Below are 56,227 nucleotides of genomic sequence, written 5' to 3'. Positions count from 1 at the left end.
CCTGCATCGGCCAACCGGGACGAGGCGAAGGGCGCGGCCACCGCCTGTTCGAGGGCGATGACGCGCAATCCTTCCAGCGGCCGCATCAGAACGACCTCGGCAGGCCAAGCACATGCTCGGCCACATAGGACAGGATCAGGTTGGTCGAGATCGGCGCCACCTGGTAAAGCCGCGTTTCCCGGAACTTGCGTTCCACATCGTATTCGCAGGCAAAGCCGAAGCCGCCGTGGAACTGGATGCAGGCATTGGCCGCTTCCCAACTGGCCTTGGCGGCCAGGTACTTGGCCATGTTCGCCTCGGCGCCGCAGGGCTGGCCGGCATCGAACAGCGCACAGGCCTTGTAGCGCATCAGGTTGGCGGCCTCGATCTCGATGAAGGCCTCGGCGATGGGGAATTGCACGCCCTGGTTCTGCCCGATCGGTCGGCCGAAGACCTCGCGTTCCTTCACATAGGCGGTCACCTTGTCGGTGAACCAGTAGCCGTCGCCGATGCATTCCGCCGCGATCAGCGCGCGTTCGGCATTGAGGCCGGTCAGGATGTATCTGAACCCCTGTCCCTCTTCGCCGATCAGGTTTTCCTCGGGGATCTCCAGGTCGTCGAAGAACAGTTCGTTGGTTTCGTGGTTGACCATGTTCGGGATCGGCCGGACCTCCATCCCCGAACCCATCGCCTCGCGGATGTCGACCAGAAAGATCGACAGCCCTTCGGATTTCTTCGTGACTTCGGCCAGCGGCGTGGTGCGCGCCAGAAGGATCATCAGGTCGGAATGGCGCACCCTGCTGATCCAGACCTTCTGGCCGTTGATCACATAGCGGTCGCCCTTCTTCACCGCTGTGGTCTTGATCTTCGTCGTGTCGGTGCCGGTCGTCGGTTCCGTCACGCCCATCGACTGCAGCCGCAGTTCACCGCTGGCGAGTTTGGGAAGGATGCGGCGGCGCTGTTCCTCCGATCCGTGCCGGACAAGCGTGTTCATGTTGTACATCTGGCCGTGGCAAGCCCCGGAATTGCCGCCGGCGCGGTTGATTTCCTCCATGATCACGCTGGCCTCGGTCAGGCCAAGGCCCGACCCGCCGTAGTCCTGCGGGATCAGCGCGGCCATCCATCCGGCCCGCGTCAGCGCCTCGACGAAGGCGTCGGGATAACCGCGTTCTGCGTCGATGCGACGGTGATATTCGGGCGGGAATTCCGCGCAAAGGGCGCGGACGCCGTCACGAAGGTCCTGATACGGGTCGGTTGTCGCTGTCATGGTCCTTGCCCTGCGGTTCCTGCCCGATCCGGTCTAAAGCGCGGGTTGCCACAGCGCAAATATATGTTCTAGATGCTTTCCATAATGAAACTGTATGGACGCGCGGGATGGACCTACGGCAGCTTCGCTATTTCGTCGAGATCGTCGAGCAGGGGTCGATCACCGGCGCGGCGCGGCGTCTGAACGTGGCGCAGCCCGCGCTTTCCCTGCATCTGAAGACGGTCGAGGAACAGCTGGGCACGCGGCTTCTGGATCGGGGCCGGAGCGGCGTCACCCCGACCGAGGCGGGGCTTCTGCTGGCGCGCCGCGCGCGGATGATCCTGGACGATCTGGCGCGGGTCGAAGAGGACGTGCGCGGGCTTGACCGCGAACCCCGCGGGCTGGTGCGGATCGGCCTGCCCGGCACGATCAGCGGGATCGTCACCGTCCCCCTGCTGATGGCCGCGCGGGACCGTTTCCCGGCGATCCGGCTGACCATCGCCGAAGCGATGAGCGGCTTCATCGCCGACTGGATGGGCGAAGGACGTGTCGATCTGGCGGTGCTTTACGCGCGATCCCCGGACGAGGGGATCGGCTCGGAGCCGCTTCTGGAAGAGGAACTGGTGATCCTTGCCCCGCCCGACCGGGGGCACGGGGCCGAGGTCGACCTTGCCGCCCTGGCGGACGAGGCGCTGGTGCTGCCCAGTGCCGCGCATGGGTTGCGCAGACAGATCGACGCGGCGCTGGTCGAACGCGGGCTTTCGCCCCGGATCGCGGTCGAGATCGATTCCTATTCCAACATCAAGCAACTGGTGGCTGCAGGGTTCGGCGCGTCGATCCTGCCGGTTCATGCGGTGGCGGCCGACGCGCGCGAGGGGCGGCTTGCCGTCAGTCGGATCGCGGCGCCGGGCCTGTGGCGGGGCGCGCATCTGGCCAGCCCCTCGGGCCGGCCCATGACGCGCGCCCAGCAGGCGGTGCGCCACCTTCTGCGCGAGGTGGTGGCCGATCTGGTCGCGGGCGGCCACTGGGCGGGGGCGCGCGCCGTTCAGGCGGGCTGAAACACCCGGACCGACATCGGCTGTGCCAGCGTCCGGCGCCCGGCGTCATGGCCCGCCAGCGCCTCGAACGCCTCGGCAAGGGCCGCGCGCCGTTCGGCGATCAGGCCCGCGCGGCCCGGAACGACGGCGGCGATCCGGTCGCAGAATTCGGAAAAGTCGCGGTAGTGTTCGACGCGGTCATAATCATCGGCGCGGACCTGCCGGAGGGCGCGGCACCGGTCCATCGCCCGCTGTGCCGCCTGCCGGATCAGGGTTTCGTCATCAACCACCGCGATCACCCGCGACAGGGCGCCCGAGGCATGGGGTTCGATCACCACCAGCCGGCCGCCGGGGCGCAGGACGCGCGCGGCTTCGGTCAGGGCGCGGTCCATCATCGGGACCGGCACATGATGCAGCGCGTTCACGCAGATCGCCGCGTCGAAGCTGGCGTCGGGGTAGGGCATCGCCTCGGCCCCCACGCGGTCCACGGGCAGGTCGGGTGGCCCGCGGCCGGGGTCCAGCCCGCGCCACAGCGCGCCCTCTGCCCGCAGCGGGGCGACAAGCGCCCCCGCGCCGCAGCCGATGTCGAGGATCGACTGCCCGGCCAGCGGGGCCAGTTCGGCGCGGATCACGTCAAGGGCGGTCTGCGGTGCCATTCCCCCTGATGCCACGTTCCGCACCCGATTGCACCTGTCCGCCCGTCGCCCCTATCCGGCCAGAAGCACGTCGCGGATCGCGTCGCCGCAGCGGACGGTGTTCGCCGTGCCCTTGAGGTCGCCCGTGCGCGTCGCCGGATCGGCGAGCGTCCTTTCCACCGCGGCGACGATCGCCGCCGCGGCCTCGGCATGGCCCAGATGATCCAGCATCATCGCCCCGGCCCAGATCTGGCCCACCGGGTTCGCGATGCCCTTGCCCGCGATATCGGGGGCCGATCCGTGGACCGGTTCGAACAGCGACGGATGGCGGCGGTCGGGGTTGATGTTGCCCGAGGGCGCGATGCCGATCGTCCCGGTGCAGGCCGGACCCAGATCCGACAGGATGTCACCGAACAGGTTCGAGGCCACGACCACGTCGAACCAGTCCGGGTGCAGAACGAAATGCGCGGTCAGGATGTCGATATGGAACTTGTCGACCTTCACATCGGGATAGGCGCGCGCCATTTCGGCCACCCGTTCATCCCAATAGGGCATGGTGATCGAGATCCCGTTCGACTTGGTGGCCGAGGTCAGCTTGCGCCGGGGCCGCTTCATCGCAAGGTCGAAGGCAAAGCGCAGCACGCGGTCCACGCCTTGCCGGGTCATCACGGTTTCCTGCACCACCACCTCGCGGTCGGTGCCCTCGAAGATCCGCCCCCCGATCGAGGAATATTCGCCTTCGGTGTTCTCGCGCACCACCCAGAAGTCGATGTCGCCCGGTCCGCGCCCGGCCAGCGGCGAGGCGACGCCCGGCATCAGCTTGACCGGGCGCAGGTTCACGTACTGGTCGAACTCGCGCCGGAACTTCAGGAGCGACCCCCAGAGCGAGATGTGGTCAGGCACCGTATCGGGCCAGCCGACCGCGCCAAAGAAGATCGCGTCGGTATCGCCGATGCGGTCCTTCCAGTCGTCCGGCATCATCTGGCCATGCCTTGCGTAATAGTCGCAGCAGGCGAAATCATGTTCCTCGAAGGCAAGGCCGATGTCGAACCGTTCGGCGGCGGCGCGCAGCACCTTCACGCCTTCGGGCATCACCTCGGTTCCGATCCCGTCACCGGCGATCACGGCAATCCGGTGCGTCCTTTTCGTCATCATGCAGTCTCCTCGATGGTCTGGTTCTGGCGCGTGGCCAGCCGGGCCGCGAGGCGGATCGCGCTTTCCATCGCGCCTGTATCGGCAATCCCCTGGCCCACGATGTCATATGCGGTGCCATGCGCGGGGGTGGTGAAGACGATCGGCAGGCCCGCCGTGACGGTCACGCCCTTGTTGAAGCCGTGCAGCTTGGTCGCGATCTGGCCCTGGTCGTGATACATCGCCACGACGCTGTCGAACTCGCCCTTGAAGGCCTTGATATAGACGGTGTCCGAAGGGTAGGGGCCGCGGCAGTCGATCCCTTCGGCCTGCATCCGTGCGATGGCGGGGGCGATGATCTCGATCTCCTCGCGGCCGAACAGCCCGCCCTCGCCGCCATGCGGGTTCAGCGCGGCCACCGCGATGCGCGGCGCCTCGATGCCGGCGGCGCGCAGCACACGGTCGGTCAGCCGCAACGAGTTGCAGATGTTGTCCTCGGTCACAAGGTCCAGCGCCTCGCGCAGAGAGACGTGCGAGGTGACGCGGCTCATCCACTGGCCTTCCAGCACGTTCATCTCGCGGAACAGGCCGTTGTGGCCGATCAGATGCGCGAAAAGCTGGTGTTCGTCGGGAAACCGCCAGCCGCCATCGAACATCGCCTTCTTGTGCAGCGGCGCGAAGGTCACGCCCCGCACGCCGCCCGCCTGCGCAAGGCGCACCGCGGCGGCCAGCGTGTCGCCCACCTTGCGGCCAACGTCCGGGTCCGGGCGGCCGATGGCGAAGGTCGCGGGGTCCAGGTTGCCCAGGTCGATCATCGGCACGGTCCCCGTGTCGAACACGGCCTCGTCGGGCGTGTCGATCAGCGCGAGGTGAAGGCTGACGCCGGCCTGCCGCATTCCCATTTCGACCACCCGCTGGTCGCCGATCAGCAGAAGCCTGGCCACCTCCTGCATCCGGCCATCGGCAAGGACGCGCGCCACCAGTTCCGGGCCGATCCCGGTCGGATCGCCGGGCACAAGGGCAAGAACCGGCCGTTCCAGCGCGGCTTGGGGGGCTTTGGTGTTCATGGGGCGCCTCGCTCTGTCGTCAATTTCATCATTTTATGAAAGTGAATATTGATTAATGTCAACAATAATGGATTATAATCGGCAAAACTTAAATTGTTGTAGTCTAGTTGTCGCCATTTAGACCCCGGCGCACCCAGGACAGAAGGAGGACACCATGCCGATGCCACCGCTGCGATCGACCCGCAGCCTGATGGAAGGCTTTCGCCGCGAGCGGCTTCGCACCCGCGGGGCCGAGATCAATGTCGCGATCGCGGGCGAGGGGCCTCCGCTTCTGTTGCTGCACGGCAATCCGCTGACCCATGTCAGCTGGCACAAGATCGCGCCGACTTTGGCCGAAACCTTCACCGTCATCGCGCCCGACCTGCGCGGATACGGCGATTCCTCGAAGCCCGACGGCGGTGCGGACCATGCCGCCTATACTTTCCGCGCCATGGGCGAGGATTTCTTCGAGATCATGGATCACTTCGGTTTTGACCGGTTCGGGGTGGCCGGGCATGACCGGGGCGCGCGGGTGGGGTTCCGCATGGCGCTGGACCGGCCCGACCGGATCGAACGGCTGGCCGCGCTGGATATCGTGCCGACGTGGAACGTGCTGTCGAACGTGACGCTTGGCTGGGGGCTTGAGGCCTATCACTGGTTCTTCATGGCGCAGAAGGCGCCCTTTCCCGAAGACCTGCTGTCGGCCGATCCGGAGTATTACATCCGCTACAAGCTGAACAAGAAGAACGTCGGGCTGGAAATCTTCACGCCCGAGGCGATGGCCGAATACATCCGCTGCACCACGCGCGAGCAGATCCATGCCGTCTGCGAGGATTACCGCGCGACCGTCACGCTGGATTTCGAGATGGACAAGGCCGACCACGGCAAGCGGCGCATCGGGTGCCCGGTGCTGGTCCTCTGGGGGTCGAACAGCCATTGCGGGCGGCACTTCCGCCCGCTGGAGGCCTGGGGCGAATGGGCCGATGACCTGCGCGGCATCGACATTCCGACCGGCCATTATCCGGCTGAACACCGCCCCGATCTGGTTTATCCCATCTTCTGGGAATTCTTCACCGGGCACGAGCCTGATTTCGGGAGGATCGGATGAACCGCATTTCCGCAACCGAAGCATCGGCCCGCATCTGCGGCGCGGGCGAGGCCGGGCTGATCGACCTGCGCGAGGCGGGCCAGTTCGGCGAGGCGCATGCCCTGTTCGCGGTGCCGCTGCCCTGGTCGCGGGCTGAACTCGCGATCGGTGCGCTTGTGCCGCGACCTGATGCGCCGCTGATCCTGATCGACGCGGGCGATGGTGTGGCCGAACGGGCCGCGCGGCGTTTCGCGGCGATGGGTTACGCCGACCTTTCGGTGGTCGAGGGCGGGATGCCCGCCTGGGAGGCGGCGGGTCTGCCCGTCTACAAGGGAGTCAACGTGCCGTCAAAGACGCTTGGCGAATTGGTCGAGGCGGTCTGGCATCCCACCATGATCCGGCCCGAGGACCTGGCCGCCTGGCAGCGCGAGAACCGCCGCTTCCGCTTCTTCGATGCGCGCCCCCCGGCCGAATACGGCAAGATGCGCGTGCCCGGTTCGGTCTGTCTGCCGAATGGCGAACTGGCCCACCGGATCGCCGCCCTGCCGGATGCGGACGCGCCCGTGGTGATCACCTGCGCCGGGCGCACGCGCGGCATCGTGGGCGCCATCGGCATGCGCATCAGTGGCCATGATGGCCCGCTTTACGCGCTGGAAAACGGCACGCAGGGCTGGGCCTTGGCGGGCGAGACGCTGGAACGGGGCAACACCGCCGCCCCCTATCCCGAACTTGGGCCCGATGCGTTGGCCGCCTCGCGCGCGGCGGCCGATCGCGTGGCGGCGCGGTTCGGCATCCCGCTGGTCACCACGGCGGATTTCGCGGCGATGCGGGCAGAAGCTGGGCGCACCACCTATCTGTTCGATACCCGTTCGGCCCCCGAGGTCGCGGCCGATCCGGTCGCGGCGGCGGTGCATGCGGCCTCGGGGCAGATCGTGCAGGCGACCGACCAGTGGATCGGGCTGCGACGGGCGCGCGTGGTGCTGTGCTGCGACACCGGGCTGCGGTCGGCCATCGCGGCCTTCTGGCTGCGCCAGCTGGGCTATGACGCCCGCATCCTCAGGATTGACGCGGACCTCCGCAGGCTTGCCGCCCCGCCGCGCCCCGGCCCGGCCTTGCCCGAGCTTCCGCGGATCGCCGCCGCAACCGCGCTGCGGCGCCTGCACGCGGGCGAGACGCTGATCGACCTGCGCGCCTCGGCGGCCTACCGGCAGGGGCATGTCGCGGGCGCCCGATGGGCCTGCCGGCCGATGCTGTCCGAGATGATCCGCCGGATGCGCCCCTCGGGCGTCATGCTGATCGCCGAGGATACGGGCGAGGCGGCGCTGGCGGCGGCCGATCTGCATGACCTTGGCCTTCCGCGCGTGGGCCTTGTCGATGGGGGTGTTGCGGCGATGATCGGCTGCGGGGCCGCGCGTGAAGTCACGCCCAACGATCCGCCGGACGAGGCGCGGATCGACCACCTGTTCTTTGTCCACGACCGGCATGACGGGAACCTGGACTCCTCGCGCCGGTATCTGGAATGGGAAACCGGGCTGGTCGCCCAGCTTTCGGCCGAAGAGCGGGCGCAGTTCCATCTGTATCCCGTGGCCTGAACGCCGCCGCATCTGACGCGGAATGGCCCGACGCAGATATGGAAAGGGGCGCCTCGCGGCGCCCCTACTTCTTTGCCTTCCTGTCCCGTTGTTCTTTTTTGGGTTCAGCTTTCCACGTCGGCCAAGCGTTCGGCGCGGCGGCGGCGCCGGGCCGACCAGGCGGTCATGCCGATCGAGAAGGCCATCAGCGCAAGGATCAGCAGCGCGCCGGGCCGTTCCAGCGCATAGGCCGGATCGCCTCCGCTGATCTGCCAGGTCCGCAGAAGGTTGCCCTCGACCAGGCTTCCCAGAAGAAGCCCCACCACCGTCGCGGCCACCGGATAGCCATAGCGCACCATCGCCCAGCCGAGGATCGAGAAGACGACCAGAGTGATCGGCCCCGAAGCCGTGCCGTCGATCGCGTAGGATCCGAAGACCGCTACCACCAGCACCGAGGGGATCAGAAAGCGCATCGGCACCCGCACGATGTACCCCGCGAGGTAGACGAACCCCAGCCCGACGACCAGCAGCAGCAGCGCCTGCGCGAAGTTCGAAAAGATGATCGCATAGACCACATCCTTGCTGTTGGCGATGAAGCTGGGGCCGCCCACGATGTTGTGCATCGCGAAGGCGGCAAGCAGGATCGCCGTCGCCCCGCCGCCGGGAATGCCAAGCGCCAGCATCGTGGCCATCGCCCCCCCTTCCGACGACGAGTTCGCGGATTCCGCCGCGATCACGCCCTTGGGGTTGCCGGTGCCGAAGCTGGCGCCATCGGGTGCGTTCCGCTTGGTTTCGGAATAGGACAGCAGGTTCGAGATCGACGATCCCACGCCGGGGATCGAGCCGATGATCACCCCGATGAAGGTTCCGCGCAGGATGATCGTCGGGTATTGCAGCGTCATCCGGAACCCCGAAAAGATCCGGCGGAAGCTGATCTTGCGCGACGCCTCGTCGTCGATCAGGTATTTCGCATTCACCAGGCTGATCAGCTGGCTTGCGGCCAGAAGACCCATCATCGCCGGGATCGTCGGGATCCCGTCCAAAAGCCACGGCACCCCCATCGTGCCGCGCACATAGCCTGCGGTGTTCATGCCGATCGTGCCCAGCAGAAGGCCCAGGACGCCCGCCAGAAGGCCCCGCGGCAGCGAATTGCCCGACAGCGACCCCAAGAGAAGCATGCCCCAGATCGCCACCGCCGACATCTCGAGCGGTCCCATCTTCAGCACGACGGATGACACCGGCACGATCAGGAAGAGAAGCAGCACATAGCTGGCCAGGCAACCGATGACCGAGGCGGCCAGCGCCAGGCCAAGCGCCTCGTTATGCTTTCCCTGCCGAGCCATCGGATAGCCGTCAAAGGTGGTGGCCACGGCCGAGGAGGTGCCGGGGATGTTCATCAGCACCGCCGGAACCGATCCGCCGAACCCCGCGCCGGTATAGATCGACGTCAGGAAGATGATCGCCGGCAGGAAATCCATGTAAAGCGTCATCGGCAGAAAGATCGCCATCGCCATGGTGATCGAAATGCCGGGCATGGCCCCGAAGAAAAGCCCGATCAGCAAGCCGGGGATCACGAACAGCCAGGCTGTCCCGGATGAGGTGAGAAGGGCAAGGGCGCTGTCAACCGCTGCGAGGTCAAGCATGTCCGGGCCTCACAGGATGGTCAGCGGAAAGGGGAAGGGGATGATCGCGCCATAGCCATAGATCAGCAGCGCCGTGAAGGCCGCGCTGAAACCGAGATTCACGATCCAGTTCCGCTCGCCGCAGAGTCTCAGCGCCACGACCAGAAACCCGAATGTCGCCACGTCGAAGCCGACCCTTTCCATCGACAGCGCCAGGGCGACCAGCGCCGCCATCAGGCCCGCGACCTTGGCCAGATGCGAAAGCGGCTCGGCCTCGGGGGCGGGTTCGTCGGCGGAAACGCGGCGAAAGCACTGCGGCAGCACCAGCAGCACAAGCAGAAGGCCCGCGATGGCCGCGGGTTGGACGAAAAGCAGGTTGTTGACCTTCAGCGAGGTCGCACGGGCATCGAACAGGTAGGCGGCGATCGTGCTGCCAATCACGGCAAGCAGGGCGATGTGGCCCCAGTTGACGACGATCCGGTCGGAACGGTTCATCCGGGTTATCCTTTGCGGTTGGCGCAACATGAAGGCCGCCCCCCGGTGACAGGGGGCAGCCTGATCAGGTCAAGGCATCACGCGCCCTTCAGAAGGTCCAGATACTGTTCGATCACCTTGGCCGAAGCCGCCAGTTGTGCGTTCGATTCATCGGGGCCGTACCAGGTGGTCGCCAGCTGCTGCGAGGTCAGCGCCTCGATCACCTTCGGGTCCTTCGAAGTTTCTTCGATCGCCGCCAGGATCTTGGCATAGACATCCGGGCTGTCCTTCACCAGCGAGGCATGGACGCCCCAGCCCCGCTGCGAGCCGAAGACGAAGGCCGCTTCCGCCCCGTTGATGTCCGTCACCAGCTTGCCGCCCCAGTTGTCGCGCTGGACCCTGTCATAGGTCAGCAGCGGCGTGATCTTGTCGGCCAGCGGCAGGAAGCCTTCGCCACCCACCAGGCCGATGTCGACCACCGCGCCCGCAACGGCGTTCCGGGCCGGGCCGCCGCCGTCGAAGGTCACGATCCGCAGGCCGTCGCGCGGGATGCCGTTTGCATCCATCAGGATCATCAGGTTGACGAGGTCGGCCGAGGCCGGTTGCACGCCGATCGACAACGATCCGGGATCGGCCTTCAGCTTTTCGATCACGTCGGCGATGTCGGTCAGGCCCGACTCCTTGCTGGTGGCAAGCAGCGTGTAATCCTGCGACGGCAGGTTGATCATGTGGAAGTCTTCCAGCTTGAACGTCGCGTCCTGGGTCAGGATGTTCAGCGGAATGTACGGGCCTGCCGAGGTGCAAAGCAGCGTGTAGCCGTCGGCGGGCTGCTGAAGGAAATAGGTGTGGCCAAGAAGCGCCCCGGCGCCGCCACGGTTGATCACGTTCAGCGGCTGGCCGATGCGTTCCTGCAGGAAGGGCGCGAAGGCGCGCGCCAGACGGTCGTTATACCCGCCGGTGTCGAACGGGACGACGATGTTGATCGGGCGGTCGGGGTAGGCGCCTTGGGCGCGCAGGATGGACGGCGCGGCAAAGGCTGCGGCCACCCCGCCGGAGGCGAGCCTGAGCGCTGTCCGTCGGGAGATGTTGGTTGTCATGCGATTTCCTCCTCCATGCTGGTCAATGCCTGCATCGCCGGGTTCCTTCCCTGGCCCCGTTACGGGACAAAGCGCAGGGCCTTGACGTCGTGAACATTACGGCCGGTGATTTCATTGTCAACAATTTATCGCAAAGGCGTGAATGGTGGGCCTTATCGTCGTCATTGTCGAGCGACGCCATGCGCCACTGATACTGCTTGCCTGGCGATGGAGATTTCAATTTTATCTTTTAAAAACGCTAAATAAGGCTGCATTCCGGGTTGCGAATGGGTTTTCTTGCGAGGTTCCCGCGTCGTGATTTGCTCGACCACCCCCTCATTTTTGTTGACAATTTGTGGACCTGCTGTTTTTCACTGACCGGGAAAGGTGCCCGCGCGGGCCGTGACGGATCGCTTCGCGCCAGCACCCCCAGACAGGAGGATCTGACCATGAACATCGAGAATCGGGGGGCCGAGGGCGCAAGCTACGTTGCCGGTCTGACCCAGGAAGTCGCCGAATTCGTGCTGAACACCAAAACCCCCGACCTGCCTGCGGTTGTGGTCGCGAACGGCAAGAAATCGATTCTCGACGGGCTTGGCCTGGCGCTTTCGGGATCGGTCGCGCGGTCGGGCGACCTGGTGCGCCGCCACATGGCCGACCTCGGCGCACCCGAGGGCGGTGCGACGGTGATCGGCTCGGACATGAAGGTGCCCGCGCGCTTCGCGGCCTTCTGCAACGGCGTGGGCATTCACGCCGACGATTACGACGACACCCAGCTCGCCGTCGCCAAGGACCGCGTCTATGGCCTGCTGACGCACCCGACGGCCCCGGCGCTGCCCGCCGCGCTTGCGCTTGGCGAAACCACGGGCGCCTCGGGGGCGGATGTGATGCTGGCCTATCACCTGGGCGTCGAGGTCGAATGCAAGATCGCCGAGGCGATCAACCCGCGCCACTACCAGCACGGCTTCCATGCCACGGCCACCTGCGGCACCTATGCCGCCGCTTCGGCCGCCGGGCGCCTGATGGGGCTGGATCTGGATGCGATGAAGCGCGCGCTGTCGATGGCAGGCAGCCAGTCGGCCGGCCTGCGCGAGAATTTCGGCACCATGACCAAACCCTTCCACGCCGGCCGGTCCTCGGAAAGCGGGGTCGTCGCGGCGCAGTTCGCCAGCTACAGCTGGACCGCCGCGGGCAACATCCTTGAGGCGCCGCGCGGCTTTTTCCAGGCGGCGGGCGGCGGCTATGACCGCGAGGCGATCGCGGGCAAGCTGGGCGCGCCCTGGACCTTCGATTCGCCCGGCGTGTCGATCAAGCCGCATCCGTCGGGGTCGCTGACCCATCCCGGCATGACCGAGATGCTGCACATGATCCGCGAACACAAGATCAAGGCACGGGATGTGGTCCGCGTCCGCGTCGGCACCAATTCGAACATGCCGAACGCCCTGATCCACCACAACCCGCGCAACGAGCTGCAGGCGAAGTTCTCGATGGAGTTCTGCATGGCGATCCTTCTGCTCGAAGGCCGCGCCGGGCTGAACGAATTCACCGACGAGGTCGTGTTGCGCCCGGATGTGAAAGAGATGATCGCGAAGGTCGATTTCGTGGTGGACGACCGCGCCGAAGCCGCGGGCTATCACCTGATGACCACCTATATCGACGTGCACCTGGCCGATGGCCGCGTGATTTCCGGTGTCGCCGATTTCGGCAAGGGCAGCCCGGCCAACCCGATGAGCTATGACGAGGTGGCCGGCAAGTTCCGCGAATGTGCGGAATTCGCCCGCTGGGACATGGCCAAGGCCGATGAGGTCGTCGCCATGGTGGCCGAGATCGAAAAGCTGCCGGACATTCACGGCCTGATGGCGCTTCTGCGGCGCTGACGGAGGGCGCCATGACGGCGGAACGGGGGGCAGGGTCCGGCCGGATCGCCGGGCTGCTGCGGCAGCTTTTCGTGACCTATGCGGCGGGCGCGGCCTGCGGTGCCGCGGCCTTTGCCCTGGGCCTCCCGCTGCCGTGGATGCTGGGCCCGTTCTTCGTCTTCGCTGCGCTGTCCTCGGCGGGGCTGCGGTTCCGGCTGGTTCCGAAGGGCCGCGAACTGGCGCAGGTCGCGATCGGCCTTGCGATCGGCCTGCGCTTCACCGCGCCGGTGGTGGGCGCGCTTTTGCTGCTGTTGCCGCAGATGGCGCTGGCCACGGTCTATCTGATCGCGGTCACGACGACGGCCGCCTTCCTGTTCCGCAGGCTGGGCGGGGTCGATCCCGTCACCGCCTTCTTCGCCACGGCGGCGGGGGGTGTGGCCGACATGGCGATTGTCGCCGAACGGTTCGGGGGCGTACCGTCATCGGTCGCGGTCGTGCATGCGATGCGGGTGTCGCTGGTGGTGGCCACGGCCCCGTTCATCGTGCTGGGGGCGATGCAGGGGGCAGGGGGCAGTTCCTTCGGCGCGCCGGGCAGCATCGAGGGCCTGCCGCTGCTGGTCGGCGGGCTGGCCGCGGCCTATGCGGTCGCGGTCCTGCTGAAACCCACGCCGCTGCCGAACCCCTGGCTGGTCGGGCCGATCCTGGCGGGCATGGCGATGGCACTGGCCGGGTTGCAGGGCATCGTCGTGCCCGGCTGGCTGATCATGGTGGCGCAGGTCGTCCTTGGTGTCTGGCTTGGCTGCCAGTTCCGCCGCGACCTGCTGACGGCCCTGCCGCGCGTGACGGCTGCCGCGGTTGCGATCGGGTTCTTCCTGATCGGGATGGCGGCGGTGGGCGCCGTGGGCCTTTCGCATCTGGGCGACATGCCGTTTTCCACGGCCTTCCTGTCGCTGGCCCCCGCGGCGGTCACCGAAATGGTGCTGATCGCGAAGGTGATGCATCTGGACGCCGAAACGGTGGCCGCGTTCCACGTCATGCGGATCGTGATCGTGGCGACGACCGTTCTGGGGGTCTTCAAACTTTACTGTGCACTTGGGAGGATCAGGCTTGGATCTTGAATTTCGCAACCGCCGCGTTCTGGTGATCGGCGGCAGCTACGGGATCGGCGAGGCCGCGGCGAAGCTGGCGCTGGCCGAGGGCGCGCAGGTGATGATCGCCTCGCGCAGCGCCGAAAATCTGGCCGCCGCCGCCGCGCGGATGGAAGAAGCCACGGGGCGCCGTCCGGCCGAGGCCGTCGCCGACGTGACCCAGGCGGGCACCGCCGAGGCGCTGGCCGAACGGGTCGCCGCCGACTGGGGCGGGCTTGACGTGCTGATATCGGCTGTCGGCGGCAGCATTCGTGCGGCCTTTGCCGACCTGTCGGACGAAGACTGGATGGGGAATTATACCTTCAACGTCCTGTCCACGGTCCGGGCGATCCGGGCGCATCTGCCGCTTTTGCAGAAGGGGCAAGCACCCGCCGTCGTCATGCTGGGCGCGGCCGCGTCGAAGATGCCCTATGCCCATCAGATCGTGTCGAACGTCCACAAGGCGGGGATGCTGGGACTGAACAAGACGCTGGCCAGCGAATTCGCCCCCCTCGGCATCCGCGTCAACCTGGTGGCGCCGGGGCGCACGCTGACGCCGCTCTGGACCAACCGGGCTGACAAGATCGCCGCCGACGAGGGCCGCACGCGCGACGACGTGCTGGCCGACTTTTCCAAGGACATCCCGCTGGGTCGCTTCGGCACCGCCGACGAGGTCGCGCGGATGGTCGTCTGGCTGGCCAGCCCCTGCGCGGCCTACATCACCGGCCAGTCGGTCAATGTCGATGGCGGCATCGCCCGCGGACTGCTGTAAGGAGAAACAAGGATGAGCGGACATCACGCCACGCCCCCCGGCACGCCGGAAGTGACCCGGCTTCTGGCCGAATGGGTCGTCACGCTGAAGGGCGCGGACATCCCCGCCGAGGTGCGCCGCGAGGGGCTTCGGACCTTCGTCAACTGGGTGGGCTGCGCCGTGGGCGGTGCGCGGCACGAAACGGTCGACGCCGCGCTGAAGGCGGTGATGCCGCTGTCGGGGCCGCGCCATGCCACGGTTCTGGGCCGCCCCGAACGGCTGGACATGCTGAAGGCGGCGCTTGTGAACGGCATCACCTCGCATGTTCTGGATTATGACGACACGCATCTGAAGACGATCATCCACCCGGCGGGGCCGGTCGCCTCGGCCCTGCTGGCGCTGGCCGAAACCCGCCCGATGACCGGCGCGGATTTCCTGACCGCGCTGATCGTGGGCGTCGAGGTGGAATGCCGCATCGGCAACGCTGTCTATCCCCATCACTATGACCGCGGCTGGCACATCACCGGCACGGCGGGCGTCTTCGGCGCGGCGGCGGCGGTCGGCAAGGCGATCGGCCTGTCGCGGCAGCAGATGCAATGGGCCTTCGGTCTGGCGGCATCGCAATCGGCCGGCCTGCGCGAGATGTTCGGGACAATGACGAAAAGCTTCCATCCCGGCAAATCGGCCGAAAACGGGCTTCTGGCCGCGCTTCTGGCCGAGGCGGGGTTCGATTCATCCGAACGCGCCATCGAGGCGCCGCGCGGCTTTGCCTGCGTGATGTCGGACAAGCAGGACTGGAACGAGATCCTGGGCGATCTGGGCACCCGCTGGGAAGCGGGGCTGAACAGTTACAAGCCCTTTGCCTGCGGGATCGTTATCCATCCCGCGATCGACGGTTGCCAGCAGATCCGCGCCGAGATCGGCGACCGGGTGCAGGACATTGCCCGCGTGCATCTGACGACGCATCCGCTGGTTCTGGAACTGACGGGCAAGCGCACGCCCCGCACGGGTCTTGAAGGCAAGTTCAGCGTGTTCCATTCCGCCGCCTGCGCGCTTCTGCGCGGCGATGGTGCCCCCACGGCCTTTACCGACGAGGTGGTGACCCTGCCCGAAATCGTCGACCTGCGCGACCGGATCGAGGCCACCGCCGATCCCGCCTGCCACGAGGCCTCGGTGACGATCGACGTGACCTTCCGCGACGGTTCGACCTTGCGGCGGCATGTCCACCGCGCCATCGGCAGCCGCGACGTGCCGCTGACCGATGCCCAGATCGATACCAAGTTCCGCAATCAGGCGGCGCTGGTGATCGGCGAGGAGGCGGCAGAAGCCCTGCTGGCGCGCTGCTGGAAGACGGCGGACCTGCGGGATGTGGCCGACGTGGCGCGGCAATCCGTGGCCCTGCTGGAGGCGGCGCAATGACCGGGGCGCGCTTACTTCGCATCGGCGTTCTGAACGGCGACGACATCGGGCACGAAATCGTGCCCGCCTCGGTCCGCATCGCCGAGGCCGCGGCCTGGGCCGAAGGTCAGGCGATCGACTGGGTGCATCTGCCCATCGGCCGCGCCGCGCTGGACAGCCACGGCCACACCCTGCCGCCCGGCACGCTGGAAACCCTGGGCACGCTGGACGGCTGGATCCTGGGGCCGATCGGGCACCGCGACTATCCGAAGGTGCCCGAGGCGATCAATCCGCATCCGATCCTGCGCAAGCATTTCGACCTGTTCGCCAATGTGCGGCCCACCCGGTCCTATCCCGGTATCGGCTGCCTGCGCGATGACATCGACCTTGTGATCGTGCGCGAGAACAACGAAGGCTTCCAGCCCGATCGCAATGTATTCATGGGGTCGGGCGAGTTCCGGCCGAACCCGGACCTGACCATCTCGGTCCGGGTCATTTCGCGCGAGGGGTCGCGCAAGGTGGCCCGCGCGGCCTTCGACATCGCCCGCACCCGCAAGAAGCGGCTGACGCTGGTGCACAAGAACACCGTGTTCAAGCTGGGTTGCGGGATGTTCGTGGACGGCTGCTACGAGGTGGCGGCGGATTATCCCGATGTGACCGTGGACGAGGTGATCGTCGATACGATGGCCATGCGGCTGGTGCGCGACCCGCAGTCCTTCGACGTGATCGTGACCACGAACATGTTCGGCGACATCCTGACGGACGAGGCGGCGGGGCTGGTGGGCGGGCTTGGCATGGCGCCGGGCCTTTGCATCGGACGCGGGTCCATCGCTATGGCGCAGGCAACCCACGGATCGGCGCCCGACATCGCGGGAAAGGGCATCGCCAACCCCTATGCGATGATCGAATCCACCCGGATGCTGTTCGAATGGCTGGGCCATCGCCATGGGCTGCCTGCTGCTGTCGCCACCGCCGAAAGGATGCGGCGCGGGATGGACCGGGCGCTGGCCGATCCGGCCACGCGGACGCCCGACATCCGGGGCAGCGCCACGCAGGCGCAGATGGTTGAAGGGATCGTCGCGGGGATGTTGCAGTAAGGCCAGAAGGTCGGGGAAAACCGAGATTCCCCACTGCAATCGGATGCAATTCGTATATAACACCGTCGCAGTTCCGCTTGAGGGGGAAGGGTTTCGTGTCGGAAGAACGCGCCATCGACGAAGGAACGCCGGTGTCGGAACAAGAGCCGGACCGTTCCCTTTCGCTGACCGTCCAGACCGAACGGCGGCTGGAGCATCTGATCCTGACGGGCGAGCTGCAGCCCGGCGAGCGGCTGAACGAGCTGGAGCTGTCGCAGCGCTTCGGCATCAGCCGCGGGCCCTTGCGGGAATCCATGCAGGCGCTTCATGCCAAGGGGCTGGTCGAGATGATCCGCAACCGCGGCGTCTTTGTCCGCGCGATTTCGACAGACGAGGCGATGGAGCTTTACGACGTGCGCGCCGCCGTCTTCGGGCTGGCCGGACGCATCCTGACCGACCGCGTGAATGACGAGCTTCTGGCGCGGATGCACCAGTTCCTGGACGAGCTTGAGGTTCTGGCGCAGGCGCGGAACTTCGACGATTACTATCGTCTGAACCTCGCCTTCCACGATTATCTGATCAACGCAACCGGCAACAGCACGCTTGTGGCCGAATACCGGGGCTTTGTGAACAAGCTCCACCTGTGCCGGGCGCGCGGGCTGGTGCAGGCAGGCGGGCTTGCCGTGTCGAACCGCGAACACCGCGAGATGGTCGACGCCATCGCCTCGGGCGACAAGCTGCGCGCGCAAGAGGCGTTCTTCCGTCATGTGGAACGGGCAAAGCTCCGCTTCCGGTCGACCGTCGAACAATCGGCAAACCGCCGCGACTGATCCGCCCCCCCAGATCCCCCAGACCCCCAGATCCCCCTGATCGTCGCGCCGCGATCCGCGGCGGTGTCTTCGTCGTTGGTCGGGAATTTTGTTGACTTTATTCGTCGTAAATTCAGCGTATTTCCCTTGATCGTCAACAATTTAAAATTTAACTTGCGTATGAATTTCATTTTGCCGACAGAGGGGGAGATGTGATGCAGCAGACAGGGAAGGGCGCCGATGCCGATCGCTGGACGCATCTGCAGGGGTTGACGGCTGCGGCGGCCCGCTTCACAGCGGGGCACCGGTTCGACGATCTGGATGCCGAGACCCTGCGGCTTGCGCGGCGCTGCATGCTGGACGGGCTTTCGGTGATGCTGGCGGGCAGCGACCAGCCCGGCATGGCGCCCCTGCTGTCCTTCCTGACGGGACAGGGCGGCGCGGCACAGGCGCGCCTTCTGGGGCTGGCCCATCCGGGCCTGCCCGCACCTGCGGCGGCTCTTTGGGCCGGGACGGCGGGGCATGCGATGGACTGGGACGATACCCAGCTGGCCGAGGGGCCGGGCCGGCCCTATGGCCTTTTGATGCACCCCACCGTGCCGCCGCTGGCGGCGGCGCTGGCGCTGTGCGAGACGGTCGCGCAAGAAACCGGCATGCCGGTCGACGGGCGGCGCTTTCTTGCCGCCTTCACCGCCGGGTTCGAGGTCGGCTGCAAGGTGGCCGAGGCGATCAATCCCGATCATTACATGCGGGGCTTTCATACCTCGGGCACGATCGGCACCTTTGCCGCCGCGGCCGCCGCATCGAACCTGCTTGGCCTTGACGTCGAACAGACCGCCCGTGCGCTTGGCATCGCGGCCTCGATGGCGTCGGGCATCCGCGCGGGGTTCGGCACGATGACGAAACCCCTGCATGTAGGCAGGGCGGCCGAAAACGGCGTGACGGCGGCCTTGCTGGCGCGGCACGGGTTGTCGGCCAATGCCGAGGCGCTGGACGGCCGCTGGGGCTATCTGGCGATTGCCGGTCCGGGGGGCGAGCCGCAGCTTGTCCGCGACCGGTTCGGCGCGCCCCATTCGATGCTGTCGCCCGGCGTCAGCATCAAGCCCTATCCATCGGGCGTACTGACCCATCCCAGCATGGATGCGATGCTGTTCCTGATGCGCGACGAAGGGCTTGCGCCCCAGGACATCGCCAGCGTGCGTCTCTGCGCCGGGTCGAACGTGCTTGGCCCGATCCGCTTCCGCATCGCCCGGACGGAACTTGAGGGCAAGTTTTCCTTCGCGTTCCTTCTGTCCGCGATCATCCTGCGGGGCCGGGCGGGCAAGGCGGAATTCACCGATGAATTCGTGTCAACCCCCGCCTGCCAGGACATGCAGGCCCGGATCGAGACAGCGTTCGACCAGGGGATCGAGGACATGGGATGGGATCGGATCCGGTCGCGGATCGAGGTGACCACGCGCGACGGCCGCACCCTGACCCGATGGGCAGACGAGGCCTATCGCGGAGGGCCGCACAATCCGCTGTCGGATGATGATCTGGCGGGCAAGTTCCGCGATTGCGCCGAGGGCCTGCTGTCGCCCGCCCGTCAGGCCGAGGTTCTGGCGACCGTCATGGCCTTTGAGACGGAACCCGACGCGGCGCGGCTGTTTGACCTGCTGAGGTGGCAGGAAGGCTAGGCAGGCCGCCATCCTGGCATCTGCCGGGGCTGCGGTATCCCGGTCGGTCCCCGCGCGGCAGGGCCGGGATCAGGTGGCGGCGGTCAGGCCGGTTCCGCCACAAGCGCGGGCTTGCTGCGGGCGCCTTCGCGGGTGCCGCCCAGCCGTGACGTCAGTGCGGCGATCTCATCCGCCGACGGCACGCAGCCCCGTTCGATGATCTGGTCGATCCGTGCCGCTTCCCGGCGCAGCCGGACAAGGTCGGACAGGAGGTTTGCAAGTGACATGACGATCTCCTCGGGTCTTTGTCCCGCGGTAATCCAGCAAGGGTTTTTCTGCAATTGCAAAATCGTCATGGCTGCATTGCAGCATGGTCCGGGCGCGCCCGGTGCGTCAGCGAAGGAAAGCCTGTGCCGGGAGCCCGACGCTCAGGCGCGGACCCCTGCAAAGCGCGCCTGCCAGTCCGCCCGTTCCTCGTCGGTGATCTTGCGGAACAGGTTTTCCGGCACGCTGAAGGCATGGCCCGGTGGCAGGGCGCGGATCGCCTCGGACATGTCCGAAGGCCAGGTCCAGTCATCCGATCCCATCGCCGCCATCATCGCGCCTGCGGCATCCGGGATGAAAGGCCGTGACAGGATCGCATAGACCCGGATCAGGTTCAGCGCGAGCCGCACGATCGCCTCGGCCTGGGCCAGGTCGGTCTTGACCGCGCTCCACGGGGCGGCGGCCTGAAGGTATTCGTTGCCCGCAACCCAGATCGCGCGCAATTCGCCCGCGGCCTTGCGGATGTCCATCGCTTCCATATGCGTTTCGTAATCACGCACCCGCGCGCCCAGATCGGCGATCAGCGCGGTTTCCATCGGCCCGAAGGTGCCGCCCGCCGGAACCGTCTCGCCCAGCTTCGACTTGGCGAACTTGGTGACGCGACTGACGAAATTGCCCAGAACGTCGGCCAGGTCCTTGTTCACGCTGGCCTGGAAGTTTTCCCAGGTGAATTCGCTGTCGGAATTTTCCGGCGCGTGCGACAGAAGCCACCAGCGCCAGTAATCGGCGGGCAGGATCGACAGCGCCTGATCCATGAACACGCCGCGCCCTTGGCTGGTCGAGAACTGGCCACCGTCATAGTTCAGGTAGTTGAACGACTTGATGTAATCGACCAGCTTCCACGGCTCGCGCGAGCCCATGATCGTGGCGGGGAACGAAAGGGTGTGGAAGGGCACGTTGTCCTTGCCCATGAACTGCACATAGCGCACGTCCGAGGCCCCCTTGTCGGTGCGCCACCAGCGCTGCCAAGCGGCATCGTCCAGCCCGTTGGCATCTGCCCATTCGGCGGTGCCCGCGATGTATTCGATCGGCGCGTCGAACCAGACGTAGAACACCTTGCCTTCCATGCCGGGCCAGGGTTCGTCGCCCTTCTTCACCGGCACGCCCCAGTAAAGATCGCGGGTGATGCCCCGGTCCTGCAGGCCGTCGCCGTCGTTCAGCCATTTCTTGGCGATCGAGGTGGTCAGCACCGGCCAGTCGGTCTTGGAGTCGATCCAGCCCTCGATCTCGTCCCGAAGGGCGCGCTGCTTGAGGTAAAGGTGCTTGGTCTCGCGCACCTCAAGGTTCGTCGATCCCGAGATGGTGGAGCGCGGATTGATCAGGTCGGTCGGGTCAAGCTGCTTGGTGCATTCCTCGCACTGGTCGCCGCGCGCGCCCGTGTAGCCGCAGTTCGGGCAGGTGCCGGTGATGTAGCGGTCGGGCAGGAAACGGTTGTCGTCGACCGAAAAGACCTGTTTCTCGGTCACTTCCTCGATGAACCCGTTGGCGGCCAGCGCGCCTGCGAAATGCTGGGTCAGCGCATGGTTGCGGGCGCTGGAGGACCGGCCGAAATAGTCGAAGGACAGGCGGAAGCCGTTCGCAAGATCCTTCTGCACCTGATGCATTTCGGCGCAGTAGTCCTCGACCGGCTTGCCGGCCTTGGCGGCGGCCAGTTCGGCGGGTGTGCCGTGTTCGTCGGTGGCGCAGATGAACATAACCTCATGGCCCCGGCCGCGCATGTAGCGGGCATAGAGATCGGCGGGCAGCTGGCTGCCCACGAGATTGCCCAGATGCTTGATCCCGTTGATGTAGGGGATCGCCGAAGTGATGAGAATCCGCGCCATGGCCCTGGTTCCTTGCCGTTCAGGGGCGCTGTTTAACGCCGGAACCGGACGGGGGAAAGGCCCTTGGCGCGGGCAGCGGATTATTGGCCGCCGCCCACGCCCCGCAAGGCGCGCAGGGTCGGCGCGCGTTCCTACTGCGCGCAGTAACCGCCGTCGACCAGATGGTAGGACCCGTTGATGAAGCTGGCCTGATCCGACAGCAGGAACAGCGTCAGCGCCGAAACCTCCTCGGGGCGTCCGATCCGCCCGATCGGGTGGGATGCGGCCAGCGCCTGCTTCACGTCGGCCGGAAGGTTCGCCAGCAGCGGCGTTTCGATGAAGGCGGGGCCGACGGCGTTCACCCGGATGCCCTTTGCCGCATATTCCAGCGCCGCGGTCTTGGTCAGCCCCAGAAGGGCGTGCTTGGTCGCGACATAGGCGCCGGCATTGGCATAACCCACGCTGCCCAGGATCGAGGCCATGTTGACGATCGCGCCCTTGCCGCGCTTCAGCATCTCGGGGATGGCATAGCGCATGCCATAGAAGACGCCGTCAAGGTTCACTCCCATCACCCGGCGCCAGCCATCCAGCGGGTATTCGCCAAGCGGCATGAGAGGCCCGCCGATGCCTGCGTTGTTCACCAGAAGGTCAAGCCCGCCGCCCATGGCCACGGCTTCGGCGACCAGCGCCTCGACCGCCGCGGGATCGGCCACATCGCCGGTGCCGGGCTGTGCCTGGCCGCCATCCTTCACGATCCGTTCCGCGACGACCTCGGCCTTGGCAAAGTCGATGTCGGCCACGACCACCCGTGCCCCGGCCCGCGCCAGATCGGTGGCGATGGATTCGCCGATCCCCGATCCCGCGCCGGTGACAAGGGCGGTCTTTCCGGTGAATGAAATCTGCATGCTGACCTCCTGTTCCAGATCCGGAGAAAGGCTAACACGCGGGGAATCGGCCGCCCTTGATCCGGCTCAAGTTCCGCCGTCATCCTTGCCGTGACGTGCGTCGTCGCCGCGTTCCCTCTCGCGCCCCAGAAGGCGGCCGATCAGGAAACTGGTGCGCGGCTCGTAGGTATAGGCGGTGCGATGGGTCGCGGGCCGGGCGCGCATCCGCGCCAGGCCAAAGACGATCAGCCCTACATGGGCGACCCCGATCAGCACGAACATGGCCGCCGGGCCGAAGGCCTCGATGACGACCGAGGCGACCCAGGGACTGGCGATCGCGCCGACCGCGTAAAGGAACATCAGCGCGGCCGAAAGCTCTACCCTTTCGCGGCTTTCGGCGAAATCATGGGCATGGGCGGTCGATACCGAATAGATCGGCAGGGTGGCAAAGCCGAAGGCGACCGCGGCGGCAAAGACACCCGCCGCCCCTTGCCCGGCGAGCGCCACCGTCATCGCGCAGGCTGCGATCCCCGCGACCGACAGCCCGATCAGCACCGTGCGGCGGTCGAACTTGTCTGCAAGCCAGCCGACCGGATATTGCGCCAGCGCCCCGCCGACCACATAGGCCGCCAGGAACAGCGCGATCTGGTCTGCGCCAAGGCCCACCTCCAGCCCGTAGACCGGCCCGACCATGCGGAACGCGGCGCCGGTGATCCCCGAAACGATCACGCCCGCCGCCGCAAGGGGCGACCGCGCCCAGGCCAGCGCCGGGCGAAGGCGGGGGGCTTCGGGGGTTTCGGGCGGCTCAACCCTTGTGAGGGTCAGCGGAAACAATGCCGCGCAGCACAGCAGCGCCAGCAGGTTGTACGAGACGTAGGACGCAGGCTCCAGCACGCCGATCATCAATTGCGCGCCGAGGCTGCCCGCGATGTCCACCACCCGGTAGACCCCCATTGCCCGGCCGCGCGTCTCGTTCGTGACCTTGGCCTGAAGCCAGGCCTCGATGATGGTGTAACAGCCCGCGACGCACAGGCCCGAGGCCATCCGCATCACCGCCCAGGCATAGGGATCGAAGATCAGCATATGGGCAAGGATGCCGATCGTGCCCGCCGCGACGAAGGCCGCGAAGGCGCGGGAATGGCCGACATCGCCCATCAGGCGGGGGGCCCACCAGCAGCCGATGAAGAAGCCAAAGAAATGGGCCGAGCCCAGAAGCCCGATTTCCCCCGTCGAAAACCCCAGCGCGGCACCCGAGATCGCATCCAGCGGCGCCACCCCGCCCGAGCCGAGTTGCAACAGGATGACCGACAGAAAGAGGGCGGTGAAGGAAATCAGCAGGCGCATGCGGATCGGGATCGGAAATCGGGGCAGGGTGTTCGCCCGGCCAGCCTGCGCCCAACGGACCGGAAGGTAAACCCCGGAAACATCGGCACGATGCGGAAGGGGTGACCCCCTGCCGGTCAGCCGTGGTGACGGATCACCCTGCGGCGCGTCAGTGCTGCGCCTCGCGCGCGCGATCCATGATCCGCACCAGTTCGGCCGAGATCCCCGGCTCCGACAGCGCGTGCCCGGCAACCGGGATCATCCGCAGGTCGCAGGCCTTCCAGCCCTGCGCCAGCGCATGGGCCGACACCGGCGGGCAGATCATGTCATACCGCCCCTGCACGATATGGGTCGGGATGTGTTCGATCCGGGCGCGGTTGGCAAGGATCCAGCCGTCATGGTCCAGAAAGCCCGCGTTCTGGAAATAGTGGTTTTCCAGTCGCGAAAATGCGCGGGCATAATCTGCCGGGCTGTCGCCCGCATGGGTTTCCCCCCCGACCGAGGCCAGCGCGTTTTCCCAGTTGGCCCAGATCCGGGCATGGCGTGTCTCTTCGGTCATGTTGCCCGAGAAAAGCCGCCGGTTGTAGGCCGCGATCAGGTTGCCCTGTTCCTGCGGCGGGATCGGGGCCACGAATTCGGCCCAGAGATCCGGAAAGAACTTGGCCGCGCCGCCGCCGTAGAACCACTCAAGCTCGGCCCGCGTCATCAGAAAGACGCCGCGCAGGACCATTCGGGCAACCCTTCCGGGATGCGAAAGCGCATAGATCAGCGCCAGTGTGGCGCCCCAGCTGCCGCCGAACAGGATGAAACGGTCGATCCCCAGAAGCCGGCGGATATGTTCGATGTCTCCGACAAGGTGCCAGGTGGTGTTGTCGGCCACCTCGGCATGCGGGCGCGACCGGCCGCAGCCGCGCTGGTCGAACAGGATCACGCGGTAATGCGCCGGGTCGAAATAGCGCCGCATCGCGGGGCTGCATCCGCCGCCGGGACCGCCATGCAGGACAAGGACGGGCACGCCATCGGGCCGGCCGCACTGTTCCACATAGATCCGGTGCCCGTCGCCCATGTCGACCATCCGCTGGTCGAAGGGATCGACCGGCGGGTAAAGGTATTCGACTGCGCGCTTTTGGCCTGATCTGTGGTCCATGATCGTCCTATATAGTAGCCACAGCCTGCGCCGCCACCGACCGAACTGCAAGGAAATACGGAAATGACCCAGACGACCACCATCGACCCCGCCGAAGTCGCCAAGTTCGAGGCGATGGCCGCCGAATGGTGGGACCCGAACGGCAAGTTCCGGCCGCTGCACATGCTCAATCCCTGCCGTCTGGATTACATCACCGGGCAGATCGCCGCCGAGTTCGACCGCGACCTGAAGGGGCCGCGCCCTTTCGAGGGGCTGCGCCTTCTGGACATCGGCTGTGGCGGGGGGCTTCTGTCGGAACCGATGGCACGGCTTGGCGCGACGGTCGTGGGCGCGGATGCCGCCGAACGCAACATCCCGGTCGCGCGCCTGCATGCCGAACAGTCTGGGCTGGCGATCGACTACCGCCACACCAGCGCCGAGGCGCTGGCCGCCGCGGGCGAGGCCTTCGACGTGGTTCTGAACATGGAGGTGGTCGAACATGTGGCCGATCCGCTGGCCTATCTGACCGCCTGCCAGCAATTGCTGAAACCCGGCGGGCTGATGATCTGTTCCACGCTCAACCGCAATCCGAAAAGCTTCGCGATGGCGATCGTGGGGGCCGAATGGGTGATGCGCTGGCTGCCCAAGGGCACCCATGACTGGCGGAAGTTCATCACGCCGGATGAACTTTACGACCTGATCCGCCGCGCCGGGCTGCAACCGGTGGACCGCAAGGGCATGGTGTTCAACCCCGTTTCGTGGAAATGGAGCCTGTCTGACCGCGACCTTTCGGTGAACTATGTCACCGCAAGCGTCAAACGCTGATCTGGTGAAGCCCGATCTTCCGCGATAGCCTGCGCCAAAACGAGGCGGAGAGGGTGATGCAGAACGAGTTGCGGCAGCGCTGGATCATGACGGCCCTCGGCCTTGCTGCGGGGCTGGTGATCCACGCCCTGACCGAGATCATGGACCGCGATCTGGTCGGCGACCGGACGGGCCTTGGCCTTCTGGTTCTGGCGCTGACCTTCTTCGCCGGGATTCTGGCGATGACCGGGCCGATGGGCCTGCGCCGCGCGCTGCCCGCGGCCGCGGCGATCGCGCTTGCCGCGGCGGGTCTGCTGGCCTGGGGGGCGGGGCGGTTCGACGCCGTCGCCGACTATTTGGGCACGGGCCTGCCCGTCCTGTCGGGGGCGGTGCTGGCGTTTGTGCCCATTCCCTTCGCCATCGCCGCCGCCGGGCGCGGCTGGCGGCATTATCCGACGCTGTTCACCGAAAGCTGGGATGCCGTCGTGCGCTATGCCGCCGCCGCCATCTTCGTGGGCATCGTCTGGGCGGTCATCATGCTTTCGGACATGCTGCTGCAGATCGTCGGGCTGACGGTGATCGGCGACCTGTTGGATGTCGAGGCCGTGCCATATGCGATCACCGGGGCGGCGCTCGGTCTTGGCATGGGGGTTGTCACCGAGCTGGCGGATCTGATTTCCCCCGACCTGTTCCTGCGGCTTCTGCGGCTGTTGCTGCCCGTGGTCCTTCTGGTGATGGGCGTCTTTCTGGTGGCCCTGCCGATGCGGGGCCTGTCGGGCCTGTTCGGCACGCTTTCGGCGACCGCGACGCTTCTGACGATCGCCGGCGTCGCCGCGACCCTGGTGACGACCGCCATCGCGCAATCTGCCGAGGATGCGGCGGAAAGCCCGGTCTTGCGGACAAGCGCGCGGATCATGGCGCTGATCCTGCCGGTCTTCACGGCGCTTGCGGTCTGGGGCATCTGGCTCCGCGTGGCCGATTACGGCTGGACCCCCGACCGGGTGCTTGCGGCGGTCATCGCGGCGCTTGGTCTTGGATACGGGCTGGTCTACGGGATCGCGGCGGCGCTTGGCGGGCCTTGGATGGCCCGCATAAGGCAGGGCAACCTGGCGATGGCGCTGGTCGTGACCGCGGGCGCGGCGCTGATCCTGACGCCGCTTCTTGACCCGCAGGCCATTTCGGCCCGCAGCCAGATGGCGCGTCTGGACGCCGGAAGGATCACGCCGGACGCGTTCGATTTCGCGGCCTTGCGGCGGTGGGGCCGGGCGGGGAAGGCGGCGCATGATGCGCTGGTCGCCCGCGCCGCCGAACCGGGGAACGAGGCGCTGGCCGCCGCGATGAACGCGGTCGGTCAGCCGGTCGACGAAGCCGTCCACCTGCGGACGATCCTTTCGGGAACCGAGGTTCTGCCCGCGGCCCGCGCCGCCGAGGCCGAGACCGTTCTGGCGGCCCTCGACCTGTCGGCAAAGGCGCAGTTCTCGGAAACCTGCGCGGATCGAGGCGCAGATGGCAAACCCGTCTGCATGCTGGCCTTCGCCGATTTCCGGCCCGACCTGCCGGGGGATGAGGCGCTGTTTCTGGCGCATTGGCCCGGACGCAGCGGCAGCCTGATCGGCCTTGTGCGCGACGCATCGGGCTGGCGCCCCGCTGACGTGCATTCGACAGGCCCCGCGACGGGCAAGGATGATCCCTTTGCCCCGCGCATCGGCAGCGACGAGGTCGCGGCGATGATCGCGTCCCTGCGCCAGGGTCTTCCGGCGCCCGAACCTGCGCCGCTGAACCGGCTGAAACTGGGCGAATGGGGGCTGATGCTGTTGCCCTGAGCGGCATAAACCCTTTCTCAATCCCGCGCGCCTAACGTTTCGGGGAATCAGGGAAACGGGGCCATGCACGGGCTGATCAACCGCGCGATCCAGAACTTCTTGCGCGATACCTATGGCGGGTCGCTGTGGGTTGGCGTCGTGCGCCATGCGGCGCTGGATTTCGACACGTTCGAACCGATGCTGTCCTACGATCCCGCCCTGACCGACCGGGTGATCGGGGCGGCCACGGCGCTGCTTTCCCGGCCGCGCGAAACCCTGCTTGAAGACCTGGGAACCTATCTTGTCAGCCACCCGAACGTCGAAGCGCTTCGGCGGTTGCTGCGCTTTGGCGGGATCGGGTTTGCCGACTTTCTTCATTCGCTTGAGGAATTGCCGGGCCGGGGGCGGCTGGCCGTGCCGGATCTGGACCTGCCCGCACTCGACCTCAGCGAAACCGGCCCGGACAGCTTCTGCCTGCGCTGCCGGTCGGTCCTTCCTGGGGCGGGCCATGTGATGGTGGGCCTCCTGCGGGCCATGGCCGATGACTACGGCGCGCTTGTCCTTCTTGACCATGAGGGCGAAGAGGACGGGGCCGAGATCATCGCTATCCGCCTTCTGGCACGGGATTTCGCCGAGGGACGCCGGTTCGATCTGGCGCTGGCGCGGGGGGCATGATGGACGGCGGCACGCTTCGGCCGGAACCGACGGTTCCCCCACCGGCGCTGGACCGGCTGATGCCGATGCATCTCTGGCTTGATCCCGGTGGCCGGGTTCTTTCGGCGGGTAGCACCCTGGCCAAGGTGATCGCCTTGCCGCCGGTCGTCGCCGACGAGGTGCCCGCGCGGCTCTTTGACCTTTTCGACCTGCGCAGGCCCGGCGGCGTCGCGGATATGGAACGGTTGCGCGCCGCCTCGGGGCACAGGCTCTATCTGGTCGCGCGCGCGCCCGGCCAGCCGGCCTTCCGCGCCGTGGCGGCCGGTCTGCCCGACGGCGGGGTCCTGATGAACCTGTCGTTCGGGATCGGGATTGTCGAGGCCGTGCGCCGCCACGGCCTGACCGAAGCCGATTTCGCACCCACCGAACTGGCGGTGGAGATGCTTTATCTGGTCGAGGCGAAATCAGCCGTCATGGAAGAGTTGCGGCAGTTGAACCGGCGGCTTCAGGGCGCGAAATCCGAAGCCGAGGAACGCGCCCTGACGGATACGCTGACGGGCCTGCGCAACCGCCGCGCCTTCGATCAGGCGCTGGACCGGGTCCTGAACCAGATGCAGGTGCAGGCCCGGGCCGAGGCCGACCCTGCCGGATTTTCGCTGATGCACCTCGATCTTGATTTCTTCAAGCAGGTCAACGACAGCCACGGCCACGCCGCAGGCGATCAGGTGTTGGTGGCGGTGGCCCAGGTCCTGCGCCGCGAGACACGCGCCGCCGACACGGTCGCCCGCGTGGGCGGCGACGAATTCATACTGCTGATGCCCGGATTGACGGACCGCGCCCGCCTTTGCGCGATCGCCGACCGCATCATCGCGGGCGTCGGCAGGCCGGTGATCTATGGCGGCGCCGAATGCCGGGTTTCCGCCAGCATCGGCGTGACGGTGGCCGAAGCCGGGATACGGCACGACGCCGCCCGCCTTCTGGCCGATACCGACAGCGCCCTTTACGCCGCCAAGAAGGCGGGACGGGGGTGTGCGATCCTGTCTGGCAGGGGCGAGATGATCCCGCCAACCGCCTGCCCGCCGGGCGAGGCAGGCGACAGGCGATAGGGCCGACCCCTTAGCTGGCAGCGAGACCCATATCGAGAAGATCCCTGATCTGGGCCTTCGAGGTTCCGGCGACGATGCGGCCAAGCTCTTTACGGCCCTGCAGAATGACAAGGGTCGAACGCCGGGGAATTTGCAGCGACTTGGAAAGGGTATCCTTGCTGTAGATGTCCCAGTCGATCTTGTAGAAGGCGATTTTCTGCTCGTAGGCCGGGTTCTCGGCCTTGAGCTCGGCCAGGATCCTTTCCTGGGCGGCGCAGGTCGTGCACCAGCTGGCCCAGAAATCCAGAAGCACGATCTTGCCGCCGTCCATGTCGGCCTCGGCTGTCCCGGGTTTGTAGAGGATGGGTTCGGCGGCTTGCAGGCTCAGGGGCAGAAGGGCAAGCGCGGCGGTCGATGCAAGGAAGGTGCGACGGTTCATTCTGGGTTCCTTTCGGGGACAGGGGGATCAGAGGCTGACCGACAGGTCGATCAGCCATGGGGGAAGGGTATCGATAAGCCAGGCCTCGGCGATGTGGTGCAGACGGAACCAAAGCGCGGTGCCGACCATGACGAAGACCGCCCCCATGATCGGCTTCGACCGTTCCGCCAGCGCGCGCAACCAGGCCTGGCGGCGGCGAAGCGCGGACTTCGCGCCATAGGCCAAGCCCAGAATCAGGGTCGAGACCCCCAAGGCAAAAGCCAGCATGATGGCCCCGGCCCGGCCAAGGCTGTCGCCGGTCGAGGCAAGCGCGATGGCTGCACCAAGGGTGGGGCCGATGCATGGGCTCCAGACGGCACCGAGAAGCGCGCCAGATACGAATTGCCCGCCAAGGCCGGTTGCGCTGGTCTGGTCAATTTGTGCGTCCGCGCGCGCGGCGAGACCTGCCGTTGCCGCAGCGAAACGGCGCGAGAAGACAGGCACCAGCATGACCAGCCCGAAAGCCACCATGACCAGGGCGGCAGCCTGCGAGACGGTGTCAGAATCGACGCCCAGAGCAGGACCGATGGCGGTGACGCCAAGGCCGAGCACCACGAAGGACACGCTCAGCCCGGCGGCCAGGGCAATGGGTGCCCGGCGATCCTGGTGCAGGCTTGAGGCAAGGACGATGGGCAGGACAGGCAGAACGCAAGGGTTGATAAGCGTCAAAAGCCCCGCGAGATATGAGAATATCAGTTCCAAGGACCGCCCCTGTTTCGTGTCTGGGTTTCGCGAACCTCCAGGCCCTCATTGAGCCAGGTTGCCGCATCTACAGGGCCATTCGCTTGGCTGGGGCGTTCATTACATCCTTCACGCTTTGGTGAATTCCTGCGAAAGATTGCTGGACCTTTGTAACGGACGGACGTCAGTTGCGAATGGACCGGCAAGGAAGGCGCCATTGATGGATGATTGGAGTAGTTTGCTGGCGGAGGCGAACGCGGGCGACAGCCGGGCCTACACAGCCTTCCTGCGTACGATCACGCCAGTCTTGCGGGGCATTGTTCGGGCCAGGGGCGGCGGCCTGGGCGAGGCGGTGTGCGAGGATGTACTGCAAGAGGTGCTGCTGGCGGTGCACCTGAAGCGGCACACCTGGCAGGTCGGGTCGCCAGTCCGTCCGTGGCTTTATGCCATCGTGCGCTACAAGGTCGTCGACGCCCTCCGGGCGCGGGGCGGCAAGGTGGAAGTTCAGATCGAGGATTTTGGCGACGTCCTTGCTGCAGAACCCGGGCCCGATCCGACCGAGGCCGCCGACATGGCGAAAATGATCGGACTTCTGGATGATCGGTCGGGCCGGCTGGTCCGGATGATCGGGATCGAGGGGGCAAGCGTGGCTGAGGTCGGGAAGGCCCTCAACATGACCGAAGGAGCGGTCCGGGTAGCCCTGCATCGCGCTTTCAAGACATTGGCCGACCTACGGGAAAGGCATATTCGATGAAGACCGAGGATCTCATCGCGGCACTTGCCGCCGACACTGTGACGGACACCCCTCCGCGCGCCATTCTCTGGCCTGCGTTGGTCTTTGCGATTGCGGCTGCTGTTCTCGTCGTTTGGGGGCTGCTTGGCCTGCGGGCGGATCTGGTTCAGTCACTGGCCAATCCGATGTCGGTGATGCGCTATGTGCTGACCGGCGCCTTCGGGGCTTTGGGCGTGAGGCTGGCGCTTGTGCTGGCAAGGCCAGAGGGGCGCGGTTCTGCCCGTCTGTGGCCTCTGGTCGTTCCGGCGGCAGCAGCGCTTGCGATGCTGGTCTGGGCCTATGCGTCAACGCCCGGGGAGGGGCGGCAGATGGCTCTGGTCGGAAAGACGATGACGACATGCCTTGTGATGATCCCGCTTTTGTCGGTTCTGCCGGTCGCGGCGATCCTCTTTAGCCTCCGCCGCGGGGCGACCACGACGCCCGCTCTTGCCGGTTTTGCGGCGGGCCTGGGCGGCAGCGGTTTCGCGGCGATGGCCTATGCCTTGTATTGCACCGAGGACAGCCCGCTCTTCTATGTCACCTGGTACGGGTTGGCCATTGGCGGGGTGACGGTTGCAACCACGCTGATCGGAACGCGGGTCCTGCGCTGGTAGCACGAGGCGTCAGCGCAGGGCGTCGAACCAGTCCATGGCCATCTGCGCCCAGCCCTTTGGGATGCTGTGTCCCCCGCCGTGCAGGGCAAAGCTCAGGCTTCCACCCGGCGCGCAGCGGGTCCAATCCTCGATCGTGTAGATACCAAGGGTGCGACTTGCGTCAGGTTTGTCTGACTGGCAGACATTGGTCGCGCGCCAAATGTCCATCGCTTCGAAGACATTTCCTTGCACGAAGCCCGGCATGACCTCGCGGCCTTCGATCGGCACAGTCCGATCGGCCTTGCCATGTGAGTAAAGCAGTTGCACCGGGCCGGCGCAGGCCTCGGGATGCGGCCGCCAAAAGCTGCCCGCAACGGGTGCATAGGCAGCGAATGCCTGTGGCCGCGCGCAAGCGACATAGCTTGTCATCGATCCGCCGATGGAAAAACCCGCCAGAAGCATCTGGCCCCGATCCAGCCCGAAGCGGGATGCGGCGTCGTCAGCGACGGCCATCAGGAAGGCGATCTCGTCTCTGGCCGAAGGCCGGTCGGGGTGAAAGCCCCATGTCCGCCCCTTGCCATTTTCGCGCGGCTGGCCGTCGGGTGCGATCACGGCAAAACCGCGGCCCGTCATCTGGCCGACCATGGGCGCGTTGCGGATGATGCCCAGCCCCTCGCCGCCATAGCCATGCAGCAGAAGGATCGCGGGGGGCGGCTTCTTGACATCTTCGGGCAACACGATGTGGTAGGTGCCGCCTGGTGCCTTGCACGCGTCAGTGTCCTGCCCGCAGTCGGCCTGGGCGGTCCCGGTCATCAACAGAAGGGCAAGAGCCGAACCCCCCGCTTTCATTTGTCGGTTCCCAAGGGCCTTAAGAACCAGCGCGATGCGACGTTGCGCTGAACCAACCATGACAGAAGGCTTGTCAGCGCCAGACTTCCTGCAACAGGAAGAAGCCAGAGGTCGATCTGCCCCGCGAAACACAGGCCGAGAAGCGTCACCCCAAGCGCCGTTTCGGTCAAGTGAAAGCGCAGAAGGGTTCGAAAGCCCGGACGCCCGGTGAGATGCGGCATCCAGCCACCATTCACCCCGACAAGGGTCTGCAAGACGGCGCGGACCTGATGGACCATCAAGGCGGGGGCAAGCAGGACAGACAAGACGATCTCGACCAGCACCGAGACAGCAAAGCCGGGGAGGTCACGCAGGCGAAAATCCCGGTCGCGCAGATGTGCCGCACTCCCCAGAAGCTTGGGCCCCAAGAGCATCAGCCCCACCGTTCCGGTCAGGACGGCCTGGCTAACCGGGGGAAGGTCGGGCCAGACGGGCATGAACGGATTGGCCAGAAACGGATCAGGCAGGGCCCCGCCCGGGCCGGACAGGGCCCAAAGGGTCAGAAGCGCCAGCCACCAGACCGAGGCCAGATAGGCCATGGCCCCCTGAAAAAGATGAAAGCGCGAGACAATGTGCAGACCGGGCGTCGCCAGAAGCCGCAGATGCTGCATATTGCCCTGACACCAGCGGCGGTCGCGACGCAGGTAACCGGGCAGTGTCTCGGGCGTGTCTTCAAAGCTTTCCGATGCCTCGGGCATCATCTTCACGCCCCATCCGCCGCGACGAATCAGCGCTGCCTCGACGAAATCGTGGCTGAGGATAACACCTCCGCGCGGCGCGCGCCCCGGCAGATGCGGCAAGCCCGCGCAGGCGGCGAAGGCTCGGGTCCGGACCAATGCGTTATGGCCAAGGAAATTGCCTTCGGCACCGGTCCACATCGCAAAGCCCCGGCCAAGGTTGGTTCCATAGACCTCTGATGCAAAGGACTGCAGCCGCTGCCAAAGGGTGTTGCCCCAAAGGACACGCGGGACGGTCTGGATCAGGCCAAGCCCCGGTTCGGTCGCCATCCGGTCAGCCATCAGGATCACGCTGTCCGGTGCCATGATACTGTCGGCATCGAGGATCAGCATCGCGTCGTGGTCCTGACCTGCCTTGGTCACCCAGTCGCGAATGTTGCCGGACTTGTAGTCGGTATTGGCGGCGCGACGGCGATAGTGCAGCGCAAGACCCGGATTGGCCAGCCGGGCGACAGAAAATGCGGCCAGTTCGGCCTGCGCGGCTACAGGGTCACGGGTGTCCGACAGGATGTGCAGCGAAAACCGGTGCCGCCCCCAGCCGGTCAACGGGGAAAGCAAGGCCAGGGCATTGCCAATGGTTTGCCTCGCAGGTTCCCCATACATCGGCAGAAGGATTGCGATGGACAAGCCGTGAAGGGCCGCCGCCTGAGGTCGGGGGCGCCAAAAGACGCCAAGTACGGCCGTGGCGACCGACAGCACCACCCAGTAGAAGGCAACGACGGTGACGGCGACCAGCGCGGCTTCGGTGGCGGCCAAATGGCCATCGACGGTGAACCAGCCCAGTCCCGTCCAGGCGAGGGCCGTGGTCACGCCCAGGGGCAGGGTCAGCACCGCAAGCCGGACAGCGCGCACCGAGCGGGGCGATCGGATCCCTGGCGCGGCCGGGTCTGTGAACGGCACGCCGAAAGATTGGTCCGGCATGGCAAGGGGCGGGGTTGCCGCAGCTTCGGTCAGCGGATGGCGAAACGCGGCTGTCATGTGCCGACCCAACGGTTCAGCCAGACCTCGGCCACGCGCTGGCTGCCCCGCCAGAGCTCGGCCCTCAGTTCGGCCACCGGGGCATCGCCCTTCAGGGTGAAGTCCAGCCGCATGCCGCCAGTGGCGGGGTTTCGTTGCAGGTAGTGGCCGGAAATCTCGCCCGCGCTGGTGCTGACGCGGGGCACGATCCGTGCAGGATCATCGCCAAGGGCCGGGTGCGGGGCGTAGTCGACGGTGAATAGTCGCCCCTCCTCGAAAATGCGGGCGCCCGTGCGGGTGGCGATCACCGGGGCGACGGTTCCCTCGGCCGGGCTGTCTGCGCACCAGTAGATGCGATAGTCAAAGCGGTGCTCTGATCCGGCAGCGAGGGGTGCAGCCGGGCGCCAGAAGGCGACGATGTTGTCGTTGATCTCCTTGTCGGTGGGGATTTCCACCAGCATCACCGCGCCCTGTCCCCAATCGCCATCGGGTTCGACCCACAGCGAGGGGCGGCGTTCGTAATGGGCGACCAGATCGTTGTAGTCGCCGGGCTTGCGTGCACGCTGCATCAGGCCGAAGCCGCGTGGGCTGGTGTCGGCAAAGGTGCTGACGTTGACGGTCCTTGGGTTGGTCAGCGGGCGCCAGATCACCTCGCCGGCACCGTTCAGGATCAGAAGCCCGTCACTGTCATGCACCGCCTCGCGGAAGTCGTCAAAGCGGGTGCGATTGATATCGTTGAAAAGGAACATCGAGGTCCCCGGCGCGATGCCAACGGTCGTCAGGTCGACACGCGGAAACAGCCGGGCGCTGACGGTCATCTCGGTCGTCTCGCCCTTCCTGACGCGGAAGCTGTAGGCCCCGGCGACCGAGGGGCTGTCCATCAGCGCGTGGATCGTGACCTCGGCTGCGCCGGGCTCCGCCGCCTCGATCCAGAAGTCGCGGAAGATGGGGAATTCTTCCCGCCCGTCTGCGGCCGTGTTCAACGCCAGGCCCCGGGCCGAGATTCCGTAGGCGTGACCCCGGCCGATCGCGCGGAAATAGCTTGCGCCCTGAAAGACCGCGTATTCCTGGAAGCGGTCCTTGACGTCAATCTCTCCCAAAAGGCGAAACCCAGCAAAACCGGTGCCCTCTTCCGGAAGGGCGGGGAACTTGTCGGTGCTGTCGAAGAGCCGCAGCTGGAATTGCACTTCGCGCGACTGGTTGCCGTCAACGGCATGAAGGCCGATCTTGTGCGGGAAGAAGAGCCCCGCGACGAAGAATTCGGCTTGAACCGAACCCGGACTGCCGCGGAACAGGGTATGCCGCGTGTCGAACCAGATGCCGCGGAAATCATCGTAAGACAGGTCCAGCCAGTCCTGGCTGACCGCCGGTGGCGAAGAATAGGGGGCCGCGGCCAGCGCCCGGGCGCGGGTGACGATCATCTCGTGGTCGAACGGGGTGGACGGGCCAAGCACGGCGCCCGCTGCCTCTTCGGCGTCCGCAGGGCGAAAGCCAAGCACGGACAACCCACCAAGCAGGCCAAGGACATGTCGGCGGGACAGGTCGGTCATGACCGCATCTTCACCGGGACGGGCTGTCGCGTCGGCAGGTCTAGCGGCACTTCTGCGGGCTGCGGGCGCGGGGTCTTCCAGGGTCTCGCCTTGAAGAATGCGGAAAGCCTTGCCACGGCGATGATGATTGCGAAGCCGGCAAGGTTTACCGCCAGCGCCGCCATCATGCCCCCGCCGGCCAGTTTCAGGATGGCGCCAAGGACCCGCGCCATCACCATTGATGCCGCGAAAACTGCCAGAGATTGCTGACCGACCTGCATGATCACGGCGACCACGGCCCCAACCCGTCCGCCATGCCTCAGCCGCGCACCGCCGGGGCCGGCAACGACCCAGGCGAGATAGGCAAGCGCGAGAAAGTGGATATAGCGCAGGATGCCGAAATCAGTCTTGTCGAACAGGATCGACCACTCTCTTCGCCAGTCGCGCAGCACTTCCGATGCGCCGATGATCTTGTGCCAGGAAAAGGGGATCGAAAGCACCAAAATGGCGATCGATATCCCGACAAGCACACGGTGCACTGGTGGCGAGGGCAGCCATCCCGCCATCAGTGCAAAACCGGTAAAGAAAACGAGCTGCCAGGAAAACGGGTTGAAGAACCAGCCACGTTCCGAAGGTTTGCTGAACCAGGCCTCGGCCGGCAGGTTCAACCCTACGGACGCCGCGACCCACAGCGTCAGACTGAACAATATCGCCAGCCGCAGGTCGATCCGCACCAGTGCCATCATGGCCGGGATCAACGCGAGTATCACCAGATACATGGGCAGGATGTCGAAATAGTTGGGCACATAAGTCAGGGTCAGCAGGCCAAGAAGATTTGGCCCGGTGTTGTTGAGGAAGGGATAAAGATTCAGCGCGCCGACCTCGTCACGCGGAAAGGCCCCGGTTGCGTTCAGCGCCAGCATCAGGCCAAGCGTCACGAAGAAGACGCCCAGATGCACCCAATAGACTTGCCAGATGCGGTTGGCGATTTGCAGCGTGCCCATCAGCCAGCCCGCGCGGCTGAAGACCACGCCAAAGGCCAGGGCCGATGCCATGCCCGAGCAGAAGACGAACATCTCGGTCGCGTCGGAAAAACCGAACCGCGCCGGGATCCATAAGGTCCAGGGGTTGCCGGTGATGTGGGCAATCAGAATGATGAACATGCCGAGACCCCGGAAGAAGTCGAGCCGCGGGTCGCGCTGGCCTTTGGGTTCCGTCATGTCACACAACCTTGGCGCGGGCGGATTCGATCAAGGCAAGGCGGGCGGTCGCATAGCCGTCGGCCTTGCCCGCACGGTGTGCCATGCGGTCGTGGATCAGGGTCTCGGCCGCGTCCATGTAACCGCCGCGCAGCGCGGCCTCGATGGCGATACGGTCGAACACGTCGCGTTGCGCGTGGCTGCCGCCAATGGATTGCAGATCGGCCCGCCCGGCGCGCAGATGGATCCAGGCGCTGGAATATTCGCCACTGGAAAAGGCGTGCAGCCCTTGCGCGATGTGCAGGCCAGGGTGCGCGATCACTGCTTGCGCTTCGCCATGGCTGCGTTGGGTTGACTGCATCCGGGCGATCAGGGCAACGGCTGCCTCGTTCCGCGCCCCGCCGCAAAGCGCAATCATGTAGTGCAGATCAGCGAAAGCCAGACAGCCGTCCGTCGCGCGGCGTTCGGCGAGGGTGGCCAGTTCCTCCCAGCGGTCGCCGACGGACACGCCTTCAAGTTCCAGCCGTGACAGCAGCGACGCGGCATTGGCAATGTCACGGTAATCGTCCGTCTTTTCGGCACGGATGTCGGTGTCATAATGCGCAAGCGCGGCGTCATACTCGCCAAGGTCCAGATGCATCAGCGCGCGGTGCCACCAAACATGGAAGCGGAAATTGTTGCAATGCGCCCATGACCCTTCGCGCCCTGTCAGCCAGTCAAGCCCGGCCCGCGCGTTGCCCGTCATGTCATAGACATGTGCCACGGCATGCAGGCCCCACGCATCGTCGGGCGCAAGCTCTACCCCTGCGCGGCCAGTGCGTTCGGCAGCGGCATAGTCGCCGGTTTCCTCAAGCGTAAAGGCATGGCAGCCCAACAGGTAGCCGCGCGCGGGGTGATCGTCCCAGGCCGGGATCACCCCCTCTACCGATGCGCGCATGTGCCGGGGCCGCCCCATCACGAAATGGATGGCCTGCACCATCTTCATCGCCAGGGCGTCACGCGGATTGAGATTCAGGATGACCTGCAAGCGGGCGGCCGCCTGCGTCGGTCGCCCGGCCAGCCAGTCACCCAGCGCATGGACAAAGGCAATCTCGCGCATGGTCGCCGGCGCACCCGCGACGGCGGCAGCATAGGCTTGATGCGCAACCACGACCATCTCGGCGCGACCCAAGAGCAGGCAGGACAGGCCCCTGACGGCCTGCCCCAGCGCAAAATCGGGCGCCGCAGTCAAGACGTCATTCAGGTCCGGTCCAGTGCTGGCCGCATGGGCCAAAATGCCCAGAATGACCCGGTTCCACTGGCCGATCGCGGTTTCGGGCAGCGATGTGGGCATTCCACTCAGGTCATCAGATACTGGCATCGGCGAACCTTTTCGCAAGAGGGCCCTGCGCAGGGTGCTGTGCAGGCGGTGCAACTTTCGGTTCGTTCGATGGGAAGCGTTCGTTACGAAAACATGTGTAAATGTCAGTGCAATCACGCGGGCGTGAAGCGATGCCGGCTAGAAGGCTCCGTCATAGGCGCGGCGCGCTATCCGGGCGGCAATCAGGGTGAACCGGTCGCGGAACCGGGCATTGGCGGCTTCTCTGGCAAGCGTATGGGTGTCGGAAACCTCGATTCCATACCCACCAAAGGCACGCGCAAGTGCGGCAAAGTCTGTGCCTTTTCCCGCTCCGCCGAAGTCGACCCCCAGATTGGGGCGCTGAGTGGCGCGCTGCTTCAGCTCGATCAGCGAGAGGCTGTCATCGACCAAGACACAGATCACGATGTGCAGACCGTTCGCGGTCAACGTGGCGAGTTCTCCGGCCCCCATCTCAAGGCCCGCGTCGCCGACGAAGGCCAGGACCGAGGCACCGGGCCGGCCAAGTTTCGCGCCCGCCGCAAGCGGTACCGCGCAAGCCATGGTGCACAGGCCCGAGGATTGCAGCATGAGACGCGGCGCAGGGCAATCCCACATCTGGCTGACCAGAATTCGGTGTGCCCCGCTGTCTGCGGTGATCAGCGTATCTGGCGGCATGACCTCGCGCAGGCAGGCAAAGACCTGATGCGGGCCCCATTGGTCCGGGGCGGCAAAGGCTGCTTTCAGCTCGGCGCGGGCCTTGGTCGGGGCGGCGTCGGGCCAGCGCCGGGGCGCCTTGTGGCGCAAGGCAGGCAAAGTCTCGGCCAGACTGCCGACCAGCATCAGGTCCGCCCGGTGCATCCCGTGGTCGCGCGGGATCGGGGCAATCTCGATGACCCGCTGGCCTTCGCCCCATGGGTTGCGCCAGCCGATCCGCATCTCGATGGGATCATAGCCCAGAAGCAGAATACAATCGGCCTTTGCCATCAACGGCATCAGCGTGCGGTCAGCCTTTGGCGACAGCCCGGCCCCGCCAAGACAAAGGGGGTCGGCCTCGTCCATCAAACCCTTGCCCTTGTAGGTGGTGACAAGGGGAATGGCATGGTCCCGGCAGAACCGATCTATCAGGTCGCCCGCACCTTCGTTCACTGCATCGACCCCGGCAATCGCCAATGGGCGTTCCGCGGCGCTCAGGGTGGCCAGGGCGGCGGAAAGGTCGGCGGCCGTCGGCAGGCCCGGGCGGGCAGGGGGCGGGACCGGAAGCTCGGCCTCGTTCGCCAGCCCTTCGGCCACACCGATCGGCACATCGATATGCACCGGGCCGGGCTGCCCGCTGATGGCCAGCGCAATGGCCTTGGCCATGCCGGCACCCACCGCGCCCGCAGCCAGCCGGAAGCTGCCCTTCACCACCGGCCGCAGCATCGCCTGATGGTCAAAGACCTGATGGGTGTAGGTCTCGGCTTCGGCCGCATCGACGCATCCGGTCAGGAAGATCAGCGGCACGCGGTCCTGCATGGCGTTCGCGACCACGTTGACCGCATTCGCCACCCCAGGCCCAAGGGTCGCCACCAGGACAGGCAGCGCGCCCGTGGTGTGCCACAGCCCCTCGGCCATGAAGCCGCCAGAGTTCTCGTGCTTGACCAGCAGGAACCGCAGACCGGCGGCATCGAGGCCCTGCATGAGTGCCAGGACCTCGCCTCCCGGAATGCCGAACGCATGTGTCGCGCCAGCACGGGCAAGCATCCTGCCAATGACGTCTGCACCTGTCGTCATCCCCGTGACCTCCCTTCGATCACCCCTGCGGTGGCAAGGTCCCGCATCGTGCTTGCATCCAGTCCAAGTATGGCGGTCAGCACTTCCATCGTGTCTTCGCCCAGCATCGGCGGGGCCTTGGAATAGCTGACAGGGGTTTCAGACAGGTGCAATGGGTTACCGATTAGGTCCACCTGGCCGCCACTCGCCGCGGCATGGTCCATCCGAACCCGCATCCCCCGCGCCGTGACCTGTGGGCTGGCGAAGACCTGCGCCAGGTTGTTGACCGGCCCTGCGGGTATCGTTTCGGCGGCGCATAGGGCCAGCCATTCTGCCGCGGTCCGTCCTGCCGTCAGCGCCGACAACAGCGGTACGAGAACAGCACGGTTTCGCACCCGTGCGGCATTGGTGGCAAAGCGGGGATCGCTTGCCAGTCCCGACGCACCCGCAAGCGCGGCGAAGCGGGAAAACTGGGTGTCATTGCCGACGGCAAGGATGAAACTGCCATCACTGGCCGGGAACGTGCCGTATGGCACGATTGTCGGATGGTCGTTGCCGCGTCGCGGTGGGACCTGTCCGTCGGTCAGATAGGCCACGCCCTGATTGACCAGCATCGCCACTTGGGCATCCATCAGTGCAAGGTCGATGTGCTGGCCAAGGCCCGTCCGGTGCCGCGCCTCGACGGCTGCGAGGATCCCGACGGCGGCATACATCCCCGTCAACACATCGGCGATCCCGACCCCGGCCTTCATCGGTGGTCCATCGGCCTCGCCCGTCAGGCTCATCAGCCCGCCTTCGCCCTGGACCAGAAAGTCATATCCCGCCCGATGCGCATTGGGCCCGGTCTGGCCAAATCCGGTAATCGAGCAGTAGATCAGACCCGGGTTCGCCGCCTGCAAGGTCTTGAAGTCCAACCCATAGCGCCGCAGGTCGCCGGGCTTGAAGTTTTCCACAAGGATATCGGCCGTGGCCGCGATCGCCTGCACGATCTGCTGGCCGCGCGGATCGGCGATGTTCACCGCGACCGAATGCTTGCCCCGGTTCGCGGACAGAAAATAGGCGCTTTCCCTCGTCTCTTGCCCCTGTGCGTCCCGCACGAACGGGGGGCCCCAGCCTCGGGTGTCGTCGCCCGCGCCGGGACGTTCGATCTTGATCACTTCGGCACCCAGATCGGCCAAAAGCTGTGTCGCCGTCGGGCCAGCCAGAATGCGGGACAGGTCAAGCACACGCAGGCCCGCAAGGGCCTGCGCTTTTGCTGTGGGTTGATAATCCGTACCCATCATGGGCATTCAGGGATCAGTTCGACACGGGCGCGGCCGACGTGAAGTTCGGAATCTTGTCGCTCGACGCGGCTTGCGGCTCCAGACCGGCCCAGTTCTTCTCGGACTTCTTCAAGTTTCCGGGGATGTCTTCTTCCCAGAAGCCGACAACGTTCTTGGTGATGTTGAGATAAAGCTTGCCGTCGACGATGCGCCACAGCGTGGGATTGCCGGGCACTTTGCCACCCTTTGCCACACCAAAGGCGCAATGCCCGTCATATTGAGGGGCGAAGGCCGCCGGGTCGGCAAGGAAACGATCGCGGTTCGCCTCGGTTGCAAAGGCGAAAGTCGCGCCGTTGTAGTCGGCCGTGATCCCAGAATTGCCAGCCAGCGGCGATTTCTGGGGCTGGCCGATCTCGGACTGAGGCAGGTCGAAATAGGACACCACATCATAACCCGACACGGCAAAGCCGGTCTTGTCGACATATTGGTCTCCGGCGAAAGCGCTGGAGGCGATCGCGGTAGCAAGGGCAAGGGCGAGGGCAGTCATCTTGAACATGGTGAGTTCCTTTCCAATAGCTTGCTTCCTTTCGCTCTGGCGCCATGGGACATTACAAGTCTTTCAGGGGTCTCGCGCGGACGTGATAAGGCGGGCCGCCAGACCTAGGACCCACCCAGTTCCGCGCGGATCGCGGCACAAAGCGCCCCGCGCTGCAGCTTCAGAAAGCGGCGTGCCCCGGCCTCGGTCGGGTGAAAGGGATCCTTGACCTTGCCTGACGCGTTGCGCCGGAAGTTCGCGGCATTGCCCTGGTTCTCGGCAATCGTCTGGGACGTGAAGCCTGGAACAAAGGTGCACCGACGGCCCACCTTGGCGAAGGCCGCCGAGATATTGTCTTGCGCCTTGCGCCGTTCCCGGACGGTCTTTTCCTTATAGGGCGGGGCCGAGGTCATGAAGACGCAGGGTTGATCCGGCGGCAAGTCGGCCACCAGGGCGCGCGCATCCTGAAGCGCCGCGCTCGGATCGCTGGCCCAGCGTTCGCTTGCGTTGCCCATCATGAAGAAGATCACCAGATCGGGCGCATAGTAGCCATCGGCAAAGACTGCCTGTAACGGCGACGTCCCCGAACGGCAGAACTGGAACTGCGCGCCTTTGCCGATCTGGATGTAAGGGTTCTCACCCTGACTGAGGGTGCCATAGGCCCCCGCGTTCACCTTCCATTTCGGGTCAACATCGCAGATCGCACTCTTGGCTGTCTTCGTGGTTCCCGTCCAGCTGGTGATCGCACTCGATCTGACCCCGATAACCCCGGTTGTCGCGCTGTCTTTCAGACCGCAAGAGCCTGCCATGCCATTCAGGACCTCGGTGAATGCTACCCCGGCGCCGAAGGTCAGCTGTGAATCCCCAAGGATCAGGATGTCTGGCGCGCCTTTGGCCGTTCCTTCGGCATGGCAAACGCTGCCGGCCACAGCCAGACCGACAACTGTACAGACGGTTTTCAGGAACAATCGCGTTTCTCCAGATGGCAAGGCGATGGCAGCGTTCGTACTTGCTTTTCGCAAAACGCGCGGGGTTCGTTACCGAAAGCATGGATGAACTTTCCCGCGCGTCGTCGGGAAACAGTTGGCGCGCAAACCGCCCCCTGACGCCGCCGACAGTGATGAACGAGCGTTGTCCGGCCAACCGGGTCGCTCCTGCCTTGGCCAGAAGCCCGCCCCGTGCCTGGACCGGGGGTGCCTGACACCCGGACCCGGGGTGGCAGCCTGTTCAATCATGTACGACAGGAAAAGCGGGTCTGACCTGACCGAAGCCAGGAATGGCCAAGAACAACATGAGATGCCGATCTGACCAACCGACTGCCAGCGCCGGCCAATCCGATGCAATAAGTTGCCGGCCTTGTTCGATATTTTGGGATAATTGGCAGCCCGTAGGGGAGTCGAACCCCTCTTTTCAGGTTGAAAACCTGACGTCCTAACCGATAGACGAACGGGCCACGCTGGCTGTGTGGGGCTGTCTAATGGCCCCCGCGCGGCTGCGCAAGCGGAATTTTCGGGCTCATGCGCGACGGCTCGCAGACGGGCGGAACCGCGGACCTTGCGGCGGCGCGCCCCGTCAGTCGTCAATCGCGTCAGTCGTCAACCGTGCCTGCGGTCAACCCGTCAGCCGTCGATCCGCTGCCCGATGATCGCGATGGCCTGCTGATAGACGGTGGCTGCATTCCATTCCTTGATCACGGCGAAATTCGGCTCTCCCTGCTGGTAGCCCGCGCCGGGGCGCCAGCCCTTCTGGGCAAGGAAATTCGCGGTCGACGACAGCGCATCGGCGATGTTGTTCAGATCAACGCGACCGTCCCCGTTTCCATCCACGCCATAGCGCAGGATGTTGCCCGGCAGGAACTGCGTGTGCCCCACCTCGCCGTGTTTCGCACCGATCGTGCCCGGCCCGATCACGCCCCGGTCGACCAGCTTGAGCGCGGCGATGAGGTGGCCGGTGAAGAAATCCGACCGGCGGCAGTCATAGGCAAGCGTGGCGATGGCCGATACCACGTTGCTGTCGCCCATGAACCCGCCAAAGCCGGTCTCCATCCCGTGGATCGCCAGCAGCACGCCCGCGGGTACGCCATAGTTCTTTTCCAGCTGGGCATAGAACCCGGCATCCCGCGCCTTGCGCTTGCGGCCCTGGGCCACGATCGTGTCGGCCCCGCGCACCTGCATGAACTTTTCGAGCGAATACTTGAAGCTTTTCTGGTTGCGGTCGGCAGCGATGGTCTTGCTGGCATAGGAGGTGCCCATCAGCGCGGCGATCCCGCGGTCGCCGACGCCCGCGGCCTTTGCCTCGGCCGCCATCGCAGGTTTCCACGCCTCATAGCCACCGCTGGAATCGCCACATGGAGCGGCCAGTGCCGCGCCGGAAATAAACAGACCGCCCGTCACCGCCAGGGCAACAAGGCGAACATGCCTGAAAAACATAGATCATCTCCAATGCTCGCAACTGGGTACAGTTTACGGCCTTTGCCCTCCCGCGCAAGCCACCAGTCAACGGCGGGCGCCGCAAGGCGAAAACATCATCGTGATCGGGGAAAATGGCAGCCCGTAGGGGAGTCGAACCCCTCTTTTCAGGTTGAAAACCTGACGTCCTAACCGATAGACGAACGGGCCGCGCTTGGCGTGCGGCGGTGTCTAATGGCAGGTTCGGCGACTCGCAAGAGGGAAAATGCGTGCCCTACGCCTCGGCCGCATCCTCAAGCCGAAGCTGCACCCGCGTGCGCCCGCCCCAGGTGTTCAGCTCCAGCCGTCCGGCCAGGTGAAACCGCCGGTGGCCCGCGTTTTCCAGCGCCGGTCCAAGCGGGCCGTCGAAGGCGCCGAAGGCCACCGCCTCGACCTTCGGGCCGGTGCCGTCGCCGAAGGACAGGCGCAGGTGGTTTTCCCCGATCCGGCGCGCGCTGACGGCCTGGGCGGCGAAGGCAAAGCGCGGGGCGGGGGCCGAGGCGCCGAAGGGGCCGGCGGCCTCGATCTGTTCGACAAGCTCGGGGGTCGCGGCCGAGGGCATCAGCAGGCTGTCAAGCTTGAGGTCGGCCGGGCCGCCCTGGCCCGCGCCCTGCCGCGCCAGAAGCTCGCCAAGCCGCGCCATTGCCGGCTCGAGCCGGTCACGCGCGACCGTCAGGCCCGCCGCCATCCGGTGCCCGCCGCCCTTGATCAAAAGCCCCTCGGCCGCGACACGGTGCACCGCCGCGCCCAGATCGACCCCCGAAACGGATCGCGCGGATCCCTTGCCCTCGTCCCCGTCAAGACCGATCACCACGGCAGGGCGGTTCGTGGCCTCCTTCAGCCGGGCCGCGACGATCCCCACGACGCCCGGATGCCAGCCTTCTCCAGCCGCCCAGACCAGCGGGCCGTCCAGCCCGCGCGCCTCGGCCTGGGCCATCGCCTCGGCCCGCACGCGCGCCTCGATCTCGCGCCGTTCGGTGTTGAGCATGTCCAGCCGTTCGGCCAGCGCCGCGGCTTCGGCCGGGTCTTCGGTGGCCAGAAGCCGCGCGCCCAGATCCGCCTGGCCGATGCGCCCGCCCGCATTCACCCGCGGCCCCAGGAGGAACCCGAGCGCATAGGGGGTGGGCGCCTGATCCATCCGCGCCACATCGGCCAGCGCCCTGAGCCCCGCCCGCTCGCGCCGCGCCATCACCCGCAACCCCTGGCGGACAAAGGCCCGGTTCACCCCCAGAAGCGGGGCCACATCGGCCACCGTCGCCAGCGCCACTAGATCCAGCATCGCCATCAGGTCGGGGCCCTGCACCCCTTCGGCGCGCAGCCGCCGGTTCGCCTCGACCAGCATCAGGAAGACGACGGAGGCGGCGCAGAGGTGGCCGAGATCACCGCTTTCATCCTGCCGGTTGGGGTTCACCACCGCCAGCGCAGGGGGCAGCGTCTCGCCGCCCAGGTGATGGTCGAGGATCAACACGTCGCAACCGGCCGCGGCCACCGGTTCATGCGAAAGCGTGCCGCAATCGACACAGAGGATCAGGTCATGCGCGGCGCCAAGCGCGGCCATCGCGGGCACGTTCGGGCCATAACCCTCGTCGATACGATCCGGGATATACAGGGTTGCCGGCCGCCCCATGGCACGCAGCCAGGTGATGAGCAGGGCGGCGGATGACCCGCCATCCACATCGTAATCGGCAAAGACGGCGATGCGCTGGCGGTCCCTCACCGCACGCAGGAAACGGTCCGCCGCCGGTCCCATGTCGCGCAGCGTCATCGGATCGGGCAGCAACTCGCGCAGCTGCGGGGCAAGGAAGCCCGCCGCCTCGTCCGGCGCCACCCCGCGTTTGACCAGCGTGTGGCACAAGGCCAGCGGCAGGTGCGTTTCCTGCGCCATCGCCTCTGCCAGCCGGTCTTCCTCGGCGGGCGGCCCCACCCAGCGGCGGCCGGTGAGCGAGGCATCGACATTCAGGAACGCACGGTCTGTCATGGCACGGTGATGCCCAAGCGCGGGCAGGGGCGCAAGCCCTGCCATTTCAACCTGACCCAAATACCCATGCCCGGCCGGTCATCCCGGCAGCACGTCGGGTCCGCGGGTGCCCGGAGTTTTCGAAAACTCCGGGCAATTTCCTTCGAAGGAAATTGTGCGCCCTCACTTCACCGGGCTGCGATAGCTCATCCGGCGGACCGATCCGGTCTTCGACCGCATCAGCAGCGTTTCCGTCGTCACCCAGCCCGGTTCGCGCTTGATCCCCGACAGGATGGAGCCGTTCGTCACCCCGGTCGCGGCGAAGATAACATCCGCGGTCACCATCTCGTCCCGCGTGTAGATGCGGGCCAGGTCGGTGATCCCTGCCTTGGCGGCGCGGCCGCGTTCGTCATCGTTGCGGAACAGAAGCTGGCCATAGATCTGCCCGCCCATGCATTTCAGCGCCGCTGCCGCCAGCACCCCTTCAGGCGCGCCGCCCGATCCCATGTACATGTCGATACCGGTGATCTCGGATTCCGCGCAATGGATCACGCCGGCCACATCGCCATCGGTGATCAGCCGGATCGCCGCCCCGGTGGACCGGACCTCGCGGATCAGCGCCTCGTGCCGGGGGCGTTCGAGGATGCAGACGGTGATGTCGGCAGGGGCGCAGCCCTTGGCACGGGCCAGCGCGCGGACCCGCTCGGCGGGGGGCATGTCCAGCGTGACGGTATCGGCGGCATAGCCCGGCCCGATCGCCAGCTTTTCCATGTAGACGTCGGGCGCGTGCAGCATCGTGCCGCGCGGGGCCATGGCGATCACCGTCAGGGCGTTCGGCATGTCCTTGGCGGTCAGGGTCGTGCCTTCCAGCGGGTCAAGCGCGATGTCCACCGCAGGCCCGTGCCCGGTGCCGACCTGTTCCCCGATGTAAAGCATCGGTGCCTCGTCGCGTTCGCCCTCGCCGATGACCACGACGCCCGCGATGTCCAGCAGGTTCAGCTGGTCGCGCATCGCGTTGACGGCGGCCTGGTCTGCGGCCTTCTCGTCGCCCCGTCCGACAAGGCGCGCGCTGGCCAAGGCGGCCGCCTCGGACACCCGGGCCAGCCCGAGGCTGAGCATACGATCCTGAAATTCCCTCGCGTCGGCCATGTTCCGTCCCTCTGTTCGGTTGTTGCCCCTCCCTAGCGCGATGGCGGGGGAGGGGGCAAGGACGGTGACGCTAACGGTCAGACCTCTTCGATGCGGATCGCGACCGGGGTTCCGACCATCACGCCCGTGCCCGCGAAACGCGCCATCGCGTCTGCCACATCGGCGGGCGAGGCCTTGTGCGTCACCAGAAGGACGATGGCGTCGTCGTCTTCTTCGCCGGGCTGGTTGATCTGGCGCATCTGGTCGATCGAGATGCCCGCCTCGCCCAGACAGGTGGCAATCTTGGCCAAGGCGCCGGGCTTGTCCAGCAGCGTGACCCGCAGGTAATAGGGCGCGGGCGTCGCCGCACGCGCAGCCACGGGCTGCGCCAGTTGCGCGGCCGGGATGCCGAAGGTCGGCACGCGACAGCCTCGGGCAAGGTCGATCGCATCGCCCATTACCGCGCTGGCGGTGGGGCCTTCGCCCGCGCCGGGGCCGCGCAGCACGATCTGGCCCACGCTGTCGCCTTCCAGCACGACCATGTTCGTGCCGCCCTGCAACTGGCCCAGCGGGCTTTCGGCGGGCACGAGGCAGGGCGTCATCCGCTGTTCCAGGCCGCGGCCCGACATCTGCGCCACCCCCAGAAGCTTGATGTGATAGCCCATGTCATCGGCCAGGTTGATGTCCTCGATCGAGACGTTGCCGATGCCTTCCAGTTCCACCTTGTCAAAGCTCACGCGCGTGCCGAAGGCGATGGCGGCCAGCAGCGAAAGCTTGTGGCCCGCGTCGATGCCGCCCACGTCAAGGTTCGGGTCGGCCTCCAGATAGCCCAGTTGCCGGGCCTCCTCGAACACCGTCTCATACGGCAGGCCCGCCGCCTGCATCCGCGTCAGGATGTAGTTGCAGGTGCCGTTCATCACGCCCATGACCCGGCTGATGCGGTTGCCCGCGAGCCCTTCGGTCAGCGCCTTGATCACCGGGATGCCGCCCGCGACGGCGGCCTCGAACCGGATCACGCGGCCGTGGGCCTCGGCGGCCTCGGCCAGGGCCTGTCCGTGATGGGCCAGAAGCGCCTTGTTCGCGGTGACAACATCCTTGCCCGCGGCGATCGCCGCCTCGGTCGCGGCCTTGGCCGGGCCGTCATGGCCGCCCATCACCTCGACGAAGACGTCGACATCCCCGCGCTGGGCCAACGCCACGGGGTCGTCTTCCCAGGCATAGGCCGACAGGTCGGCATCGCGATTCTTAGACCGGTCGCGCGCCGAGACGGCGGTGATGACGATCGGTCGCCCGCTGCGTGCCGCGATCAGGTCTGCATGGCGTTGCACGATCTTGACCACGCCGATCCCGACCGTGCCAAGGCCAGCAATGCCAAGGCGCAGGGGCGCAATTTCCGAGGTCGTCATCTGGGGGTCTCCGCTGCTCTCTGGCGTTCTGTTAGCCCGTTCAGGGCCGCCCTGCAATGGCGGCGGACAGGCGTTCGCGCGTGGCCGGATCATGAACCGGGCCGCGCATCGCCGCGGCCTTGGCGCGCAGCCGCGCGGCCCTTGCGGCCACCGAGGGCGCAACCGTGTCGGACAGGCCGGGAACCGCCGCCTGCGCCACCAGTTCATCCAGCGGCAGGATCGCGGGCGGGGGACCGGGCGGCAGGCTGCCCGAACGGTCAAGGCGCGGCGTCTCGGCACAGGCCGCCAGAATCAGGAAAATCGGCAACAGGCGGGGCAGCATGGGCTTTCCGGCAGGATCAGGGACAGATCGTCGCCCCGATCCTACAGGCTTCGCGCGGCAGGGGGCAAGCCGCCGTGGACCGGCGCGAGGGAACGGTTGAAATGAACGCGCGTTCAGATACCATGCACGCATGGCACGCAAGACCGGCTCCCATTCCGAAATCACCGGCCCCCGCATCCGCGCGGCGGCGCTCCGGCTGTTCGCGCGACAGGGTTACGCCGCCGTCTCTATGCGCCAGATCGCGGCCGAGGTGGGCGTGCAGGCGGGGGCGCTTTACCTCTACACCCCTGACAAGCAGTCGCTTCTGGCCGATCTGATGGTGACCCACATGAAGGATCTGCTGGCCGCCCATGCCAGCCTGCCGGCGCTGTCAGACCCCGCCGCGCGGCTGGACCAGTTCGCGCGCTTCCACATCCGCCATCACATCGACCGGCCAGACGCGGTTTTCATCGCCTACATGGAACTGCGAAACCTGGAACCCGCGAACTTCGCCGCCGTCGAGGCGCTGCGCCGCCGCTATGAGGATGCGCTTGAATCGATCCTGCGCGACGGGCGCGACGCCGGGCAATTCGCGGTCCCCGACACGAAGCTTGCCACGCTTGCCCTCATCGCCATGCTGACCGGCGTCACCAACTGGTATCGCGAAGGCGGCCGCCTGTCGCGCGCCGAGGTCGAATCGATCTATGCCGACATGGCGCTGAACGCCGTGCGCCGCGTCTGATCCTTCCGTCCGTCGGAACCATCCTCGGGGGGCATGGTCGGCAGGCCAGAGGGGGGCATCAGCCCCCCTTCGTCCCATCCGGTCAGTGCGCGGGCTTGATGAAGGTGCCGTTCCGCAGTTCGGCCATCGCCTGCATCAGTTCGTCGCGCGTGTTCATCACGATCGGCCCGTGCCAGGCGATCGGCTCTTCGATCGGGGCGCCCGAAATCAGCAGGAAACGCACGCCCTCGGGGCCGGCCTGCACGGTCACGTCATCCCCGGTGCCGAAACGGATCAGCGTCCGGTTGCCCGACAGGTCGCGGATGTTCACCTCTTCGCCCATCACTTCCTTTTCCAGAAGCACGCCCTCTGGGCGGCTTGCATCGCGGAAATTTCCTGCCCCGGCAAAGACATAGGCGAAGGCGCGGCGATAGGTGTCGATCTTGAACGACTTCCGCTTGCCCGGCGGCACCGAGATGTCGAGGTAAAGCGGATCGGCCGCGATCCCGTCCACCGGGCCGGTCTTGCCCCAGTAGTTGCCCACGATCACCCGCAGCACGGTGCCGTCATCGTCGATGATCTCGGGGATATCGGCGGATTTCACGTCCTGATAGCGGGGCGCCGTCATCTTCAGGTGGCCGGGAAGGTTCGCCCAAAGCTGGAAGCCATGCATCTGGCCCTTCGCGTTGCCCTTGGGCATTTCCTGATGCAGGATGCCCGACCCGGCGGTCATCCATTGCACGTCGCCCGCACCAAGCGTGCCGCGGTTGCCCAAGCTGTCACCGTGGTCCACTGTCCCCGCCAGCACATAGGTGATCGTCTCGATCCCGCGGTGCGGATGCCAGGGGAAACCGCGCAGGAAATCGGCGGGGTTCTCGTTGCGAAAATCGTCGAACAGAAGGAACGGGTCCATCTTTTCGGGAGAATCGAAGCCGAAGGCGCGGTGCAGGAAGACGCCCGCGCCTTCCATCGTGGGACGCGCGCGACTTTCTTCGACGACGGGACGGGTGGTCGGGCTGATCGACATTGCGGCTCTCCTGTTCACGGTGCACCACAGGTAGGTGGCCGCGCCGTGCAAGGCAACGCCGATCACGCGCACCGTGATTGTGCAGCCGGGCACAGCCGCGCTAAAGGAAGTGACCCAAGCGGAGTTCCGACATGACCGACACGCCCGAAACCGAAGACGCCTCAGATGCCGTGCTGGCGCGACTTTACCCGTCGCAGCCCCGGCGGGTGATCGGCGTGGTCATCCTTGCCGCGCTTGGCGTTCTGGTGATGTGGATCGCGCTCTGGCATCCGCCGGCCTCGTTCCCGTTGCGGCTGTTCATGCTGGCGATGGCGGCGGCGGCGCTGGCGCTGGCGGCCGCCATGTGGCAGGCGACGCGCAACGGGCTGGTCCTGACCGCGCGTGAATTGCGCGACACCGCGGGCGAACGGCTGGCACTGGTGGCCGAGATCGAGGCGATCGGCCGGGGAACCTTTGCCTTCAAGCCGTCGCAGGGCTTCGTCCTGCGCCTTGCCACGGCGCCGGGGCGGCGCTGGCGGCCGGGGCTCTGGTGGCGGGTCGGGCGGTCGCTGGGTGTGGGCGGGGTCACGCCACGGGTCGAGGGCCGTTTCATGGCCGAAACGATCGACATGATGATCCGCGACCGGACCGAGGGCAGGGTGCCTCAAGGGCGCCTGCCGGGCTGACCGCGCGTCGCTGTGGCGCAAGCCGACCCGGAATGCGGAACGGCGGGCCGATGCCCGCCGTTGTTCTTCAAAGCGTGCCTGAAAGCGTCCCCGACGTCGCGGCCGTTTCAGGTGCCGCTGCCGCCGCTGGCGGTGCCGCCGTTCAGGATCCCGCAGGGCACGTCAGCATGGCAGACGCGGGCCACAAGGCGCGGGCGCGTCACGATGAACTGTTCGATCGTCCGGTCGCCCAGAACGCCCAGGTTGAAGGCCGGGGCGAAATCCACCCGCGATTCCACCACCACGATCGTGTCGCCATCGGCCATGATCGGCAGTTGCGACGTCAGGTTGGCCGCGTCGGCGGTGCGCAGTTCCGCCATCTTGCCGCCCGGCGAATAGGACCATTCCACCTCATAGCGGTCGTCGATCCCGTTCCAGGTGATGCTGGAGAACCGCATCTCGGCGGACTGGCCCGGATCCAGCAGGTAATCCATGACCGTGTTCATGCCGTTCAGATAGGGATCGTCCACGGCGGCGCGGCGGCGCGAGATCACGTCGGCGATCGAATAGGTCGCCTTCTGCACGACGTTGATGCTGCGGTAGGCGTCCCAGAAGACGTAAAAGGTGATCAGCACCCAGAACATCATCGGCAGGGCCAGCACACCCTCGACCAGCATCGAGCCGCGTTCGTCGTCGCGGAAGCTGCGGAGCCGTTCCTTGAAACGATGAAAGACCATGGTTTCCTACCCCTTACCCTTACGGCTCGTTCACGAAGACCGATTTCGCGGTCATGATGTAGCCGCCACCCGGTTCCTTCGGCATCCGCGTGCCGACGGCACTGCCGGGAAAGACCCCGTAGATGATGACGCAGGCCCGCACGAGCATGATCTGGTCGCCCGCGCCGGGATTGACGTTGGTCACAGGCTGGATTGCCTGGGTGCGGTCGACGCATTGTGTCGGTGTGTTGGGCAACGTGAACGTGCCCGTATCGACCGGTTGCAGCGCCAGTTTCAGGTTCTGGCGGCAATCGCGGATCAGGATCGTCCGGTCGCAGATTTCGTCCTTCAGCGTGTCATGCGTGGCACCGGGAAGGCGGCCAAGGCGCAGTTCGCGCATGGTGATGTCCAGCGCGCGGTCCAGCAGGACATAGCGCGTGACATACATGCTGGCCTCGTAGCCGGACATGAAGATCCCGAAGATCACCGGGAAGATCAGCACGAATTCGACGGTGGAGGATCCGTCCTCGTTGCGGAAGCGTGCGAAGAGGCGTGACAGGAACCGTTTCATTGCGTGAGCCTCAGCTGGCTGATCTGGCTGGCGATCGACCGGAAGGCGGTGCGGATCTCAAGGCCCTCGGCCTCGAAATAGCCGCCCTCGTCGGCGCACTGGCGGATCTGCGTCTTGCCGTTGTTGGGCGCCTCGAAGGCGATCCCGAACATCTTCACACCCTGCTGCTTGGCCAGCGCGCAGACCGTCTGAAGCCCGTTGTTGCGGTCGCTCACGGAGATCGACGACCGCATGTCGTCCATCGTCGCGTCATACCACCAGGACCGGGAACTGTTGTTGGTTCCAAGCGCGCGGGCATAAAGTTGCCAGGCGACCCACTGCATCCGCGCTTCCTGCCACACCTCGGCCCAGGTCAGACGCGTGACGCCCGAGCCGCTGTTGTAGGCGGAAGGCATCCAGATGCCTTGCGTGACGCAATCCTTCCAGACCCAGCGGCGACCGTTCCAGACCCAGGCACTCTCACAGACGCCCGGTGCCCAGTATTCGTTCGACCCGGCGGTCGAGGGGCGGTTCTGGGTGTGGCGGATCGAAAGCTGACCATCGCCGTTCGACCGCCAGATCGGTGACAGGTCACTTCCGGCGTAGGCGGTGTTGATCTGTTCGCCTTCGAAGTTCTCGCCGTCGGTCATCAGGACGATGACCTTCATCGTGTCGTTGGCGCTGTAATCCGCCGGGCGGCCGCGGGCCATCTCGGGGGCCGCGCCCGCGTTGATCACGCCTTCGATCTCGTTCCTCGAATTTTCGTCAAGCAGTGCGAGACCCCACTTGATGCCCTTGTCGATCGCCGTGCCGCCCATCGAGATCATCCGGCGGATGTGTGCCTCGACAGCATCTGCGTCGTTCGAATGGACCAGCACATGGTTCTCGGCCATCGGCTGGCAGGCGGCGTTGAGATAGAAGGTGCCGGTTCTCTGAACGCCGTTCTGCCAGTAGCTGGACGTCCGCCACAGCGGCGCTTGCACCTCGACATAGGATGTGTTCCGCGTCGTCGAACTGTAGGCGTCGAAGAACGCGCCTTGCGGATAGGCAGTTGAGCCGGAAAGCTCCGCCTGGTTGTAAACCGACATCGGCAGGTCGATGCAGAAGCTGGACGCCGGGGTGAAACCCGTGCGCGGATCGCCCATCGAGAAGCGATGCGTCGTGTTGTACTGCCCGAACAGCGTGGGGCCCAGGTTCACATGCGCGTTGTAGGGCACGACCGACATGGTGATCGTGTTGCTGGGATCCTCGCCCAGGATCGTCTGGGCGAATTCGGCCGCCGCATCCTGAAGGTTCTCAAGCCGGTTCGGGCGCGGCAGGGGGGTGCCGTCCGCGTATTCGGTCATCGAACGCGACACGTCCAGCACCAGCGCGATTTCGACCTTGCTGATGCTCTGTTCGGCACTGCCCGCGGCCCCGGCAATGAAACTGTCGATGCTGTAGGCCTTGAGGTCCAGGAAGAACGGGTTGGTTTCCAGTTCCGCCGTGGCGACCACGCGGCGGAAGTTCAGCCCTTCGTAGGGGACGACGGTCTTTAGCGCCTCGGCCAGGTCGGCCTTGGCGAAATAGTCTTCGACCACGTCCTCGGGATCGAGTTCCTGGCTCATCGAGGCTGCGGCAAGGATCGACCGGTCAAGCGTCTGCTGAAGCCGCGTGCGGATCTGTTCATGCCGCATCACGTCGATCGCCAGCCCGCCGACCATGATCATCCAGAATGTCATCATCAGGGCGAACGCGGTCAGCGTTCCCCTTTCATCCGAGGCGAACCGACGGATCTCTGTCTGAATGCCGTCCCTCAGACGCCCCGCAACCTGATAGGCGTTCCACTTGTCAACAGGGCGCATGCGCAGCCTCATAATAACGTACATCCCACACTGCAAAAGCGCCGCCCCACTACGGACGGACTCTTGCCCACACTGCATTTACCGGGATCGGTGGGGCACAATTATGGCGAATTGGCGGGGATCCTTGACAAAATCGCACATAGCCGGAAACGCTGGCCAGCGATGCGGGGGGATTGTTCGCCGGATCGTGACGAAAATCTGGCGGACGCCAGGCGGATTTCCGTCATCTGCCCCCACGCGACGACGGTTTGACGCGTCCGGTTAACGAATCGTTTCCGAAATGCCCGGAAAATTGCCGGTAACGTTATCGTTGATGCATTCTTCACCATGCGCGCGTAAGTTGGCCGCGTCTGCGGCGGCCTGCCGCAGACCCAAAGACAAGAAACAATACAACGGGAGTATGGACATGCACGCCAGTGGCGAGCCGAGTTTCCGCGAAAGCGTCGACCTGATGTTCAATCGGGCTGCGCGGCTGATGAACCTCAGCCCGGGGCTCGAACAGAAGATCCGCGTCTGCAATTCCACCTATACGGTGCGCTTCGGCGTGCGCCTGCGCGGCAAGATCGAAACCTTCGTCGGATACCGGTCGGTTCATTCCGAACACATGGAACCGGTAAAGGGCGGCATCCGCTATGCCACCAACGTCAACCAGGACGAGGTGGAGGCGCTGGCCGCGCTGATGACTTACAAATGCGCGCTGGTCGAAACGCCTTTCGGCGGATCGAAGGGGGGACTGTGCATCGACCCGCGGCAATGGGAGGAACATGAACTGGAGCTGATCACCCGCCGCTTCGCCTATGAGCTGATCAAGCGCGACCTGATCCATCCGGCGCAGAACGTGCCAGCCCCCGACATGGGCACTGGCGAACGCGAGATGGCCTGGATCGCCGACCAGTATGCGCGGATGAACACCACCGACATCAACGCCAAGGCCTGCGTCACCGGCAAGCCGCCCCATGCCGGCGGCATCCAGGGCAGGGTGGAGGCGACGGGGCGCGGCGTCCAGTACGCGCTGCGCGAATTCTTCCGCCACAAGGACGACATGGCCAAGGCCGGGCTGTCCGGCACGCTGGACGGCAAGCGGTTGATCGTGCAGGGCCTCGGCAACGTGGGCTATCACGCTGCCAAGTTCCTGTCGGAAGAGGATGGCGCGAAGATCGTCGCGATCATCGAACGCGACGGGGCGCTGCTGGATGACAAGGGGCTGAACGTCGAGGCGGTGCGGCAGTGGATCGCCACCAACGGCGGGGTGAAGGGATACCCCGAGGCGACCTATGTCGAGGATGGCGCCAAGGTGCTTGAGCAAGCCTGCGACATTCTCATTCCCGCCGCGCTCGAGGCCGTGATCCACAAGGACAACGCCGACAGGATCAAGGCCCCCCTGATC

At 66.1% G+C, this 56,227-nt stretch carries 52 protein-coding genes and 2 tRNA genes (2 of these 54 only partly in view); 19 read left to right on the top strand and 35 right to left on the bottom strand.

The window, feature by feature from the left end:
- Together E7811_RS02895 and E7811_RS02890 are read right to left on the bottom strand one after the other, a co-directional pair.
- Positions 1-86: the 5' end (the start) of a CaiB/BaiF CoA transferase family protein gene (locus tag E7811_RS02895; protein ID WP_136393079.1), read on the bottom strand. The gene continues 1,009 nt to the left of window position 1, outside the view; the window shows 86 of its 1,095 coding nt (coding positions 1-86); it begins with the start codon at positions 84-86; the stop codon falls past the left edge of the window.
- Positions 86-1,246 carry an acyl-CoA dehydrogenase family protein gene (locus E7811_RS02890; RefSeq protein WP_136393078.1) on the bottom strand — a complete coding sequence of 387 codons (1,161 nt, stop codon included), beginning with the start codon at positions 1,244-1,246 and terminating at the stop codon, positions 86-88. The genes E7811_RS02895 and E7811_RS02890 overlap by 1 nt, the downstream gene beginning before the upstream one ends.
- 107 nt (positions 1,247-1,353) lie before the next feature.
- Here E7811_RS02890 and E7811_RS02885 point away from each other — a divergent pair, with 107 nt between their 5' ends.
- Entirely contained in the window at positions 1,354-2,283 is a 930-nt protein-coding gene (locus E7811_RS02885) for a LysR substrate-binding domain-containing protein (protein ID WP_136393077.1), read from the top strand.
- Here the strand turns inward: E7811_RS02885 and E7811_RS02880 are convergent.
- Genes E7811_RS02880 through E7811_RS02870 form a run of 3 tightly spaced genes read right to left on the bottom strand, consistent with a single transcriptional unit; the run spans position 2,271 to position 5,095 of the window.
- Positions 2,271-2,918 carry a class I SAM-dependent methyltransferase gene (locus E7811_RS02880; protein WP_136393076.1) on the bottom strand — a complete coding sequence of 216 codons (648 nt, stop codon included), beginning with the start codon at positions 2,916-2,918 and terminating at the stop codon, positions 2,271-2,273. The genes E7811_RS02885 and E7811_RS02880 overlap by 13 nt on opposite strands.
- A 51-nt stretch (positions 2,919-2,969) precedes the next feature.
- Positions 2,970-4,049, bottom strand: a complete 1,080-nt coding sequence (locus E7811_RS02875) for a tartrate dehydrogenase (protein WP_136393075.1) — start codon at positions 4,047-4,049, stop codon at positions 2,970-2,972.
- Positions 4,049-5,095, bottom strand: coding sequence for a PdxA family dehydrogenase (locus E7811_RS02870; RefSeq protein WP_136393074.1), 1,047 nt, complete (start codon positions 5,093-5,095; stop codon positions 4,049-4,051). Before E7811_RS02870 ends, E7811_RS02875 begins: the two co-directional genes overlap by 1 nt.
- Positions 5,096-5,249: 154 nt before the next feature.
- On the opposite strand from E7811_RS02870, the gene E7811_RS02865 reads away from it, so the two are divergent.
- The gene (locus tag E7811_RS02865; RefSeq protein WP_136393073.1) at positions 5,250-6,182 is read left to right on the top strand and encodes an alpha/beta fold hydrolase; all 933 of its coding nucleotides are present in this window, start codon (positions 5,250-5,252) and stop codon (positions 6,180-6,182) included.
- Positions 6,179-7,753: a rhodanese-like domain-containing protein gene (locus E7811_RS02860; RefSeq protein WP_136393072.1), complete on the top strand. Its 1,575-nt coding sequence runs from the start codon at positions 6,179-6,181 to the stop codon at positions 7,751-7,753. Before E7811_RS02865 ends, E7811_RS02860 begins: the two co-directional genes overlap by 4 nt.
- Before the next feature lie 104 nt (positions 7,754-7,857).
- On the opposite strand, the gene E7811_RS02855 is transcribed toward E7811_RS02860, so the two are convergent.
- The 3 genes from E7811_RS02855 to E7811_RS02845 all read right to left on the bottom strand — a co-directional run bounded on the left by E7811_RS02855 (position 7,858) and on the right by E7811_RS02845 (position 10,925).
- Positions 7,858-9,375 (bottom strand): tripartite tricarboxylate transporter permease, encoded by a 1,518-nt coding sequence (locus tag E7811_RS02855; protein WP_136393071.1) that lies wholly within the window; start codon positions 9,373-9,375, stop codon positions 7,858-7,860.
- 9 nt (positions 9,376-9,384) lie between these two features.
- Entirely contained in the window at positions 9,385-9,849 is a 465-nt protein-coding gene (locus E7811_RS02850) for a tripartite tricarboxylate transporter TctB family protein (RefSeq protein ID WP_168732908.1), read from the bottom strand.
- Between the two features lie 77 nt (positions 9,850-9,926).
- The gene (locus E7811_RS02845; protein WP_136393069.1) at positions 9,927-10,925 is read right to left on the bottom strand and encodes a Bug family tripartite tricarboxylate transporter substrate binding protein; all 999 of its coding nucleotides are present in this window, start codon (positions 10,923-10,925) and stop codon (positions 9,927-9,929) included.
- 428 nt (positions 10,926-11,353) lie between these two features.
- Between E7811_RS02845 and E7811_RS02840 the strand changes: the two genes are divergently transcribed.
- The 7 genes from E7811_RS02840 to E7811_RS02810 all read left to right on the top strand — a co-directional run bounded on the left by E7811_RS02840 (position 11,354) and on the right by E7811_RS02810 (position 19,597).
- The gene (locus E7811_RS02840) at positions 11,354-12,781 is read left to right on the top strand and encodes an MmgE/PrpD family protein (protein WP_136393068.1); all 1,428 of its coding nucleotides are present in this window, start codon (positions 11,354-11,356) and stop codon (positions 12,779-12,781) included.
- Positions 12,782-12,792: 11 nt separating this feature from the next.
- Positions 12,793-13,878 carry an AbrB family transcriptional regulator gene (locus E7811_RS02835; RefSeq protein WP_136393067.1) on the top strand — a complete coding sequence of 362 codons (1,086 nt, stop codon included), beginning with the start codon at positions 12,793-12,795 and terminating at the stop codon, positions 13,876-13,878.
- The gene (locus E7811_RS02830; RefSeq protein WP_136393066.1) at positions 13,868-14,659 is read left to right on the top strand and encodes an SDR family oxidoreductase; all 792 of its coding nucleotides are present in this window, start codon (positions 13,868-13,870) and stop codon (positions 14,657-14,659) included. Before E7811_RS02835 ends, E7811_RS02830 begins: the two co-directional genes overlap by 11 nt.
- 12 nt (positions 14,660-14,671) lie before the next feature.
- Complete coding sequence (locus E7811_RS02825) at positions 14,672-16,057, top strand: MmgE/PrpD family protein (RefSeq protein ID WP_136393065.1); 1,386 nt, start codon at positions 14,672-14,674, stop codon at positions 16,055-16,057.
- Positions 16,054-17,133 carry an isocitrate/isopropylmalate dehydrogenase family protein gene (locus E7811_RS02820; protein WP_136393064.1) on the top strand — a complete coding sequence of 360 codons (1,080 nt, stop codon included), beginning with the start codon at positions 16,054-16,056 and terminating at the stop codon, positions 17,131-17,133. Before E7811_RS02825 ends, E7811_RS02820 begins: the two co-directional genes overlap by 4 nt.
- Before the next feature lie 95 nt (positions 17,134-17,228).
- Complete coding sequence (locus tag E7811_RS02815) at positions 17,229-17,942, top strand: FCD domain-containing protein (RefSeq protein ID WP_211092078.1); 714 nt, start codon at positions 17,229-17,231, stop codon at positions 17,940-17,942.
- A gap of 194 nt (positions 17,943-18,136) precedes the next feature.
- The gene (locus E7811_RS02810) at positions 18,137-19,597 is read left to right on the top strand and encodes an MmgE/PrpD family protein (protein ID WP_136393063.1); all 1,461 of its coding nucleotides are present in this window, start codon (positions 18,137-18,139) and stop codon (positions 19,595-19,597) included.
- 83 nt (positions 19,598-19,680) lie between these two features.
- On the opposite strand, the gene E7811_RS02805 is transcribed toward E7811_RS02810, so the two are convergent.
- From E7811_RS02805 to pip, 5 genes are all read right to left on the bottom strand, one after another.
- Positions 19,681-19,863, bottom strand: coding sequence for a hypothetical protein (locus E7811_RS02805; RefSeq protein WP_136393062.1), 183 nt, complete (start codon positions 19,861-19,863; stop codon positions 19,681-19,683).
- 141 nt (positions 19,864-20,004) lie between these two features.
- Entirely contained in the window at positions 20,005-21,723 is a 1,719-nt protein-coding gene (gene metG / locus E7811_RS02800; RefSeq protein ID WP_136393061.1) for a methionine--tRNA ligase, read from the bottom strand.
- 131 nt (positions 21,724-21,854) lie between these two features.
- On the bottom strand, positions 21,855-22,607 hold the full coding sequence (locus E7811_RS02795; RefSeq protein WP_136393060.1) for an SDR family NAD(P)-dependent oxidoreductase: 753 nt from the start codon (positions 22,605-22,607) through the stop codon (positions 21,855-21,857).
- 66 nt (positions 22,608-22,673) lie between these two features.
- Positions 22,674-23,930: an MFS transporter gene (locus E7811_RS02790; protein ID WP_136393059.1), complete on the bottom strand. Its 1,257-nt coding sequence runs from the start codon at positions 23,928-23,930 to the stop codon at positions 22,674-22,676.
- A 148-nt stretch (positions 23,931-24,078) separates the two neighbouring features.
- Complete coding sequence (gene pip, locus E7811_RS02785) at positions 24,079-25,056, bottom strand: prolyl aminopeptidase (protein WP_136393058.1); 978 nt, start codon at positions 25,054-25,056, stop codon at positions 24,079-24,081.
- A 63-nt stretch (positions 25,057-25,119) separates the two neighbouring features.
- Between pip and ubiG the strand changes: the two genes are divergently transcribed.
- The 4 genes from ubiG (at position 25,120) to E7811_RS02765 (ending at position 29,401) form a co-directional block, all read left to right on the top strand.
- A complete protein-coding gene (gene ubiG / locus E7811_RS02780; RefSeq protein ID WP_136393057.1) occupies positions 25,120-25,860 on the top strand; it encodes a bifunctional 2-polyprenyl-6-hydroxyphenol methylase/3-demethylubiquinol 3-O-methyltransferase UbiG in 741 nt (246 codons plus the stop codon).
- A gap of 56 nt (positions 25,861-25,916) precedes the next feature.
- Positions 25,917-27,662, top strand: coding sequence for a DUF4153 domain-containing protein (locus E7811_RS02775; RefSeq protein WP_136393056.1), 1,746 nt, complete (start codon positions 25,917-25,919; stop codon positions 27,660-27,662).
- 63 nt (positions 27,663-27,725) lie between these two features.
- The gene (locus E7811_RS02770; RefSeq protein WP_136393055.1) at positions 27,726-28,316 is read left to right on the top strand and encodes a heme NO-binding domain-containing protein; all 591 of its coding nucleotides are present in this window, start codon (positions 27,726-27,728) and stop codon (positions 28,314-28,316) included.
- On the top strand, positions 28,316-29,401 hold the full coding sequence (locus E7811_RS02765) for a diguanylate cyclase domain-containing protein (protein ID WP_136394201.1): 1,086 nt from the start codon (positions 28,316-28,318) through the stop codon (positions 29,399-29,401). The genes E7811_RS02770 and E7811_RS02765 overlap by 1 nt, the downstream gene beginning before the upstream one ends.
- A gap of 10 nt (positions 29,402-29,411) precedes the next feature.
- Here the strand turns inward: E7811_RS02765 and E7811_RS02760 are convergent, their stop codons facing one another.
- Positions 29,412-29,819: a thioredoxin family protein gene (locus E7811_RS02760; RefSeq protein WP_136393054.1), complete on the bottom strand. Its 408-nt coding sequence runs from the start codon at positions 29,817-29,819 to the stop codon at positions 29,412-29,414.
- Between the two features lie 27 nt (positions 29,820-29,846).
- Positions 29,847-30,560 (bottom strand): cytochrome c biogenesis CcdA family protein, encoded by a 714-nt coding sequence (locus E7811_RS02755; RefSeq protein WP_136393053.1) that lies wholly within the window; start codon positions 30,558-30,560, stop codon positions 29,847-29,849.
- A gap of 199 nt (positions 30,561-30,759) precedes the next feature.
- Here E7811_RS02755 and E7811_RS02750 point away from each other — a divergent pair, with 199 nt between their 5' ends.
- Both E7811_RS02750 and E7811_RS02745 read left to right on the top strand, forming a co-directional pair.
- On the top strand, positions 30,760-31,293 hold the full coding sequence (locus E7811_RS02750) for a sigma-70 family RNA polymerase sigma factor (protein ID WP_136393052.1): 534 nt from the start codon (positions 30,760-30,762) through the stop codon (positions 31,291-31,293).
- Positions 31,290-31,925 carry an NrsF family protein gene (locus tag E7811_RS02745; RefSeq protein WP_136393051.1) on the top strand — a complete coding sequence of 212 codons (636 nt, stop codon included), beginning with the start codon at positions 31,290-31,292 and terminating at the stop codon, positions 31,923-31,925. The genes E7811_RS02750 and E7811_RS02745 overlap by 4 nt, the downstream gene beginning before the upstream one ends.
- 9 nt (positions 31,926-31,934) lie before the next feature.
- On the opposite strand, the gene E7811_RS02740 is transcribed toward E7811_RS02745, so the two are convergent.
- From E7811_RS02740 to E7811_RS02665, 16 genes are all read right to left on the bottom strand, one after another.
- On the bottom strand, positions 31,935-32,717 hold the full coding sequence (locus E7811_RS02740) for an alpha/beta hydrolase family esterase (RefSeq protein WP_246020179.1): 783 nt from the start codon (positions 32,715-32,717) through the stop codon (positions 31,935-31,937).
- A gap of 32 nt (positions 32,718-32,749) precedes the next feature.
- On the bottom strand, positions 32,750-34,507 hold the full coding sequence (gene mdoH, locus E7811_RS02735; RefSeq protein WP_136393049.1) for a glucans biosynthesis glucosyltransferase MdoH: 1,758 nt from the start codon (positions 34,505-34,507) through the stop codon (positions 32,750-32,752).
- A complete protein-coding gene (locus E7811_RS02730; RefSeq protein ID WP_246020175.1) occupies positions 34,504-36,036 on the bottom strand; it encodes a glucan biosynthesis protein in 1,533 nt (510 codons plus the stop codon). Before E7811_RS02730 ends, mdoH begins: the two co-directional genes overlap by 4 nt.
- The gene (locus E7811_RS02725) at positions 36,033-37,235 is read right to left on the bottom strand and encodes an OpgC family protein (RefSeq protein ID WP_136393048.1); all 1,203 of its coding nucleotides are present in this window, start codon (positions 37,233-37,235) and stop codon (positions 36,033-36,035) included. The genes E7811_RS02730 and E7811_RS02725 overlap by 4 nt, the downstream gene beginning before the upstream one ends.
- A gap of 1 nt (position 37,236) precedes the next feature.
- Entirely contained in the window at positions 37,237-38,547 is a 1,311-nt protein-coding gene (locus E7811_RS02720) for a tetratricopeptide repeat protein (protein ID WP_246020173.1), read from the bottom strand.
- Positions 38,548-38,712: 165 nt separating this feature from the next.
- Positions 38,713-40,323, bottom strand: coding sequence for a thiamine pyrophosphate-binding protein (locus tag E7811_RS02715; RefSeq protein WP_136393046.1), 1,611 nt, complete (start codon positions 40,321-40,323; stop codon positions 38,713-38,715).
- Entirely contained in the window at positions 40,320-41,582 is a 1,263-nt protein-coding gene (locus E7811_RS02710; protein ID WP_136394199.1) for a CaiB/BaiF CoA transferase family protein, read from the bottom strand. Before E7811_RS02710 ends, E7811_RS02715 begins: the two co-directional genes overlap by 4 nt.
- A 16-nt stretch (positions 41,583-41,598) precedes the next feature.
- Positions 41,599-42,120, bottom strand: a complete 522-nt coding sequence (locus E7811_RS02705) for a YHS domain-containing (seleno)protein (protein WP_136393045.1) — start codon at positions 42,118-42,120, stop codon at positions 41,599-41,601.
- Between the two features lie 104 nt (positions 42,121-42,224).
- Complete coding sequence (locus tag E7811_RS02700; RefSeq protein WP_136393044.1) at positions 42,225-43,067, bottom strand: SGNH/GDSL hydrolase family protein; 843 nt, start codon at positions 43,065-43,067, stop codon at positions 42,225-42,227.
- A 410-nt stretch (positions 43,068-43,477) separates the two neighbouring features.
- Positions 43,478-43,552, bottom strand: a tRNA-Glu gene (locus tag E7811_RS02695).
- Positions 43,553-43,718: 166 nt separating this feature from the next.
- Positions 43,719-44,528: a lytic murein transglycosylase gene (locus E7811_RS02690; protein WP_136393043.1), complete on the bottom strand. Its 810-nt coding sequence runs from the start codon at positions 44,526-44,528 to the stop codon at positions 43,719-43,721.
- 114 nt (positions 44,529-44,642) lie between these two features.
- Positions 44,643-44,717 (bottom strand) — tRNA-Glu (locus E7811_RS02685).
- Between the two features lie 64 nt (positions 44,718-44,781).
- Positions 44,782-46,524: a single-stranded-DNA-specific exonuclease RecJ gene (recJ, locus tag E7811_RS02680; RefSeq protein ID WP_136393042.1), complete on the bottom strand. Its 1,743-nt coding sequence runs from the start codon at positions 46,522-46,524 to the stop codon at positions 44,782-44,784.
- Positions 46,525-46,686: 162 nt separating this feature from the next.
- Positions 46,687-47,652, bottom strand: coding sequence for a class II fructose-bisphosphatase (gene glpX, locus E7811_RS02675; protein ID WP_136393041.1), 966 nt, complete (start codon positions 47,650-47,652; stop codon positions 46,687-46,689).
- A 77-nt stretch (positions 47,653-47,729) separates the two neighbouring features.
- The gene (locus E7811_RS02670) at positions 47,730-49,037 is read right to left on the bottom strand and encodes a homoserine dehydrogenase (protein WP_136393040.1); all 1,308 of its coding nucleotides are present in this window, start codon (positions 49,035-49,037) and stop codon (positions 47,730-47,732) included.
- Between the two features lie 40 nt (positions 49,038-49,077).
- Positions 49,078-49,359 (bottom strand): hypothetical protein, encoded by a 282-nt coding sequence (locus E7811_RS02665; RefSeq protein ID WP_136393039.1) that lies wholly within the window; start codon positions 49,357-49,359, stop codon positions 49,078-49,080.
- 130 nt (positions 49,360-49,489) lie between these two features.
- Here E7811_RS02665 and E7811_RS02660 point away from each other — a divergent pair, with 130 nt between their 5' ends.
- Positions 49,490-50,080: a TetR/AcrR family transcriptional regulator gene (locus E7811_RS02660; RefSeq protein WP_136393038.1), complete on the top strand. Its 591-nt coding sequence runs from the start codon at positions 49,490-49,492 to the stop codon at positions 50,078-50,080.
- An 82-nt stretch (positions 50,081-50,162) separates the two neighbouring features.
- On the opposite strand, the gene E7811_RS02655 is transcribed toward E7811_RS02660, so the two are convergent.
- Positions 50,163-51,086 (bottom strand): pirin family protein, encoded by a 924-nt coding sequence (locus E7811_RS02655; RefSeq protein ID WP_136393037.1) that lies wholly within the window; start codon positions 51,084-51,086, stop codon positions 50,163-50,165.
- Between the two features lie 131 nt (positions 51,087-51,217).
- On the opposite strand from E7811_RS02655, the gene E7811_RS02650 reads away from it, so the two are divergent.
- Positions 51,218-51,751 (top strand): hypothetical protein, encoded by a 534-nt coding sequence (locus E7811_RS02650; RefSeq protein ID WP_136393036.1) that lies wholly within the window; start codon positions 51,218-51,220, stop codon positions 51,749-51,751.
- Between the two features lie 107 nt (positions 51,752-51,858).
- On the opposite strand, the gene E7811_RS02645 is transcribed toward E7811_RS02650, so the two are convergent.
- From E7811_RS02645 to E7811_RS02635, 3 genes are read right to left on the bottom strand one after another with little or no spacing between them, the layout of a single operon-like run.
- Entirely contained in the window at positions 51,859-52,467 is a 609-nt protein-coding gene (locus E7811_RS02645; protein WP_136393035.1) for a TadE/TadG family type IV pilus assembly protein, read from the bottom strand.
- Positions 52,468-52,486: 19 nt separating this feature from the next.
- The gene (locus E7811_RS02640; RefSeq protein WP_136393034.1) at positions 52,487-53,017 is read right to left on the bottom strand and encodes a TadE/TadG family type IV pilus assembly protein; all 531 of its coding nucleotides are present in this window, start codon (positions 53,015-53,017) and stop codon (positions 52,487-52,489) included.
- On the bottom strand, positions 53,014-54,840 hold the full coding sequence (locus E7811_RS02635; RefSeq protein ID WP_168732907.1) for a TadE/TadG family type IV pilus assembly protein: 1,827 nt from the start codon (positions 54,838-54,840) through the stop codon (positions 53,014-53,016). Before E7811_RS02635 ends, E7811_RS02640 begins: the two co-directional genes overlap by 4 nt.
- 406 nt (positions 54,841-55,246) lie before the next feature.
- Between E7811_RS02635 and E7811_RS02630 the strand changes: the two genes are divergently transcribed.
- Positions 55,247-56,227 carry the 5' portion of a Glu/Leu/Phe/Val family dehydrogenase gene (locus tag E7811_RS02630; protein WP_136393032.1) on the top strand. Its footprint extends 450 nt past the window's final position, so the window shows 981 of its 1,431 coding nt (coding positions 1-981); the start codon lies at positions 55,247-55,249; its stop codon lies beyond the right edge, outside the window.

This window comes from Aliigemmobacter aestuarii (assembly GCF_004799285.1).
GTDB classification, from domain to species: Bacteria; Pseudomonadota; Alphaproteobacteria; order Rhodobacterales; family Rhodobacteraceae; genus Aliigemmobacter; species Aliigemmobacter aestuarii.
Note: the sequence above shows the minus strand (reverse complement) of the source record. Positions and strands in the feature narration are given on the sequence as shown.

Excerpts from the sequence above, each read along its gene's own strand:
- pip (WP_136393058.1), bottom strand. The coding sequence starts at position 25,056 with ATGGACCACAGATCAGGCCAAAAGCGCGCAGTCGAATACCTTTACCCG.
- E7811_RS02665 (WP_136393039.1), bottom strand. The coding sequence starts at position 49,359 with ATGCTGCCCCGCCTGTTGCCGATTTTCCTGATTCTGGCGGCCTGTGCC.
- ubiG (WP_136393057.1), top strand. The coding sequence starts at position 25,120 with ATGACCCAGACGACCACCATCGACCCCGCCGAAGTCGCCAAGTTCGAG.
- E7811_RS02855 (WP_136393071.1), bottom strand. The coding sequence starts at position 9,375 with ATGCTTGACCTCGCAGCGGTTGACAGCGCCCTTGCCCTTCTCACCTCA.
- E7811_RS02730 (WP_246020175.1), bottom strand. The coding sequence starts at position 36,036 with ATGACCGACCTGTCCCGCCGACATGTCCTTGGCCTGCTTGGTGGGTTG.
- E7811_RS02795 (WP_136393060.1), bottom strand. The coding sequence starts at position 22,607 with ATGCAGATTTCATTCACCGGAAAGACCGCCCTTGTCACCGGCGCGGGA.
- E7811_RS02775 (WP_136393056.1), top strand. The coding sequence starts at position 25,917 with ATGCAGAACGAGTTGCGGCAGCGCTGGATCATGACGGCCCTCGGCCTT.
- E7811_RS02880 (WP_136393076.1), bottom strand. The coding sequence starts at position 2,918 with ATGGCACCGCAGACCGCCCTTGACGTGATCCGCGCCGAACTGGCCCCG.
- mdoH (WP_136393049.1), bottom strand. The coding sequence starts at position 34,507 with ATGACAGCCGCGTTTCGCCATCCGCTGACCGAAGCTGCGGCAACCCCG.
- E7811_RS02850 (WP_168732908.1), bottom strand. The coding sequence starts at position 9,849 with ATGAACCGTTCCGACCGGATCGTCGTCAACTGGGGCCACATCGCCCTG.
- E7811_RS02635 (WP_168732907.1), bottom strand. The coding sequence starts at position 54,840 with ATGCGCCCTGTTGACAAGTGGAACGCCTATCAGGTTGCGGGGCGTCTG.
- E7811_RS02765 (WP_136394201.1), top strand. The coding sequence starts at position 28,316 with ATGGACGGCGGCACGCTTCGGCCGGAACCGACGGTTCCCCCACCGGCG.
- E7811_RS02865 (WP_136393073.1), top strand. The coding sequence starts at position 5,250 with ATGCCGATGCCACCGCTGCGATCGACCCGCAGCCTGATGGAAGGCTTT.
- E7811_RS02655 (WP_136393037.1), bottom strand. The coding sequence starts at position 51,086 with ATGTCGATCAGCCCGACCACCCGTCCCGTCGTCGAAGAAAGTCGCGCG.
- E7811_RS02705 (WP_136393045.1), bottom strand. The coding sequence starts at position 42,120 with ATGTTCAAGATGACTGCCCTCGCCCTTGCCCTTGCTACCGCGATCGCC.
- E7811_RS02760 (WP_136393054.1), bottom strand. The coding sequence starts at position 29,819 with ATGAACCGTCGCACCTTCCTTGCATCGACCGCCGCGCTTGCCCTTCTG.
- E7811_RS02845 (WP_136393069.1), bottom strand. The coding sequence starts at position 10,925 with ATGACAACCAACATCTCCCGACGGACAGCGCTCAGGCTCGCCTCCGGC.
- E7811_RS02720 (WP_246020173.1), bottom strand. The coding sequence starts at position 38,547 with ATGCCCACATCGCTGCCCGAAACCGCGATCGGCCAGTGGAACCGGGTC.
- E7811_RS02725 (WP_136393048.1), bottom strand. The coding sequence starts at position 37,235 with ATGACGGAACCCAAAGGCCAGCGCGACCCGCGGCTCGACTTCTTCCGG.
- E7811_RS02890 (WP_136393078.1), bottom strand. The coding sequence starts at position 1,246 with ATGACAGCGACAACCGACCCGTATCAGGACCTTCGTGACGGCGTCCGC.
- E7811_RS02840 (WP_136393068.1), top strand. The coding sequence starts at position 11,354 with ATGAACATCGAGAATCGGGGGGCCGAGGGCGCAAGCTACGTTGCCGGT.
- E7811_RS02640 (WP_136393034.1), bottom strand. The coding sequence starts at position 53,017 with ATGAAACGGTTCCTGTCACGCCTCTTCGCACGCTTCCGCAACGAGGAC.
- E7811_RS02650 (WP_136393036.1), top strand. The coding sequence starts at position 51,218 with ATGACCGACACGCCCGAAACCGAAGACGCCTCAGATGCCGTGCTGGCG.
- E7811_RS02710 (WP_136394199.1), bottom strand. The coding sequence starts at position 41,582 with ATGGGTACGGATTATCAACCCACAGCAAAAGCGCAGGCCCTTGCGGGC.
- E7811_RS02885 (WP_136393077.1), top strand. The coding sequence starts at position 1,354 with ATGGACCTACGGCAGCTTCGCTATTTCGTCGAGATCGTCGAGCAGGGG.
- E7811_RS02745 (WP_136393051.1), top strand. The coding sequence starts at position 31,290 with ATGAAGACCGAGGATCTCATCGCGGCACTTGCCGCCGACACTGTGACG.
- E7811_RS02875 (WP_136393075.1), bottom strand. The coding sequence starts at position 4,049 with ATGACGAAAAGGACGCACCGGATTGCCGTGATCGCCGGTGACGGGATC.
- E7811_RS02820 (WP_136393064.1), top strand. The coding sequence starts at position 16,054 with ATGACCGGGGCGCGCTTACTTCGCATCGGCGTTCTGAACGGCGACGAC.
- E7811_RS02660 (WP_136393038.1), top strand. The coding sequence starts at position 49,490 with ATGGCACGCAAGACCGGCTCCCATTCCGAAATCACCGGCCCCCGCATC.
- metG (WP_136393061.1), bottom strand. The coding sequence starts at position 21,723 with ATGGCGCGGATTCTCATCACTTCGGCGATCCCCTACATCAACGGGATC.
- glpX (WP_136393041.1), bottom strand. The coding sequence starts at position 47,652 with ATGGCCGACGCGAGGGAATTTCAGGATCGTATGCTCAGCCTCGGGCTG.
- E7811_RS02670 (WP_136393040.1), bottom strand. The coding sequence starts at position 49,037 with ATGACGACCTCGGAAATTGCGCCCCTGCGCCTTGGCATTGCTGGCCTT.
- E7811_RS02805 (WP_136393062.1), bottom strand. The coding sequence starts at position 19,863 with ATGTCACTTGCAAACCTCCTGTCCGACCTTGTCCGGCTGCGCCGGGAA.
- E7811_RS02770 (WP_136393055.1), top strand. The coding sequence starts at position 27,726 with ATGCACGGGCTGATCAACCGCGCGATCCAGAACTTCTTGCGCGATACC.
- E7811_RS02825 (WP_136393065.1), top strand. The coding sequence starts at position 14,672 with ATGAGCGGACATCACGCCACGCCCCCCGGCACGCCGGAAGTGACCCGG.
- recJ (WP_136393042.1), bottom strand. The coding sequence starts at position 46,524 with ATGACAGACCGTGCGTTCCTGAATGTCGATGCCTCGCTCACCGGCCGC.
- E7811_RS02690 (WP_136393043.1), bottom strand. The coding sequence starts at position 44,528 with ATGTTTTTCAGGCATGTTCGCCTTGTTGCCCTGGCGGTGACGGGCGGT.
- E7811_RS02750 (WP_136393052.1), top strand. The coding sequence starts at position 30,760 with ATGGATGATTGGAGTAGTTTGCTGGCGGAGGCGAACGCGGGCGACAGC.
- E7811_RS02715 (WP_136393046.1), bottom strand. The coding sequence starts at position 40,323 with ATGACGACAGGTGCAGACGTCATTGGCAGGATGCTTGCCCGTGCTGGC.
- E7811_RS02740 (WP_246020179.1), bottom strand. The coding sequence starts at position 32,717 with ATGACCGGGACCGCCCAGGCCGACTGCGGGCAGGACACTGACGCGTGC.
- E7811_RS02860 (WP_136393072.1), top strand. The coding sequence starts at position 6,179 with ATGAACCGCATTTCCGCAACCGAAGCATCGGCCCGCATCTGCGGCGCG.
- E7811_RS02790 (WP_136393059.1), bottom strand. The coding sequence starts at position 23,930 with ATGCGCCTGCTGATTTCCTTCACCGCCCTCTTTCTGTCGGTCATCCTG.
- E7811_RS02870 (WP_136393074.1), bottom strand. The coding sequence starts at position 5,095 with ATGAACACCAAAGCCCCCCAAGCCGCGCTGGAACGGCCGGTTCTTGCC.
- E7811_RS02835 (WP_136393067.1), top strand. The coding sequence starts at position 12,793 with ATGACGGCGGAACGGGGGGCAGGGTCCGGCCGGATCGCCGGGCTGCTG.
- E7811_RS02810 (WP_136393063.1), top strand. The coding sequence starts at position 18,137 with ATGCAGCAGACAGGGAAGGGCGCCGATGCCGATCGCTGGACGCATCTG.
- E7811_RS02645 (WP_136393035.1), bottom strand. The coding sequence starts at position 52,467 with ATGGTCTTTCATCGTTTCAAGGAACGGCTCCGCAGCTTCCGCGACGAC.